The sequence below is a fragment of the Xanthobacter sp. genome (genome assembly GCF_041911315.1).
Lineage (GTDB): Bacteria > Pseudomonadota > Alphaproteobacteria > Rhizobiales > Xanthobacteraceae > Xanthobacter > Xanthobacter aminoxidans.
In genome coordinates this window covers 57,672-112,865 of sequence record NZ_JAYRPE010000004.1, presented here as the reverse complement: position 1 = coordinate 112,865, position 55,194 = coordinate 57,672, and the positions used below count along the sequence as shown (strand labels likewise).

Genomic DNA, 55,194 nt, shown 5'->3' with positions numbered 1-55,194 from the left:
GGCGATCTTCAGTTCCTCGCCATCGACCGTGAAGGTGCCGTAGCCTCGGTGATGAATGGTGCGCGGCGCCTTCTGCGCCGGGTCGCGCCACGCCTTCACCACCTCCAGCACGAACAGGTTGAAGCGGTTGACGAGGCGCGTCTCCACCACGCGGCATTCGAGGTTGGCGAAGCACTCCGCCACCAGCGGCGCCTGAACCAGCGCTGCGGAAACGGGCGTGAGCCCGACCGTGGAGAACTTGTCCACCTCTTCGCCGGAGCAATTGCCCACGGCCACCACCTTCTCCGCCAGCGCCACGGCGGGAATGGCGATGACGCATTCCTTCGTGGCACACAGGGCCGTGAAGCTGAAATCGGCGGAGGAGACGATGCAGGCGATGAGCGGCGGGGTGAACTCCACCATCATGTGCCAGGACATGGCCATGACGTTGGCCCGCCCCCGCGCCGCCGTCGTGAGCAGGACCACCGGCCCCGGCTCGATCAGCTTGTAGACCTCCGCGAGCGGAAGCTCCTTCATGGCACGGCCCATGGCGACCTCCTGAGGTGGAGGTGGCAGGTTTCCACATGCGGCCCGCGCCCGCATTAATCCAGATCACGCCCGGGAGGTCCGTTCCCCTTCCGTACCCGGCCGGCAGGCACTACAGTCGCGCGAGTCGCTGGTCCCGAGGCGCGCAAGGCTCTCGTCATGAACACCCGCCTCCTCTCGGGCGAAAAGCGCGGCGATGATGCCGCCGATTCCACCCTGCGCCCGCAGCTCCTGTCGGAGTTCGTCGGTCAGGCGCAGGCGCGCGCCAATCTGGAAATCTTCATCAAGGCGGCGCGGGCGCGCGGCGAGGCGCTGGACCACGTTCTGTTCGTGGGGCCGCCCGGCCTCGGCAAGACCACGCTGGCGCAGATCATGTCGCGCGAGATGGGCGTGGGCTTCCGCTCCACCTCCGGGCCTGTCATCGCCAAGGCGGGGGATCTTGCCGCCATCCTCACCAATCTCGAAGAGCGCGACGTGCTCTTCATCGACGAGATCCACCGTCTCTCCCCCGCCGTGGAGGAAATCCTCTATCCGGCTATGGAGGATTACGAGCTGGATCTCGTGATCGGCGAGGGGCCGGCGGCGCGCTCGGTGAAGATCTCGCTGCCAAAATTCACGCTGGTGGGCGCCACCACCCGCTCCGGCCTCCTCACCACGCCACTGCGCGACCGTTTCGGCATTCCCGTGCGCCTCCAGTTCTACACGGTGGAGGAACTGGAGAAGATCGTGGTGCGCGGGGCGCGGGTGATGGGCATCGCCATCGCCCCGGACGGCGCCACCGAGATCGCCCGCCGCGCGCGTGGAACCCCGCGCATCGCCGGCCGGCTGTTGCGGCGGGTGCGCGATTTCGCTCTGGTGGCCGAGGCGGAACGGATCGATCGCAAGATCGCCGACCGCGCCCTCCTCGCCCTGGAGGTGGATGCCGCCGGCCTCGACGCCATGGACCGGCGCTATCTCACGGTGATCGCCGAATTCTACGGAGGCGGACCGGTGGGCGTGGACACGCTGGCCGCTGCCCTGTCCGAGCCGCGCGATGCCATCGAGGAGATCGTCGAGCCCTTCCTCGTTCAGCAGGGCTTCATCCAGCGCACGCCACGCGGGCGGATGCTGACGGGCGCCGCCTTCCGCCACCTGGGGCTTGCGGAGCCACCCTCCGTCAAGCAGATGCCGCTGTTCGACGAAGGCGATTGAGAGGGGCGACTGACGGACGAGTCGACGGCAGCGCGCGTGGAATGTAAAGCACATTGACATGAGCTGGACCCGGAACGGCGAAACGCGCTCCTACCATCACGGCAACCTGCGGGAAGCCCTGATGCAGGCCGCGCTCGACCTCGTGGCCGAGAAAGGTGTCGCCGGCTTCACCTTCGCCGAGGCGGCGCGTCGCGCCGGGGTCAGTCCCGCCGCCCCTTACCGGCATTTTCGCGACCGAGACGAACTGCTCGCAGCCGTTGCCACCGCAGGGTTCGACCGACTGACCGAGACCTTGCAGGCCGCCTGGCAGGGCGGCCGCCCCAAGGCGTCGGAAGCGTTCGAGCGGGTCGGCCGCGCCTATCTCGCCTTCGCCCGCAGCCGGCCGGCAGAATATGTGGCCATGTTTGAATCCGGCCTTTCTCCCGATCGTCACGAAGGTTTGAAGCAGGCGGGAGACAAGGCTTTCGGCGCACTGCGCGAGGCCGCCGAAGTTCTGGTCTCTCACATTCCCGGCCCCGGCCGCCCGCCCGCTCTGATGGTGGCGCTGCACACCTGGTCCCTCGCCCACGGCGTTGCCTCGCTGTTTGGCCGCGCCGATGGCGGACGGCGCAAGCTGCCCATGGACCCGGACGACCTTCTTGAGGCCGGATTCCTCGTCTACTTGAAGGGCCTCGGCGCCCCCTCCGAGTGAGGCGTCGGCAGGCGCCCATTGACAAGGAGCGTCCTGCGACCTATCTATGTAAATGTTATTTACATTAACCGGGAACGACAGCCATGGAGCTCGCTTACAAGCTCGACAGCTACGGTAAACCGGCGTGGATCGCGCTCACGGTACTGGGCTTCATGGCCTGGTGGCCGCTGGGCCTCGCCATCCTCGCCTTCGCCATCGGCAGCGGACGGTTCGGATGCGGCAAGCGTAGCTTCGCCCGCTGGCAGGAACAGGGAGGAGAGACGATGAAGGGCTTCGGATGCTGGACCCGTTCGGCTCCCTCCAGCGGCAATCGCGCCTTCGACGAATATCGCCAGGACACCCTGCGCCGCCTCGAGGAGGAGCAGAAGGAGTTCCGCGACTTCCTTGATCGCCTGCGTCAGGCCAAGGACAAGGCCGAGTTCGACCAGTTCATGGCCGAGCGCCGCCGCCGCGCCGACGAGCCGCAGCCGGACGCTTCCGGCAACGGCTGACCGCCTGACCGGCAGGACTGTCGGTCAAGAACGTCGGTACGGTCGCCAACGCCCCCCAGGTTCCGTACCGGCCGAACCGCGCCCTTTGTTCACAAGGGGCGCGGTCTCGTTTATGGGAAGGCGCCATGATCGAGCGTCCGACTCCCTCCCCGTCCGACAAGAACCTCCACCTCGCCGGCCGTCTCATTCCCGGCGGCCATGCGCTGGACGTGCGCGTCTATTACGAGGACACGGATTTCTCCGGCATCGTCTATCACGCCAACTACCTGCGCTTCATGGAGCGCGGCCGTTCCGACTACATGCGGCTTCTGGGCGTGGTGCAGGGCGAACTCTTCGCGCAGGCCGCGGAGGAAGCGCCCGGCTTCCATTTCGTCGTCCGCGCCATGCAGATCGACTTCCTGAAGCCCGCGCGCATCGACGACGTGCTCCAGATCGTCACCCTGTCCAAGGATGTGGCCGGTGCCTCCATCACCCTGCTTCAGCAGGTGAAACGCGGCGACGAGTTGCTGGTCTCCGCCACCGTGCGGGTGGCCTTCGTCTCCGAGGGCCGCGCCAAGCGCATCCCTGATTCCCTGCGGCAGGCGACCCTCGCGGATGCGCGTGAGGCGGAGGCGCTCGGCGAAATCCGTCGCTGACGCTTGGGAAGGCGCGACTTTCGTTACCGCCACGGCGCTGCGCTAACGCAGCATTAAGCGTGTTCATGCACAGCTTCATCCGGCTGCGGCGCTTTCGCACCGCAGCGCAGACCGGCACGCCCGTCAAAGTTTGGACAGTTTCGCCCGGTCAAAGGGCCGCCAAACTTTGAACGCGACGTCCGGCGCTCGAAACCCGCGCGGCCTCAAGCCGGGGCGGGAGCCGGATGCTCCGGGCGGGCACGCCCCCTCCCGAGCGCAGAAGCGGTCCCTCCTCAAGGAGTGCACCGCGGAGCCGAGGATGATTGATGTGACGAGCCGCACCGGCACCGTTTCCCGCCTGACGCCGGCGATCGCCACGGCGGCGGGCCTCCTCCTTCTTGGCACCCTGCCCGCGCTCGCCCAGGATCCGATCGGCAGCGCCGTGGCGCCGCCCGCCGCGGACTTTTCCTTCCTCGGCCTGTTCCTGCAGGCCCACATCGTCGTCAAGCTGGTGATGATCGGCCTGATCGTGTCGTCGATCTGGGTCTGGGCCATCATCATCAACAAATGGATGCTGTTCTCCCGCAACAAGCGCGAGATGGACCGCTTCGAGCAGGTGTTCTGGTCCGGCCAGAGCCTCGAAGACCTTTACCGTACCCTCGCGGGGCGCTCCAACCACGGCATGGCCGCCATCTTCGTCGCCGCCATGCGCGAGTGGAAGCGCACCTATGAGGGGGGCGCGCGCTCCCTCGCCGGCCTAAACCAGCGGATCGACAAGGTGATGAACGTCACCATCGCCCGCGAGGTGGAGCGGCTGGAGACGGGGCTGCTGGTGCTGGCGACCGTGGGCTCGGCCGGCCCCTTCGTCGGCCTGTTCGGCACGGTCTGGGGCATCATGACCTCGTTCCAGTCCATCGCCGCATCCAAGAACACATCGCTCGCCGTGGTGGCGCCGGGCATTGCGGAGGCGCTGTTCGCGACCGCGATGGGCCTCATTGCCGCCATCCCCGCGACGATTTTCTACAACAAGTTCATTTCCCAGACCGGGCGTCAGGCCCAGCGGCTGGAGGGTTTCGCGGACGAGTTCTCCGCCATCCTCTCGCGCCAGATCGACGAGCGGGGCTGAACCATGGGCATGTCGGGCGGAGGGGCGGCAGGATGGCAGAGCCGGCGCTCGCGCCGGCGCGCCGCCCCGGTCATGGCCGAAATCAACGTGACGCCCATGGTGGACGTCATGCTGGTGCTGCTCATCATCTTCATGGTGGCGGCGCCGCTGCTGACGGTGGGCGTGCCCATCGACCTGCCGCAGACGCAGGCGAGCGCGGTGAACCAGGACAACAAGGAGCCGATCACCCTCTCGGTGCGGCCCAACGGCCAGATCTATCTCGGCGACAGCGAGATCAAGTACGAGGATCTGGTCTCGAAGTTGCAAGCGGTGACGCAGGCGCGCGGCGGTTTCGAGGAGCGCATCTTCGTCCGCGGCGACAAGAACGCCAATTACGGGCAGATCATGCGGGTCATGGGCCGCCTCTCGGGGGCGGGCTTCAAGAAGGTGGCGCTGGTCACCGAGGTCGAGCAGGGAGGCTGAGCCATCAATCCCATGCGCAGCAGCCTCGCGGCATCGACGGCGCTCCATGTGGGCGTTCTCGTCCTGACCCTGGTGAGTTTCTCCGGGGCGAAGCCGCTTGACCCGACGTTGCAGGACATCCCCGTCGACGTCATCACCTCCTCCGAGTACACCAAGCTCACCCGGGGCGCGCTGACGGGCAAGAAGACCGAAAAGCCGAAGCAGGTGGCCGAGAAGGTCGCCGACCCCACCCCCATCGAGGATCCCAAGCTCAAGGCCAGCGAGAAGCCGCCGGTGGAGGCGACCACCCCTCCCCCGCCGCCGCCTCCCCCGCCGCCGCAGAAGGCCGAGCAGCCGACCCAGCAGAAGGCCGAGCCTGCGCCGCCGCCCAAGGAAACGGCGGAAGTCGCGCTGAAGAACGAGCCGAAGAAGCAGGAGCAGCCGCAGGAACAGGCCAAGGCCGAGGCCGCTCCGCCCCTGCCGCCGCGCAAGCCGGCGCCGCCGCGTGAGCAGCCCAAGCCCATCGAGGCCAATGCGCAGTCGCGCGAGTTCAACACCGACCAGATCAAGGAACTGATCGACAAGCGCACCCCCACCCGGCAGGTGGCGAGCGCGGGCGAGATTTCGAACACCTCCTCCATCGGCGCGCCGAGCGGTCAGGCGGCGACTCTCAGCGTGAACGAGATCGACGCCTTCAAGCGCCGCCTGAAGACGTGCTGGGGCACCATGCCGGGCAACCTCACCGCGCCGCCGCCTGTCGACGTGGACATCTTCTTCAACAAGGACGGCACCCTTTCGGCGCAGCCGCGGATCGTTCCCGGACAGGCGAACGCCGGCAACCCGGCCTTCCAGGCGGTGGCGAGCATCGGCATCCGGGCGATCATCCAGTGCCAGCCCTACACGATGTTCCAACCCGAGAAATATGCCTCTTCGTGGAAGACGCTCGGCATCACCCTCAGCGACAAGCTCTTCACCCAATAGCAGGCCGGCGCCCCCGGCGGCACGCGCCGCCGGCCCCTCGGGCGCGGCGTGACCCGAAAGAACGAGGACGAAAATGACGCGGTCCGGACGCCCGGAAGCCTTCCAGCGCCCACACGATGATGGTCACGCCGGCTCCCCGGCGGGCGGGCCCACTCAGGGCCTTGGCCGTCGCGCCTTCCTGATGACGGGCATGGCCGCCGGCGCCGCGGGGATCCTCCACGGCGGCCTCGGCGCGGCCCAAGCCCAGGCCGCGCGCATCGAGATCACCCCCGGCGCCTTCAAGCCGATCCCCATCGCCATCACCGACCTCCTGGGCGAGCCGGAACTCGGGCGCAACATCTCCGGGGTCATCACCTCGGACCTGCGCCGCTGCGGGCTGTTCGCGCCCATCGATCCGAAGGCGTTCGTCGAGCAGATCACAAATCCCGACACCCCGCGCTTCCAGGACTGGCGCGTCATCAACGCCCAGGCGCTGCTCACCGGCCGTGTGACGCGGCAGGCGGACGGCCGCGTGCAGGTGGTGTTCCGCCTGTGGGACGTGTTTGCCGGCCAGCAGCTCGCCGCCCAGCAGTTCGTGGCGCAGCCGGAGAACTGGCGGCGCATCGCCCACATCGTCGCCGATGCCATCTATGAGAAGATGACCGGCGAGAAGGGCTATTTCGACACCCGCATCGTCTTCGTGGACGAGAGCGGGCCGAAGGAGCGCCGCATCAAGCGCCTCGCCATCATGGACCAGGACGGCGCCAATGTGAGCTATCTCACCCGCGGCGACAGCCTGGTGCTGACCCCGCGGTTCTCGCCCACCAGCCAGGAAATCACCTACATGTCCTACGGGCAGGGTGATCCCAAGGTGTTCCTGCTCAACATCGAGACCGGCCAGCGGGAGATCGTCGGCAATTTCCCCGGCATGAGCTTCGCGCCCCGCTTCGCGCCGGACGGCCAGAAGGTCATCATGAGCCTCCAGCAGGGCGGCAACTCGAACATCTTCGTCATGGACCTGCGCTCGCGCGCCACCACCCGCCTCACCGACACGGCGGCCATTGATACCGCCCCCTGCTATTCGCCGGACGGGCGGCAGATCTGCTTCGAGAGCGACCGTGGCGGTACCTCGCAGATCTATGTGATGAATGCGGACGGCTCCGGCGCCAAGCGCATCTCCTTCGGCAATGCTCGCTACTCGACGCCGGTGTGGTCGCCCAAGGGCGACTGGATCGCCTACACCCGGCAGGCGGAAGGCCGCTTCGCCATCGGCGTCATGCGCACCGATGGCTCGGGAGAGCGTGTGCTGACAGAGGGTTATCACAACGAGGGGCCGACCTTCTGCCCCAACGGCCGCGTGCTCATGTTCTTCCGCGATCCGGGCGGCGCCTCCGGCCCCTCCCTCTATACCGTGGACGTGACGGGCTACAACGAGCAGCGCCTGCCGACCCCGAGCTACGGCTCGGACCCGGCCTGGTCTCCGCTGCGGTCCTGAGCTTAGCTGGCTACCTCCCATTTCTGTTGGGGCGCGGCTGAACGCGCCTTGACGGGGGCAGCCAAGGCAGGCAAACGCAGGTTCAATCGCTTTCCCTGCCCGCTGCCCCGGCGCCGGGCGCGCCGGCTTCGGCCTCACGTCAGGTACTTCATGATCCGCTCGCCCCTCATCACCGTCATGGTCCAGGCTGTCCGCAAGGCTGGGCGCACGCTCGCCCGCGATTTCGGCGAGGTGGAGCAGCTTCAGGTCTCCATGAAGGGCCCCGGAGACTTCGTCTCTGCCGCCGACCGCAAGGCCGAGGACACCCTCTTCGCCGAGCTGTCCCGCGCCCGGCCGAACTACGGCTTCCTCATGGAGGAGCGCGGCGCGGTGGAAGGCACCGACCCCGCCAACACCTGGGTGGTGGACCCCCTCGACGGCACCACCAACTTCCTGCACGGCATCCCGATCTTCTCCATCTCGCTGGCGCTGGTGCGCAACGGCGTGCCGGTGGCGGGCGTCGTCTACAATCCGGTGAGCGACGAGCTCTATGTGGCCGAGAGCGGCCAGGGCGCCTATCTCAACGAGCGGCGCATCCGTGTCGCCGCACGGCGCAAGCTCGCCGAATGCGTTGTGTGCTGCGGCGTGCCCCACATGGGCCGCGGCGACCATGCCCAGTTCAACCGCGAGCTTGAACTCGTCCAGCCGCAGGTCTCGGGCATCCGCCGCACCGGCTCCGCCGCCATCGACCTCGCCTGGACCGCCGCCGGACGCTTCGACGCCTTCTGGGAGCGCAACCTCTCGCCCTGGGACATGGCGGCCGGCATCGTCCTCGTGCGCGAGGCGGGCGGCTATGTCTCCGACATGGACGACGGCGAGAAGATGCTGGAGCGCGGCCACATCATGGCCGGCAACGAACTGATCCGCCGCGACCTGCAGAAGCTGCTGAAGAAGGCCTGAGGCGGGCGGGCTGGAAATGATCGCTCCCAAAAAAGAGCTGGCCGCCCACGGGTGCCAGCTCATTGAGGGACCGCCTCACACGGCCTGCCTTTGACTATGCTTGGCTCGCAGAGCCGGTAGCCGCGCTGAACCAATGTTCAGCCCAGCCTTGGCGCTTGACGGGCTGGAATTCCGTGAATGTGAAGGTCGCAAGTTTGGCGACATGAAACGGCTCGCTGTCGAAGAATGCTTCCAGATCAGCCTTTGATTTTGCGCGCGCGAGCAGAAACCCACCTGTCGGTGGTTCTTTAGGCCCAGAACACAAAAACAGTCCGAGTTCGTAGCCTTTCTGAAGGAAGGCACGATGATGCGGTATTGTTTCTCTTATGTCCTCAAAGGGCACGAGATACTTCGCCTCGACAACGAAGTGCTTCATTTGCAACACTCCCCTTGATAGCGACCGAGCAGGTCTGCGACTTGAGCCGATCGCGCCGACCGTTTAATTTTGATACGAACCGGTCGGTCACATTATCAAGTGTCAAGGAGGCATGCGATGCCCCGTTCTGGTAAACTTGAGGTTCCCGAGCGCAAGGCGCCGCGGGCGCGAGACAAGATTTTCGCGGTCGCGGCGGATCTGTTCTATCGGGAAGGAATCCGCGCTGTCGGCGTTGAAACCATCGTCAAGAAGGCGGGTGTCACCAAGATCAGTCTCTATCGGAGTTTTCCGTCGAAGGACGATCTCGTCGTCGCCTATCTCGAAGACCGAAGCCGGAGCTTCCTTGAGAACTGGGACGAGATGTTTGCCGCCTACCAAGATGACCCGCACGCTCAGCTCCGAGCCATCATGACCTATCTCTCCGACCGAACGACCTCGGAGGGGTACCGCGGCTGTCCCTTCATAAACTTCTGCGCCGAGTTTCCCGATCCTCAACATCCAGGGCGAAGGGTCGCGACAGCAACCAAGGCCGCGCTTCGAGAGCGCTTCCTGAGCATTGCCCAGGCGCTGGAAGTCCCAAGCCCGCAACAGCTCGCCGATGGCCTCCTGCTCTTGGTCGAAGGCGCTTATGCGATGAGCCAGACCTTCGGCGGCAAAAACGGTCCGGGCCAAGCTCTGGCCTTCGCTGCCGACGCGCTCGTCGCGTCTCAACTGCAGCGGGCATGACGCGCACCTCTGATATAAAAGCGCTGTTGCGGACATGTGGACAATCCGCACCACACGAGGGACGTACTACCGCCGCGCGAACAGCTTCTCCACGTCCTTCAATGAGAGCGTGACGAAGGTCGGCCGGCCGTGGTTGCACTCGCCGGCATTGGGCGTCTGCTCCATCTCCCGCAGCAGGGCGTTCATCTCCTCCACCCTGAGCCGTCGTCCCGCCCGCACAGAGCCGTGGCAGGCCATGGTGGCGGCGACGTGCAGCAGGCGCCGCTCCAGCGGCAGCGCATCGTCCCATTCGGCCGCATGCTCGGCGAGGTCCGTGACGAGGCGGGTCACGTCCGCGTCCTTCAGCAGGGCCGGCACCTCGCGCACCAGCACCGCGCCGGGTCCGAAGGGCTCCAGAACAAGCCCCAGAGCGGCGAGGTCGGACGCCCGCTCAGTGAGGCGGTCGGCATCGGCGGGGTCGAGATCCACCACGGCCGGGATCAGCAGCCCCTGCCGCGCCACGCCGTCCCGCTCCATGGCCGCCTTGAGCTTCTCGTAGACCAGCCGCTCATGGGCCGCGTGCTGGTCGATGAGGACCAGCCCCTCGCGGGTCTGGGCGACGATATAGGTCTCGTGCAGCTGCGCGCGGGCCGCCCCCAGAGGCCGGTCGAGATCGACGGCAGAGACCGGAGCGGCGTCGGCGCGGGCATCGGCCGAGGGCTCGGCGATCTCGAGACGCACCTGCTCCTCGCCCGACCGGAAGGGCTCGGGGCGCGTAGGCGACTGCCGCCAGTCGTAATCGAGCCGTGGCGCCGGGCGGAAGCCGGCGAAGGCGCCGCCGCGCTCCGGCTCCCCAAGGCCCGAAGAGGTGCGGGACGGAAGACTGGGCGTCTGCGCCAACGCCACGAGGCGATCCGCCATGCTGGCGGCGGTGGACGGGATGCGGGCGGCGAGCGCATCGGAAAGCGTGCGCACGATGAGCGCCCGCACATTGCCCCCGTCGCGGAAGCGCACCTCGGTCTTGGCGGGATGGACGTTCACGTCCACGTCGCGGGGATCGAGGGTGAAGAACAGCGCCAGCACGGGATAGCGATCGGACGGCAGAAGGTCCGCATAGGCCGCGCGCACCGCCCCCATCAGCAGCTTGTCGCGCACGGGACGGCCGTTCACGAACAGGTACTGGCTCAGCGAATTGGCCTTGGAAAAGGTCGGCAGGCCGGCAAGGCCATCGAGCCGAACGCCTTCCCGGATGCCGGAGACGGCGATGACGTTACGCCCCGCATCGGCGCCCAGCACATCCGCGAGCCGCTGCGCCCGGCCGGCCTCATCGTCCGCTCGCGCGGGAAACGTGACCGGCGCGCGCTCGTCGGTGGCGAGGGTGAAGGCCACGTCCGGGCGGGCCAGCGCCAGACGGCGCACCACGTCCGCCGCGGCCGTCCCCTCCGCCCGATCGGACTTCAGGAACTTGAGGCGCGCGGGCGTCGCGTAGAAGAGATCGCGCACCTCCACCCGCGTTCCGCGTCCGAGCGCCGCCGGCCGGGGCGGCGTCACCACGCCGCCATCCACACGCACCTCGAAGGCATGGGCGGCCTCCGGCGGACGGCTGGCGATGGCAAGGTGCGCCACCGCGCCGATCGAGGGCAGCGCCTCGCCGCGAAAGCCGAGGGTGGCGATGGCGAGCAGGTCCTCGCCGGACAGCTTGGACGTGGCGTGGCGCTCCACGCACAAGGCAAGATCGTCCGGCCCCATGCCCGAGCCGTCGTCGCTCACGCGCACGAGGCGCCGGCCTCCGCCCTGAATCACCACCTCGATGGAGCGCGCGCCGGCGTCCAGCGCGTTCTCCACCAGCTCCTTCACCACGGCAGCCGGCCGCTCCACCACCTCGCCGGCGGCGATGCGGTCGATGAGCACGGGCGGTAGGCGGCGGATGGACATGGCACTCATCGCGATTCGGATGGGGCGATCTTATCGGCTCCCGCCAGCCGCACGAAATCGCCGCAAACCCGCCCAAGGCCGCGCTTCTGCGAGGCCGGGACGACGACCAAGCTTGCTTTGACGCCGGCAAGGACTAATTGTGTAGATTGAATTCCGAGATTGAGGACGGCTCCGCGCGTCGTCCGTGAAGGCAGCGTCATGAACTATGTTGAGGCGGCAAACGCGCCGCTGCGCAAGACCGGCCATATCAAGCTCTACGGGCCGGAAGGCTTCGAGGGCATGCGGCGGGCCGGCGCGCTGACCGCCAAGGCGCTCGACGCCGTGGCGGAAATGATCGGGCCGGGCGTGACCACCACCGCCATCGACCAGCTCATCTTCGACTTCGCCATGGACCATGGCGCCTACCCCGCCACGCTGATGTACCGCGGCTACCGCTACTCGGTCTGCACTTCGGTGAACCACGTGGTGTGCCACGGCATGCCAAACGCCCGCCCTCTGCGCGACGGCGACATCGTGAACGTGGATGTCACCCTGGTGCTCGACGGCTGGTATGGCGATTCGAGCCGCATGTTTCCGGTGGGCGCCATTCCGCGCCGGGCGGAGCGGCTGCTGGACGTGACCTATGAGTCGATGATGCGGGGCATCCGCGCCATTCGCCCGGGCGCGCATGTGGGCGACATCGGCGCCGCCATCCAGGAATTCGTCGAGCCGCAGCACATGAGCGTGGTGCGCGACTTCTGCGGCCACGGCGTTGGGCAGGTGTTCCACGACGAGCCGAATATCGTGCATGTGGGCCGCCGCGGCGAGGGGCCGAAGCTGGTGCCGGGCATGATCTTCACCGTGGAGCCGATGATCAACCTCGGCCGCCCGCACGTGAAGGTGCTCTCCGATGGCTGGACCGCGGTGACGCGGGACCGCTCGCTCTCCGCGCAGTTCGAGCATGCCGTTGGCGTGACGGAAACCGGCGTCGAGATCTTCACCCTGAGCCCCAAGGGCTATCACAAGCCGCCTTACATCACCGCCTGAGGGAGCCGGATGGCCGAAGCGCCGGAAGACGGCCTGAACGAGGCGCCCCACTTTCACGGGCATCGCGACCGGCTTCGCGCGCGCTTCCGCTCGGCCGGGTCGCAGGCGCTGGCCGACTACGAGCTGCTGGAGCTGGTGCTGTTCCGCGCCGTGCCGCGGCGGGATGTGAAGCCGCTTGCCAAGGCGCTGGTTGACCGCTTCGGCTCCTTCGCCGAGGTGGTGGCCGCGCCGGTGCAGTTGCTGGCCGAGGTGCCCGGCGTCAAGGACGCCATCATCACCGAGCTGAAGGTGGTGGAGGCGGCAGCCCAGCGCCTCGCCAAGGGGCAGGTGAAGCGGCGCCCGGCGCTCTCATCCTGGAGCGCGGTGATCGACTATTGCCGCACCGCGATGGCCTATGCCGACCGCGAGCAGGTGCGGGTGCTGTTCCTCGACAAGCGCAACCAGCTGATCGCCGACGAGGTGCTGCAGACGGGTACCGTGGACCACGCGCCGGTCTATCCCCGCGAGGTGGTGAAACGGGCGCTGGAGGTGTCCGCCTCCGCGCTCATCCTCTGCCACAACCACCCCTCGGGCGACCCAACCCCCTCGCGCGCCGACATCGACATGACCCGCCGCATCATCGATGTGGCGAAGCCGCTGGGCATCGAGGTCCATGACCACATCATCGTCGGCAAGGATGGGCACGCGAGCCTGAAGGGCCTTCGGCTGATCTGAGGCTTCCGGGTCCTCCCCCGGATCAATGGCCCTCGAAGGCCACCAGCGTGCGGACCGCCACGCCCATCCCCCGCAGCTTCTCGGAGCCCCCGAGGTCTGGCAGGTCGACGATGAAGCAGGCCGCCTCCACCACAGCGCCGCAGGTCTGAAGGAGCTTCACCGCGCCGCTGGCAGTGCCGCCGGTGGCGATCAGGTCATCCACCAACAGCACCCTTTGGCCGGGGGTGATGGCGTCCACATGCATCTCGATCTCGTCCTCGCCGTATTCGAGGGCGTAGGCCATCCGCACCGTCTGGTGGGGCAGCTTGCCCTTCTTGCGGATGGGCACGAAGCCGGCAGAGAGCTGATGGGCCACCGCGCCGCCGAGGATGAAGCCCCGCGCCTCGATGCCGGCCACCTTGTCGATCTTCGCGCCGGCCCAGGGCTGCACCAGCTCATCCACCGCCCGGCGGAAGGCGCGGGCGTCGCCGAGCAGGGTGGTGATGTCGCGAAACAGGATGCCGGGCTTGGGGTAATTCTCGATGGTACGGATGGAGGCGGCGAAATCGGCAGGGGTCATGACAGGCTCCGGTTTGGCGGAGAAGCTAAGGCGGCGGCGGCGCGGGGGAAAGCAGCACAGCGGCCAAAAGCGCCGATGCCGCGCAGTCGTGATCGGCGGGGCGCCCACATGAAAAAGGGCCCCTGACGGGGCCCTTGATCGTTCTGCGGACTTACGGTCAGCGCACCTGATCAGTGCGCCACGTTCGACCAGACCTTCTTCTTGGTGAAGTAGAGAAGGCCGCTGAGCACGATCAGGAAGATCATGACCTGAAACCCGATGCGCTTGCGCTGGTCGAGGTGCGGCTCTGCCACCCACATCATGAAGGCCGCCACATCCTGGGAATACTGGTCGACGGTCTGGGGCGAGCCGTCCGTGTATTCCACCTGGCCGTCGCTGAGGGGCTTCGGCATGGCGATCTGGTGACCGGGGAAATACTCGTTGTAGTTCAGACCCGGCTGCACATGGACACCGGCGGGGGCATCCTCATAGCCCGTGAGCAGAGCGTGGATGTAGTCCACGCCGTGCTCCTGGTACTGGATGAAGGCGTCGGTGATGAAGCCGGGGAAGCCGACGTGGTAGGAGCGGGCCTTGGCCAGCACCGAGAAGTCCGGCGGCAGGGCGCCACCGTTGGCGGCGCGGGCGGCGTTGTCGTTCGGGAACGGCGCCGGCCAGTGATCGGACAGGCGGCCCGGACGCTGGAACATGTCGCCGGCGTCGTTGGGGCCGTCGGTGATCTGGTACTCGCCCGCAACCTGCTTGGCCTGCGCTTCAGTGAAGTGCGGGCCGCCTTCCTGGGCGAGGTTGCGGAAGTACAGGTAGTTGGCCGAGTGGCAGGCGGCGCAGACTTCCTTGAACACCTTGAAGCCGCGCTGCAGCTGCGCCGGATCGTACATGCCGAAGGGACCCGCGAAGGACCACGACATGCGATGCGGACGCGGCTGGGCGTGCGCATCCTCGGCACGGGCGCCGGAGGCGCCCGCTGTCAGGAGCAGTGCCGCCGCGACGGCACCGAAGAGAGAGCTACGAATGGTCATTGCTGTTCTCTCCGCGCCGATCACTTGGTCTCGGGACCGGCCGCCCCGGCGACCACCACCGCTCCGCCCTTCGACTTCGCGAGCACGGCATCCGCGATGGAGGCCGGCACGGGCTTGGGGCGCTCGAACAGGCCGAGCAGCGGCAGGATGACGAGGAAGTGGATGAAATAGTAGGCCGTCAGGATGCGCGAGACGATGAGCGCGCCGCCCTCGGCGGGCTGGGAGCCCATGTAGCCGAGGAGGACCGCCACCACCGCGAACACCCAGAAGAACTGGCGGAACAGCGGACGATACTTCGCCGAGCGCACCTTGGAGGTGTCGAGCCAGGGCAGGAAGGCCAGCACCGCGATCGCCGCGAACATGGCGAGCACGCCGCCGAGCTTGTCCGGGATGGAGCGCAGGATCGCGTAGAACGGCAGGAAGTACCATTCGGGCACGATATGCGCCGGCGTGGCGAGCGGGTTGGCCGGGATGTAGTTGTCCGAGTGGCCGAGATAGTTCGGAATGTAGAAGATGAACCAGGAGAAGAAGATCAGGAACACCACCATCGCGAACGTGTCCTTGATCGTCGCGTAGGGGGTGAAGGGCACCGTATCCTTCGCCACGCTCTTGATGTCCACGCCGTCCGGGTTGTTCTGGCCCACGTGGTGGAGCGCCCAGATGTGGAGGCCGACCACGCCGGCGATCATGAAGGGCAGCAGGTAGTGCAGCGAGAAGAAGCGGTTCAGCGTGGGATCACCCACCGAATAGCCGCCCCACAGCCACTGCACGATGGTGTTGCCGACCCACGGAATGGCCGAAAACAGGTTCGTGATGACGGTGGCGCCCCAGAACGACATCTGGCCCCAGGGGAGCACGTAGCCCATGAAGGCGGTGGCCATCATGAGGAGGTAGATGATGACGCCGAGGATCCACAACACCTCGCGGGGGGCCTTGTAGGACCCGTAGTACATGCCGCGGAAGATGTGGATGTACACCGCGATGAAGAACATCGAGGCGCCGTTGGCGTGGATGTAGCGGATCAGCCAGCCATAGTTCACGTCGCGCATGATGTGCTCGACGCGGGCGAACGAGACCGGGGCATAGGCCACGTAGTGCATGGCCAGCACCACGCCGGAGACGATCTGGCAGACGAGCATGAAGCTCAGGATCGCGCCGAAGGTCCACATGTAATTGAGATTCTTCGGCACCGGATAGGCGATGGCCGAGGAATGGATCAGCCCGACGATCGGCAAGCGGCTCTCGAACCACTGCGCGACCTTCCCCTTGGGCTGGTAGGTGGAATGTCCTTCCATGAGTCCAACCTTTTTGAAAGCGGCGACGATGCGCGCGTCAGCCGATCACGATCTTGGTGTCGGTGGTGAAGGCGTAGGGCGGCAATTCGAGATTGAGCGGCGCCGGTCCCTGCCGGATGCGGCCGGAGGTGTCGTACACCGAGCCGTGGCAGGGGCAGAACCAGCCGTTGTACTGGCCCTGGTGGCCGAGCGGCACGCAGCCGAGGTGGGTGCAGATGCCGATCACCACCAGCCACTGGTCCTTGCCGGCCTTCACACGCGCCGAATCGGGCTGCGGGTCTTTCAGGTCAGACAGGGGGGTGTCCACCGCCGACTTGATCTCCGCCGGCGTGCGGTGGGAGATGAAGATCGGCTTGCCGCGCCACTGCACCGTGACGATCTGGCCTTCAGCGATGGGGGAGAGGTCCACCTCGGTGGTGGACAGCGCGAGCACGGACGCATCGGGCTGGAGCTGGGAGATGAAGGGCCACGCCATGGCGGCGGCACCGACGGCGCCCACGGCACCGGTTGCGATGTAGAGGAAGTCCCGACGCGTCGTCGTGTCCGACGTCTCCGTATGTGCCACGGCGCAGTCCCCGATAGTGTTGTCGTCCCGACGCACGTCCCGCAACCGCCGGCCGCGCGCAATGCTGCGGCCGCACGGACCTGCGAGCCGCCAATTTCAAGCGCCTCTAATTGCACCCTAGCCCCATCTTGTCCAGATCATGGCGATGCGGCACGCGGTCCTGCACTGCGACAGATCCATGTCGTTGCGCAAGGTCACGTGGGGAACGACGCCGGGCAGCCCGCCGGGCGGTCGCGCTCCAGGATTGCGCCCGCGGATATAAAGCGGCCCCAGCACCCGACTTATGGCTAAGATCAAGCATTGCGCGACGTTCGGCCGACCGGTAGCTTGGCAGTGCTTTCCGTTTGCGCACTCTGCCTCGTCCCGCCCGCGTCGGCCCCACCCGCCCGGACCGCGAAAGCGAGTGTGCCCTGCGCACCGCACAACCATATGATCCGGGGGAGAAACTCATGACGAAACGTATTCTGGCTTGCCTGGCGGCAGTGGCCGGCATCGGCGCGGCGGGGGCCGCCCATGCCCAGACGGTCCCGGTGACGATCGTCAACAACACCGGCATTACCGGTAAGATGTACATCACGGTCTATGGCCAGGACCCGGCCAACCCGACCTCCTATCTGGTCAGCGACGCGACCGGAAAGACCAAGCCGCTGAACACCCAGAACAACACGCCGACCGACTATGGCTTCAATACTGCGTCGACCAGCACATATACGTTCAACGTTCCGCGCCTGAATTCCGGGCGGATCTATATTTCCTTCTGCCAGCCCTCCTATCTCACGGTCACTCCGACGGGCAACGGCAGCGGCCCTCTGGCGCCCAATTCGCCGGCGCCCTGGAACACGTCCAGCAAGAACCACACCTCGGTAATCGACTTCGCCGAATACACCTGGGGGCCGGACAACAATTTCAACGTCAACACGACGCAGGTGGACTCGCTGGGCATCCCCATGAAGATGGTCCTGCAGAACGCGTCGCAGACGGTGACGGCCGGCTTCACGGATGCCAACTCGTCGCAAACGGTCGTCAAGACGCTCGTCGCCACCCCGCCATGGAGCACGCTTCTAATCACGGACAGCAAGGGGCGCCCGACCCAGGTGCTCAGCCCCAACCATGGCATGGAAGCAGGGTACAAATTCCCCACCAATTACTGGGACAGCTACGTCAACCTGGTCCTCGCCACCTATTCCAAGGCCGGGAAGAGCTTCACCCTGAACAACCAGATCGGGAGCGTCACGACCCCGTACACTGGAACGACCTCCGCCACCCAGATCACGCTGACGCCCACGGGGGGCGCCAACAAGACGGTCTTCAACAAGCCGACGTCCAAGGACCTCTGGCAGAATGGTCCCACATTCGCCAGCGGCGATGCGGGGCCGGTTCCGAGCCTGCAGCGGTGGATGCAGGCGGCGTTCCTCCGCTCGACCTTCATCAACAGCACCAACAGCATCTCGAACTGCTCTGTGAAGCCGTACCAGGGGCTGCCGCAGAACCTCTATTCCCAGACCATCCACGCCGCATCGCTCAACGGAAAGGCCTATACCTTCCCTTATGACGATGTGTGCGAGCAGAGCAGCTACAACTCGGTCCCCGCGCCGACCAAGCTGACGCTCACCCTGTTCCCGCTCAATTCGACGTGGAACAAGATGACCTGCAGCAACTGACCTGACGACCCGCTCCGGCGGCGTCACCGCCGGAGCCACTCCTTGACCCTGCGTATCGCCCTCTATTGCCCGGACATCGCGCAGAATGCCGGTGCCATCCTGCGCACCGGCGCCTGCCTCGGGGCAGAGGTGCACATCATCGAGCCCGCAGGCTTCCCGGTGGGCGACGCCGGCTTCCGCCGTGCGGGGATGGACTATATCGACCAGGTGGTCTGGCGGCGGCACGCCTCTTTCACCGCCTTCGATGCGGAGCGGCGTGCCGAGGGCCGACGCCTCGTCCTCCTCACCACCACCGGTGCCGAGCCGCTGTTCGGCTTTTCCTTCCAGCCCGACGACGTGATCCTATTCGGCCGCGAGTCCGCCGGCGTGCCGCCCGAGGTTCATGCCGCGGCGGATGCGCGCGTGCGCATTCCCATGCGGCCGGGCGTGCGCTCGCTCAATGTCGCTGTCAGCGCCGGCATCGTCCTCGCCGAAGCACTCAGGCAGACCGGTGGCCTGCCCGCCTGAGCTTTCTTCCGCCGCGGGGAGGCGATAGAAGCGCCGCCAGCCAGAAGAACATCGGAGGCGGAACGCCCATGGAAAACCCCGTGCCCCCCGTTTCCGCCCCCGCCGAGGCCGGCGACGCGCTGCTCGATGCCCGCCGTGCCGAGGCTCGCGCCTGGTTCGAGGACTTGCAGGGCCGCATCATCGCCGCCTTCGAGGCGCTGGAGGACGCCGCCGATCCCGCGCTCTACGGCCCCTCCCCTGCCCGCTTCGTCCGTACCCCCTGGGTGCGCACCGATCACACCGGTGCTCCAGGCGGCGGCGGCACCATGGCCCTCATGCGCGGCCGGCTGTTCGAGAAGGTGGGCGTGCATACCTCCACCGTATTCGGGGAGTTCGCCCCCGAGTTCCGCGCCCAGATCCCCGGCGCGGCGGAGGACCCGCGCTTCTGGGCCTCGGGCATTTCGCTCATCGCCCACATGGCGAACCCGCACGTGCCGGCCGTGCACATAAACACGCGCTTCGTCGTCACCACCAAGGCATGGTTCGGCGGCGGGGCGGACCTGACCCCGGTGCTCGCCCGCCGGCGTACGCAGGAGGATGAAGACACCATCGCCTTCCACAAGGCCATGGAAGCGGCGTGTACCGCCCACAAGGTGGCGGACTATGCCCGCTACAAGGCGTGGTGTGACGACTATTTCTTCCTCAAGCACCGCAACGAGATGCGGGGCATCGGCGGCATCTTCTACGATTATCTCGATTCCGCCGCTGCCGGCACCGGCCGCTGGGAGGATGATCTCGCCTTCACCCGCGACGTGGGCCTCGCCTTCCTCGACGTCTATCCCCGCCTCGTGCGCGCCAACATGGCGACGCCGTGGACTGAGGAGGACCGCGAGGAGCAGCTCATCCGTCGCGGGCGCTATGTGGAATTCAACCTGCTCTACGACCGCGGCACGATCTTCGGCCTTAGGACGGGCGGCAATGTGGATTCGATCCTCTCCTCCATGCCACCGGTGGTGAAGTGGCCGTGATCCGCCCGTCATGAATGCGCATTAAGGCTGCTGCTGCGCTGGCCCGTTCGCGGCCGGCCCGGAGACACACAGCCATGGCGTTCGCCCCCGGAGATATCGTCCAGCTCAAGTCCGGCAGCCCCGCCCTTACCGTCGTCACCGCCTCCGAGACGGAGATTTCGGTGGTGTGGTTCGCCGAGGACGTGAGCGAGTTCCGCAAGGACACCCTTCCCGCCATCGCGGTGGAGAAGCTCGAGATCGCCGATTTCGAGGAAGAGGACGAGGAAGAAGACGACGAGGACTGAGCCTTACAAAGGCCCTTCATCCACGGCGATCGCCGCCCGCAGCAGGGCGGCGATGAGGCCGGGCTCCTCGGGGAAGCCGGCGTCGATCCAGTCCGCCTCCGCCCGCCGCAGGGCGGCCCCGAGCGCCCGTCCCGGCTTGAGGCCCAGCGCAATCAGATCCTCCGCGCGGAACGGGGCACGCGGCACCGCCCATTGAGCGGCCAGCCGGGCGATCCGCTCCATGCCCGGCCGTCCGTGCGCTGCCGCCAGCAGGGCGCGTTCGCGCGCCGCTTCCGCCCCGGTCCGGTAGATGAAGGCCTGCGCCGCCGCGTCGTCGGCCATGTCCGGCACAGGGCCGGCCATGAGGGCGAGGCGCCGCCCCTCGGCATTGGACAGGCGCAGCTTTCCGCGCAGCCGCTCAGCATCGTCCGGCACCCGCACCGCAAGGACGGCGAGACGGCGGATGGCATCGGCCGGCACGTCCCAGCCCTCCGCGCGCCACAGCGCCTCGATCTCCACCAGCCGCGCAAACGCACGGGCATCGGCGATGCCGCCGATCAGCGGCTGGATCAGGCCCGCGTCGCTCATGACGGCAAGGGTCGCCGCCGCCCCCGGCGCGAGGAGCAGCTTCAGCAGTTCCGCCCGCACCCGCTCGTGGGACAAGGCGAGCAGGCCCTGACGCAGACGCACGGCACCGGAGAATGCCGCCTTGTCCACCGCGCCGGTGCCATAGGCCGCGTGAAAGCGGAACAGACGCAGGATGCGCAGGTAATCCTCGCGGATGCGCGCGTCCGGCGAGCCAATGAAGCGGATTTTCCGCGCCTCAAGGTCCGCAAGGCCGCCCACGAGGTCCACCACCGTGCCGTCTGGCGCCGCATAGAGCGCGTTCAGGGTGAAGTCCCGCCGCTCGGCATCGTGCTGCCAGCTCCGGCCGAAGCGCACCACCGCCCGCCTGCCGTCCGTCTCCACGTCCTCGCGCAGGGTGGTGACCTCGTATCCGTGATGGCCGGACACCACGGTGACAGTGCCATGCTCGATACCGGTGGGCACTGCCTTGAGGCCGGCGCGGGTGGCGCGGGCGGCGACCTCCTGCGGCAAGGCGGTGGTCGCGATGTCCACGTCGATCACCGGCAGGCCGAGGAGGGCGTTGCGCACCGCACCTCCAACCACCCGCGCCTCCTCCCCGCCGCCATTCAGCACGGCGAGCAGGGGCGAAAGGCCCGGTGTGGTCCAGAACGGCGCGCCGGCAACGCTGACAGTCATTCGAAATGCCCCGGCACGAACGCGCCATCCTTGGTCTGGGCGGGAACGTAGTGGGCGCCCGGCGGGGCCACGCGATCATGCTCGAATAGGAACAGGCCCAGCGCCACCAGCCCGACAGCCGCGACCGCGGCCACCGCAAGGGCGCGCGGCGACCAGTTGGCCGGCACGACCGACCCCTTGGTCGCGAGCAGCAGGGCGCCGTAGAGCAGAAACGGCGTGAGAAAGAGAGCGAGTTCGATGAGCAGGCTGCGCGCCATCAGGCGTAGACCTTCTCGTAGAGATTGCGCAGCATGCCCGCGGTTGCGCCCCAGATGTTATGCCCCTCGAACGGCATCACATAGAAGTGCCGCAGCGTGCCCTTCCATTCCCGCGACTGGCGCTCGTGGTTGCGCGGGCTCATGAGAAAGCCGAGCGGCACCTCGAACGCCTCGTCCACCTCGGCGGGATTGAGCGTGAGCGTGTAGGCCGGGTCCACCAGCCCCACCACCGGAACGATCCAGAAGCCGGTACCGGAGAGGTAGCCGTCCAGAAATCCCAGGGGCCGCACCAGCGCCGAATCGAGCCCCACCTCCTCGCGCGCCTCCCGCAGGGCCGCGTCGATCTCGTCCTTGTCACCGGGGTCGATACGCCCGCCGGGAAAGGCCACCTGCCCCGCATGCTGTGAGAGGTGCGACGATCTGAGCGTGAGCAGGATGGTCGGCTCCGGCCGGGCGATGACCGGCACGAGGACGGCGGCGTGCCGCGGGCGATCCTGCGGAATGAGGCTCACCTTCTCCGGCTGCAAGGCATGGTCGCCGTTCAGCGCGAGAAAGTCGCTTTCCGAATAGAAGGGAGGCGGCTCCCGCGACAGGCGCTCACCCGCACGGCGCAGGAAATCGGCGAGGCTGTCACCGGCGCTGTTGGCCTCGGAAAATGCATCATCGGACACCCGCATCAGTCCAGTCCCAGTTCGGCTGCCGGAAGAATGGGGAAGAAGAGCCCGCCCGACGCCACGCCGAACATGGGGACGCCGCCCTCCTCCCGCACCTCCCCGAGATCCATGAGGTCGAGATGGACGGCGCGCGACAACCGCGCCTCCAGCCCCCGCCGGACATGCAGGTAGGGGACCACCTCGCCCACCCCGTCGCCGCGGGCGAACCGCAGCTCGTGGCCCGGCCCGCAGCGCACCACGTCGTCCAGATTGGTGCGGAAGACGAGGGTGCGATTCGGGTCGCGGCCCCCGGCCGCATCCGGCTCTGGCGCCGATTCCACCGCCAGATCCACGGCAAGAAACGGAGCATCCTCGACCCGAATGCCCACCTTCTCCACCGGCGTCTTCAGCACGAAGCGCTCGCCCTCCCGTGCCAGCACGGAGGCGAACAGCTTCACCAGCGCCGGGCGGGTGATGGGGGTGCCCATGTAGGTCCAGCTTCCATCGGCGCGGATCACCATGTCCATGCCGCCGCAATCGGGCGGGTTCCACAGCTCCACCGGGGCCGGACCTTTCCCGCCGCCGGCGCGCGCAGCCGCCATCAGCGCCTCCAGCCGGCCCGACGCAGATGGCGCCTCGGAAGTGGAGGGCGTGAGAGCTGGCGTGTCTGGCGTTGGGGCAGGCATCTGGTCTCCTTGGACCCTGTCACGCCGCAAAAGGCGGAAGCCTCGCGATGACGTGAGTGCGCCGCACCCCCACCACCTCCGCGGGGGCTCGACGGGCGCGCATCATATCGTAAGCTCTCTGTCCGGGTGGCGCGACGTTTGCAAGACTTCGCGAGACGGGCGTGTTCCGCTCCGTCCCAGACCGACGCGTGGACCGGCCCGCCCGATGCCCGTTAAACAGGCAAAGGGTGGATCAGACCAGCGGATGGGAGCTGGAGGCGTTTTGTTGCCGCTTTTGGCAGCAAGCTTGCGGTGCGTGTCCGGCGTGCAGGCAATTATGGCGTGCGGTTCGTGTTTGGCGTGCGGTTCGTACTTGGCGTGTAGGAGATGAGCATATGTCGGCTGCCGGCGAGACCTTTGACCTCGACCAGATGATCATCCGCAATGCGGAAGCCGCCGCCGCCCATGTGAAGGCTGCCCGCGCGGCCATATCCAACGTCATCTTCGGCCAGGAGACGGTGGTGGAGCGCGCGCTCATCACCATCCTCGCCGGCGGCCATGCGCTGCTCGTGGGCGTGCCGGGCCTCGCCAAGACCAAGCTCGTGGACACCATGGGCACCGTGCTGGGCCTCGATGCCCGCCGCGTACAGTTCACGCCGGACCTCATGCCCTCCGACATCCTCGGCGCCGAAGTGCTGGAGGAATCGGCCGGCGGCCGCCGCGCCTTCCGCTTTATCAAGGGGCCGATCTTCGCCCAGCTCCTGATGGCGGACGAGATCAACCGCGCCTCGCCGCGCACCCAGTCGGCCTTGCTGCAGGCCATGCAGGAATACCATGTCACCGTCGCCGGCGAGCGGCACGATCTGCCCAAGCCCTTCCACGTGCTCGCGACTCAGAACCCGCTGGAGCAGGAAGGCACCTATCCCCTCCCCGAGGCGCAGCTCGACCGCTTCCTGATGGAAATCGACGTCGATTATCCCGATCGCGACGCCGAGCGGCGCATCCTGTTCGAGACCACCTCGGCGGAGGAGCAGAAGCCTCGCGCCGCCATGACGGTGGACGATCTCGTCGCTGCCCAGCGCCTTGTCCGCCGCCTGCCAGTCGGCGAATCGGTGGTGGAAGCCATCCTCACCCTCGTCCGCTCGGCCCGTCCCGGCGCCGAAGGGCCGGAGCAGGCCTATATCGCCTGGGGCCCCGGCCCGCGCGCCAGCCAGGCGCTGATGCTGGCGGTGCGCGCCCGCGCCCTGCTGGATGGCCGCTATGCCCCCTCCCTCGACGACGTGGTGGCCCTCGCCGAGCCGGTGCTGAAGCACCGCATGGCGCTGACCTTCGCCGCCCGCGCCGAGCGCCAGAGCGTCACTGGCATCATCCGCCGCCTCACCGAGCGGCTCGGGTGAGCGCGGACCGGCCCGCGCCCATGGCCGCTCCCATGGCCAACGCCCCACAAAAAGGCGCGCCCGAGGACGCGCAGCGTCACGCCGTTGAGACGTCCGCCCTCGCCGCCGCAGACCTCGCGGCAGCCATGCCGCGCCTCGTGCTGGAGGCGCGCCGCATCGCCATGAGCGTGCAGCACGGCCTGCACGGGCGTCGGCGCTCGGGCACGGGTGAGAATTTCTGGCAGTACCGCCGTTTCGTGGACGGCGAGCCGGCCAATCGCGTGGACTGGCGCCGCTCCGCCCGCGACGATCATCTTTATGTCCGCGAGCGCGAGTGGGAGGCGAGCCACACGGTGTGGATCTGGCCGGATCTCTCGGCGTCCATGGACTATGCCTCCCGCGGACAGCCGCCGAAGCGCGAGCGGGCGCTGGTGGTGGCGTTCGCCCTCGCGGAGCTTCTGGTGAAGGGCGGCGAGCGCGTGGGCATTCCCGAATTGATGCGCCCCTCCGCCAACCGCCGCATCGTCGAGCGGATGGCCGAGGCCGTGGTGCTGGCGCCGCGCCTGCCTGCGAGCCTGCCGCCCGAGTTCGGCCCCTCGCCGCTCTCCGAGATCGTGCTGCTGAGCGATTTCTGGAGCCCGGCCGAAGAGGTCTCGGCCCGGCTTCACATGCTGGCCGCCTCGGGCGCCCACGGCCATCTGGTGCAGATCGTGGACCCGGCGGAGGAGACGTTTCCCTTCTCCGGCCGCATCGAGTTCCGCGAACCGGAGGGCGGCGACCGTCTCACCGTCGGCCGGGCCGAGAGCTGGAAGGCAGACTATGACGTGAAGCTGGCGGACCACCGTGCCCGTCTCCGCGCCGCCGCGGAACGGCTCGGCTGGAGCTTCGCCATCCACCGCACCGACCGGCCGGCGAGCGAAATGCTGCTTGCCCTGCACCAGCGCATGAGTGTGGGGGGCGGCCCGTCCGCCTTCCCCAAGGACGGCGGCCATGCCTTCGTCTCTGGAGGACCGGCCTGATGTTCGATCTTCCCCTCGCCTTTTCCGCGCCGCTGCTGCTCACCGCCTTCCTGGCGCTGCCGCTGCTGTGGTTCCTGCTGCGCGTGGTGCCGCCGAAGCCGCGCGAGGTCAGCTTTCCCCCGTTGCGCCTGCTCCTGGGCATCACGCCCAAGGAGGAGAGCGCGGCGCGCACGCCGTGGTGGCTCACCGCCCTGCGGATGCTGCTGGCGGCGCTGGTGATTCTCGCCGCCGCCGGCCCCATCTGGAACCCGCCCGCGACGGCGCCGACCGGCTCGGGGCCGCTTCTCATCGTCATAGACCAGGGCTGGCCAGCCGCCGCGAGCTGGGAGGCCCGCCGCAGCGCCGCGGCCGCCCTCATCGACGAGGCAGAGACCAACGGACGCGGCGTCGCCCTCATTCCCACCGGCGACGTGCCGCGCGAGGCGACCCTCTCCACTCCCGCAGCCGCGCGTGACCACCTGCGCTCGCTGGAGCCCGTGCCCTATGCGCCCGCCCGTAAGGAGGCGCTGGCGATGGCCGGGCGCCTCCTCGGCACCGAGCCCAGCGCCGGCATCGTCTACATTTCCGATGGCGTCGACCTTGGCGCCGATCCCGACACCGCCCGCGCCTTCGCCGATCTCGGCGCGGGCGCACGCCTGCTGGTGGTGGGCGGCGGCGTCGCCGCGCCGCTTGCCTTGGCCGGCGCGGAAAACGCTGCCGAGGCGCTCACGGTGAAGGTACTGCGGCCGACCTCCGGCGCCCCGCGCTCCGGCCGGGTGACGGCGCGTGACATGCGCGGCCTCGTGCTCGCCGAAGCCCCCTTCACTCTGCCGGAGGGCGCGAGCGAGGTGGATGCCCGTTTCGACCTTCCGGTGGAACTGCGCAACGAGGTGGCACGGCTGGAGATTGCCGGCGAGCACTCGGCCGGCGCCGTGCAGCTTCTCGACAAGCGCTGGCGGCGGCGCTCCGTGGGCGTCGTCTCCGGCACCTCCACCGACACCGGGCAACCCCTGCTGGCGCCGACCTATTACCTCTCCCGCGCCCTCGGCCCGTTCGCCGACCTGCGCGTGGCGGAGACAGGATCGGCCACCGAGAACATCAACCGCTTCCTCGACCAGCGCCTGCCCGTGCTGGCGCTGACGGATGTGGGCACCATCCCGCCCGCCACCCGCAACCGCCTCGCCAAGTTCGTGGAAGACGGCGGCGTGCTCATCCGCTTCGCCGGGCCGCGCCTCGCCAATGCGCAGGACGATCTCCTGCCGGTGCGCCTGCGCCGCGGCGGCCGTGTGCTCGGCGGCTCCCTCTCGTGGGAAACGCCGCAGAAGCTCGGCTCCCTCACGCCGGAAGGTCCCTTCCGCGACATCAAGCCCGCCGACGACGTGACGGTGAACCGGCAGGTGCTCGCCGAACCGGACGGCACGCTGGGCGACCGCACCTGGGCGACGCTGGCCGACGGCACGCCCCTCGTCACCGGCACACGCCGGGGCAAGGGCGCGCTGGTGCTGTTCCATGTCACCGGCGACACGTCCTGGTCGAACCTCCCCCTTTCCGGCACATTCGTTGAGATGCTGCGCCACGTGGTTGCCCTGTCCGATGCCCCGCCCCCGCCCGAGACGGCACCGGCGGACACCGCCATTCATCCTGCCGGTCGGCCGGATGTGGCGGCGCTGCCCCCCGCCCGCGTTCTCGACGGCTTCGGCGCGTTCCGCCCCGCCGGCCCCACCGCCCGCGCTTTGCCCGCCGACTATCGCGGCCGCTCCACCGCCGATCATCCGCCCGGCTTCTACGGCCCGCCGGACGGCCTCGTGGCGGTCAACGCCCTGCTCCCCGCCGACCGGCCCAAGACGCTCGACCTTGCGGCGCTGGGAGGACGCACGGAGCCGTTGCAGGAGAGCGCGCCGCGCGACATGCGCGGGCCGATCCTCATCGGCGCGATGCTGCTGTTGCTGCTGGATGCGCTGGCGGTGCTGTTCCTCGCCGGCGGGCTCTCCCGCATGGGCGGAACGCGGCCCCGCCGCGGCGCCACCGCCGCGCTGCTCGCCGCCGTGATGCTGGGCGCCGCCGCCGGCGCGTTCCTGCCCGTCCCGGCCCGCGCGGACGACAGCTTCGCGCTGAAGGCCACCACGCAGACCCGCTTCGCCTATGTGGTGACGGGCGACAGCGAGGTGGACGACATCTCCCGCGCCGGCCTCGACGGCCTCGCCACCTTCCTCGCCCAGCGCACCGCGCTGCAGGCCGGCGAAGCCATGGGGGTGGATATCGGGAAGGACGAGCTCGCCTTCTTTCCCGTGCTCTACTGGCCCATCCTCGCCAATACGCCGGTGCCCGCGCAGCCGGTTCTGGCGCGCATCGACGCCTACATGAAGCAGGGCGGCACGGTGATCTTCGATACCCGCGACGCCATCGAATCCCCCGGCGGACCCGGCGCGCCGCTCACCCCGGCGCAGGCGCGGCTGAAGGAGATCCTCTCCCGCCTCGACATTCCTGAACTGGAGCCGGTGCCGCGCGACCACGTGCTCACCAAGGCCTTCTATCTCCTGAAGGATTTCCCCGGCCGCTTCACCGGCGGCACCACCTGGGTGGAGGCGCTCCCCGCCGCCCGCGACGATGCCGACCGCCCCGCCCGCGCCGGCGACGGCGTGTCCCCCGTCATCATCACCTCCAACGACCTTGCCGGCGCCTGGGCCGTCTCGCGCTCGGGCGAGCCCATGCTGCCGCTCACCCCCGGCGAACCGCGCCAGCGGGAGATCGCCTTCCGGGCCGGCGCCAACATGGTGATGTACGTGCTGACCGGCAACTACAAGGCGGACCAGGTCCACGTGCCTGCTCTTCTGGAACGGCTGGGGCAGTGAGGAAGACATCCATCCGATGAGCTACGGCCTCACCTTCTCCCCCTTCCTGCCGCTGCCGGCGCTGATCGCGGTGGCGATCGCGGCCGCTGTGCTGGCGGGGCTGCTGGTCTATTCCCGCACCCGTGGCTCGGTGTTCCGGGCGCTGGCGCTGGCGGTGGGCCTGCTGGCGCTCGCCAACCCCTCCTTCACCCGCGAGGAGCGCGAGCCGCTGTCTTCCGTTGTGGCGCTGGTGGTGGACAAGAGCCAGTCCCAATCCTTCGGCGAACGCACCCAGCAGACCGAAGCCGCCCGCGCCCAGCTCGCCGAGCGCCTGGGCAAGCTCTCCGCCGTCGAGGTGCGCACCATCGAGGCCGACGCGGGCGACGGCTCGGTGGACGGTACGCGCCTGTTCTCGGCCCTCTCGGCCGGCCTTGCCGACGTGCCGCCGGAGCGGGTAGCCGGCGCCATCATGATCACCGACGGGCGGGTTCACGACACGCCGGAGAATGCCGGCGCGCTGGGCTTTTCGGCCCCCGTCCACGCCCTCATCACCGGCCGCGCCGGCGAGCGGGACCGCCGCGTGGCGCTGGAGAAGACGCCGCGCTTCGGCATCGTCGGCCAGAAGCAGACCATCACCTTCAAGGTGACGGACGAAGGCGCGCCGGCCGGCGCCCGCGTGCCCGTCACCATCCGTCGCGACGGCGAAGTCATCGGCCGCCCCACCGTCACCACCGGGCGCAGCGCCAGCATCGACGTGGATATCACCCACGCCGGCCCCAACATCGTCGAGTTCGAGGTGCCCCCGCTCGAGGGCGAGCTGACGCAGGTGAACAACCGCACCGCCGTCGCCATCGACGGCGTGCGCGACAAGCTGCGCGTGCTCCTCGTTTCCGGCGAGCCGAACGTGGGCGAGCGCACGTGGCGCAACCTCTTGAAGAGCGATGCCAATGTGGACCTCGTCCACTTCACCATCCTGCGCCCGCCGGAGAAGCAGGACGGCACGCCCATCAACGAACTCTCGCTGATCGCCTTCCCGACCCGCGAGCTGTTCCAGACCAAGATCAAGGATTTCGACCTCATCATCTTCGACCGCTACGCCCAGCAGGGCGTGCTGCCGCAGATCTATTTCGACAACATCGTGCGCTACGTGCGCGCCGGCGGCGCCGTGCTGGTGGCAGCGGGCACGGACTTCCTCGATACCGGCTCGCTCTACAACACGCCGCTGGAGGAAATCCTTCCCGGCATTCCGCGCGGCGAGGCGACCGACGCGCCCTACCACGCCAAGCTCACGGACCCCGGCAAGCGCCATCCCGTCACTCGCAACCTGCCGGGCTCGGAGAGTGACCCGCCCCACTGGAGCCGCTTCTTCCGCGTGATCGACGCGCAGGCGCGCTCCGGCACCAGCCTCATGTCCGCGCCCGGCGACAAGCCGGTGCTGCTGGTGGACCGGGTGGGCGAGGGCCGCGTCGCCCTCCTCCTCTCCGACCACATCTGGCTGTGGGCGCGCGGCTACGAGGGCGGCGGCCCGCACATCGACCTGCTGCGCCGCCTCTCCCACTGGCTAATGAAGGAACCGGACCTGGAGGAGGAGCGCCTCAAGCTCACCGTCTCCGGCCGCGATCTGGTGGTGGAGCGCCAGACCATGGCGGATCAGGTCCCTCCCGCCACCGTCACCACGCCCTCCGGCGCGCTGCGCACCCTCACCCTCGCGCAGGTCGAGCCCGGCCTGTGGCAGGCCAAGACCCCGGCGGACGAACTGGGCCTGTGGCGGGCACAGAACGGCTCGCTGAACGCCCTCGCCAATATCGGCCCCCTGAACCCCAAGGAGTTCGCCGAGGTGACGAGCACCCGCGACGTGCTCGCCCCCATCGCGGCGGCCACGGGCGGCGGCGTGTGGCGGCTCGCCGATCTCAACGGGCAGGTGCCGCGCCTCGTTCAGGTCTCCGCCTCGGACCGGCTCGCCGGCGAGGACTGGATGGGGCTGAAGACGCGGGACGTTTCGGTGATGCGCGGCATCGGCCTGTTCCCGATGTTCGCGGGTCTCTCAGGCCTGCTCCTGCTGCTCGGCGTCATCACCGCCGCCTGGGTGCGCGAGGGCCGCTGAGGCGGCCTTCCGGGCGCGGGATGCCGAAACTTAAGGTTATGGTTAACGATTTGCTGCCACGCTCCCGGAAACTCGCACACCGGGAGCATGTTGCATGGCGTCCGCCGCCTCCGTATCCGCCGACCGCAACCGTGGGATCGCGCTGCTGATGGGCGGAGCGATGCTGGCTGGCGGCCTGCTGCTCATGGTCCAGATCGTGACCGCCTTCAGCGCCTTTGCCGCCGTCTGAAGGGACAGCACCGGGAATGGGCGCGCTGCGCGCCCTCGCGATGCCTCCCTATTGCAGCGCCGCCCGCTCCTCGGCCTCACGCTGGCTCTCGGCCCGCTTGGTGACGATGGAGGCAATGATGACCACCACCGTCACGATGGCGATGAGGATGGTGCAGACCGCGTTGATCTCCGGCGTCACGCCGAGGCGCACCTGCGAATAGATGCGCATGGGCAGCGTGGTGGCGCCGGGTCCGGTGGTGAAGCTCGCAATCACCAGATCATCCAGCGACAGGGTGAAGGCCAGCATGAAGCCGGACACCACCGCCGGCAGGATGAGCGGCAGGGTGATCTTGAAGAAGGTCTGCAACGGCGGGCAGCCGAGATCCAGCGCCGCCTCCTCCAGCGTGCGATCGAAGGTGACGAGGCGCGACTGCACCACCACGGCCACGAAGCACATGGTGAAGGTGATGTGGGCGAGCAGCACGGTCCAGAAGCCACGGTCGAAATTCACCGCCACGAACAGCAGCAGCAGCGACAGGCCGGTGATGACCTCTGGCATGACGAGGGGCGCGTAGATCATGCCCGAAAACAGCGTGCGCCCGCCGAATCGCCCATAGCGGGTGAGCGCCAGCGCCGCCATGGTGCCGAGCACGGTTGCCGCCAGCGAGGAGAAGAAGGCGATGCGCAGCGTCACCCAGGCAGCATCGATGAGCTGCTCGTTCTCCAGCAACGACCAATACCACTGTGTGGAGAAGCCGGCCCACACGGTGACAAGTCTTGATGCGTTGAAAGAGTAGATCACCAACAGAATGATCGGAATGTAGAGGAAAGCGAAGCCCAGCACGATGGACGTGACGTTGAACCAGGTGAGGCCTTTTCTCATTTGCCTGCCTCCAGTTCGCGCTGCTGGATGTTCTGGTAGATCACGATGGGGATCACCAGCACGAGCAGCAGCAGCACCGCCACCGCCGAAGAGACCGTCCAGGAGCGGTTCACGGTGAACTCGGTCCAGAGCGACTTGCCGATCATCAGCGTGTCGGAGCCGCCGAGCAGATCGGGGATCACGAACTCGCCCACCGCCGGGATGAAGCACAGCAGCGCGCCGGCGGCGACGCCGGGAAGGGAGAGCGGGAAGGTGATTTTCCAGAAGGCCTTCACCGGCGGACAGCCGAGATCGGCCGCGGCTTCGAGAAGCGTGAGGTCGAGCTTCTCCAGCGCCGAATAAAGCGGCAGCACCATGAACGGCAGGTAGGAATAGACGATGCCGATATAGACCGCGAGATTGGTATTCAGGATCTCCAGCGGCGTGTCGATAACCCCCAGCGCCATCAGCCCCTGATTGAGCAGCCCCTCCGGCGAGAGGATGCCGATCCAGGCGTAGACGCGGATGAGGAACGAGGTCCAGAACGGCAGGATCACCAGCATCAGCAGCGTCGGCTGAATGGAGCGCGGCGCCCGCGCCATGGCGTAGGCGATGGGATATCCAACCAGCAGCAGCAGGATCGTCGAGATGGACGCGATGATCAGGCTGGAGCCGTAGGCGGCGAGGAATTCGTTCGAGAAATCCAGTACATAGCCGTAATTGGCGAGGGAGAGCTGCGACAGGAAGTCGGTCAGGCCCGAAAGGCCATTGGAGAGATCGAGCTGGGGCGCATAGGGCGGCTGGGCCACCACGTCCTGCGACAGCGAGATCTTGAAGACGATGAGGAAGGGCGCCAGGAACAGCGCCAGAAGCCACAGATAGGGAACCGCGATCACGAACCAGCGGCCCCGTCCCTTTTCTCCCGCCATGGCCATGACTGCCTCCTAACGGGTCAGAAGGACGCCGGCGTCGGGATCAAACGTGACCCACACCTTGTCCTCCCAGGAAATGGGCCGCGCCACCCGGCGCGACAGGTTCGGCTGGGACACCTTGAGGCGCTGACCGCAGGCGAGCTCCACGTGATAGATGGAGAGATCGCCCAGATAGCCGATGTCCCAGATTTCCCCGGCGAAGACGTTCTCCGTCCCCTCAGGCGGCGGATCGAGCGAAATGCGCAGCTTCTCCGGCCGGATGGCGATGCAGGCCTTGCCGCCGGGTCCGGCCTCGCAGGGATGCGCCACGGTCAGCGGCGACGGCGTCACTTCGGAGGTGAGGCGCGTGGTCTCGCCCTCGCAGGCGGTCACGGTCGATTCGATCAGGTTCACCTCGCCGATGAAGTCGGCGATGTAGCGCGTGGCCGGCTGCTCGTAGATTTCCGCCGGGGGGGCCACCTGCACCAGCACGCCGTGATTCATCACCGCGATGCGGTCGGCCACGGTCATGGCCTCTTCCTGATCGTGGGTCACGATCAGGAAGGTCATGCCGAGGGACATCTGCAGGTCCATCAGCTCGAACTGGGTCTCCTCGCGCAGCTTCTTGTCGAGAGCGCCGAGCGGCTCGTCGAGCAGCAGCACCTTGGGGCGCTTGGCGAGCGAACGGGCGAGCGCGACGCGCTGGCGCTGGCCGCCGGAAAGCTGGTGCGGCTTGCGCTTGGCGAACTGCTCAAGCTTCACCAGTTCCAGCATCTCGGCAACGCGGGCGTCGATGTCGGCCTTCGGCATCTTGTCCTGCTTCAGGCCGAAGGCGATGTTGTCCGCCACGTTCATGTGCGGGAACAGCGCGTAGGACTGGAACATCATGTTCACCGGCCGCCGGTAAGGCGGCACCCCCGCGAGATCTTCACCCGCGAGCGTCAGGCGGCCGGAGGTCGGTTCCTCGAAGCCGGCGAGCATCCGCATGAGGGTGGTCTTGCCGCAGCCCGAGGGGCCGAGCAGGGCGAAGAACTCCCGCTCATAGATGTCGAGGCTGACATTGTTGACCGCAGTGAAATCGCCGAACCGCTTGACGACATTCTCGAAGCGGATGAGCGGCGTCTGGGTTGGATCCTTCCATGGGGCAAACGTGCGCCGGACGGCGCCGATGGTTTCCTTGCGCGCCTTGTCCGCTGCCATGACTTCCCCCATCCAGGCCTCGTAGCTGGAGGCTAGCTGCGCAGAAGGAAACGCTCAAGCCGCAAGCAGGCGCATTTTTTCAGCGCCCGTAGCCTGCCGAGCGCCCAACCGTGTCAGCCCGGCATGTCATCCACTGCCATCGGCGCCGAGCCCCTTGCACCGCAGCGCCGCATGTACTAGAGGAGCGCTCCTGACGACGGCACACCCGTCTCCGCGGTCCCCTCCTGGTGCGGCCGCCGGCACGCTGCGGTAGCTCAGTGGTAGAGCACTCCCTTGGTAAGGGAGAGGTCGAGAGTTCAATCCTCTCTCGCAGCACCATCCTATGGCGTTGCAGGCGCTAGAAACCCTCGCGAATCCTCACCTCTTGTCCAAGCTCCGTCCAACGATTGTCCAAAATCGGGGCGGCCATGGCTGCAAAGACCCCATATGTGCAGCAACGGGGCACCGCTTTTTCGTACGCATCGGAGTGCCGAAGGAGCTTCGGGAGATCGTCAGCAAGCGAGCTTCAAGGGGCCCTGGGCGCCAGACATGGCCATCCTAAGGCGTGTCGCACGGACTTGGCGTTAGTCAGTGGTGCAACTCGTTGCACCACGACGCGGACGATCAGGCCGACAACGCCCCGTGATCTCGGGCGACTAGGCTTGGCTCGATGGCCGACGCCGCCGCAGCAATTGCCCCAATAGCCGCGGCTTCCCCTTTCGCGGAATAAGGTCGATGTCAGTCACCAGCTTCGCCCCGCCCTTGCGCCGCTCCAGCACGATCTTGCGGCTGTGGAAGGCCTCCAGCTCGGCGCGGTGGGCGACGCTGACGATTGTCGCGTCCGGCAGCTCGGTGGTCACAAGCTCCATCATCCTGTCCTGGCTCTTGTCGTCGAGGGCGGAAGTGGCCTCGTCGAGTACGATGATGTCGGGGCGATGCAGCAGCAGGCGCGCGAAGGCCAGGCGCTGCTTCTCGCCACCGGACAGCGTCTGGTCCCAGGGGGCCTCCTCCTCGATCTTCTCTTTCAGATGCTCAAGCCCGACCGCCTGGAGCGCGGCGCAGATCTCCTCGGCCGACCAGTCCTCGGCCCCGCCCGGATAGGCCGCCGCCCGCCGCAGGGTGCCCGATGGCACATAGGGCTTCTGGGGCAGCATGAAGAGGCGCGCATCGGGATGGAAATTGATGCTGCCGCCGCCCCAGGGCCACAGCCCCGCGATGGCCCTGACCAGCGTGCTCTTGCCGCTTCCGGAAGCACCCGAAACGAACAGCCGCTCCCCCGGCTCGATCACTACCTCGGCCTGCTCCACCACCGCCGTGCCGTCATCCAGCGACACGGAAAGGTCGTTCAGGGTAAGCATGGCCTGCCCATCCGTCTCGCCCCGCTGGATGCGCCCCACGCCATCGCCGTTCTCTGCGCGCTCCAGCGCGTCGAGCGACATCATCAGCGAGGCGATGCGGCGTGCGCAGGCGTTCCAGTCGGCAAGCCGGGGATAGTTGTCGACCAGCCAGCCGAAGGCCGTCTGCACGATGGTGAAGGCGGAGGCGGCCTGCATCACCTCGCCGAGGGACATCTGGCCTTCAAGAAATTTCGGCGCGCACAGCAGCAGCGGCACGACCGGAGCGATGAGGCTGGATCCTTGCGACACGAGCGTCGTGCGCATGTATTGGCCGGCGAGGCGCGACCATTGCCGGAGGACGCCGGAGAAGGTGGAATTGATACCATCCCGCTCCTCCTGCTCTCCGCCCAGCAAGGCGATGCTTTCGCCATTCTCGCGAACGCGGGTTAGCACATAGCGGTAGTCGGCCTCCGACTGGTTCTTCTCCTCCGACACTTCCACGAAGCGCCGCCCGATGAACAGGATCGATCCGGACGCGATGAGGGCATAGATCACGGCTGCCACGACGAGGAAGCCGGGAATGGTGATGTCCGTGCCGCCCAACGTCACGGTCAGCGCGCCGCCGATGGTCCACAGCACGACGATGAAGGTGGCCGCAGAGAGGAACGCCGATGTCACGCCGGCGAGGAAGTCCACGGGGGCTTCGGTCGCCACCCTCAGATCCTCGGCGATGCGGTATTCCGGGTTCTTGTGATCGCCGCTGACCAGATTGAGCTGATAGTAGCGCCCCCCCGTCAGCCATCGTGAGACGACCGCATTGGTCAGCCACGCGCGCCAGCGCCGCTGCATGCCCATGCGCGCATAGACCTGGGCGACGCCCAGCGCCACGCTGCCCACGGCCAGCGGGAAAAAGACAGCGGTGAGGAAGAAGACGGTGGAGGCGTCTCGCTTCTCGATGCCGTCGAAGATCGACCGGTTCCAGACGTTGATGGCGTACTGAAACCCCACGTTGGTAACGATCAGCAACAGAAGGCCGATGGTGAAGACCCAGGCCAGCTTGTCGCCCTTGGCGCCCCAGTATCCGCGCGCGCTGATCCAGAAGCGCTTCAGCAGATACGATTTGCGGAGCCGTTCGACCTCTTCCGAGGAGAGGGAGGGGTCAGGCTCGATGGCCTCGGGCGGAGGCGGCTCGACCACCTTTCCGTTCTCCGCGATCACGCTGTCCAGTTCGGACTCTGCGGTCGCATCTGGCTTTTCGGTCGGTCGAGCGGGGGCTTCGGCGGTCGTCATGGCGCGATAACTCGCCGAGATTTCGAATGTTCCTGAGACGCCCCAGCTTACGCAGCGTGAATATTGAGAACGGTATCCAACTCATGGCGAGCAGTCTCCCCCCGCCCAATAAGCGTGTTGGGCACGCCTCCGGCGACCCGGGAGAACATGCCGCCGGGATCGATCTCTCCCGTTCCTATTGACGCCCGTCTGCAGCCACTGTTTTGGCTGTGAGTGGCGCTGCCCTGTTCGGCGCGTCTTCAGCGGGTCGAACGCTTCGCGGGAAAGATCCCCGTGTCAGACATGCGGCATGGCGAGTTCCAGGCCGTCCAGTTCCGGCCCCACGCGCAACTGGCAGGAAAGACGCGATCCGGCGCGCGTGTTGAAGGCGCAGTCCAGCATGTCCGCCTCCGCGTCCTCAGGTTCGGGGAGGCGCGCGATCCAGGCGGCATCCACCCACACGTGGCAGGACGCGCAGGCCGCTGAGCCCTCGCACTCTCCTGCGATGCCGATGCCGAGCGGGCGCAGCGCCTCCATGACGGAGAGGCCGTCCTGCGCCTCCACGTCGTGGCGGCTGCCGTCGCGGGCGGTGACGATGAGGCGTGTCATGGGCCGAAGGATTCCTCAGACGTTTGCAGCGCGCGCGGCCGGGTCGCCACGGCTGGTGGAATGCTCGAAGTGGCGCACCGCGGCAGGGCGCAGCAGGGCGAGCGTGCTGTGGGCGGCCCGAGCGGCCTCCGCGAAGCCGGTGAGGATCAGCTTCAGCTTGCCGGGATAGTCGGCGACGTCCCCTACGGCGAATACGCCGGGGCGCATGGTCTCCATGCTGGCGGGAGCCACCGGGACGCCGGCGGTACCCGCGGCGATGCCGAAGCCGGCGAGCGCCGAGAGATCCTTGGCGAGGCCGTAGAAGCACAGGAGCGCATCGGCCGCCACCTCTTCCTGTCCACCCGCGCCGTCGGCGAGCCGCACGGCCTCGATCCGCGCGCCGGTTCCAGACACGCCCGCAAGGGTACGGGGCGCGCAGATGCGGATGCGCCCCTCCTGCACGAGGCGCTCGATCGCGGCGAGCGTCGCAGGCGCCGCCCGGAAGACGGGCCGCCGATGCACAAGCACCACCTGAGCGGCGATGCCGGCGAGGATCACCGCCCAATCGGCTGCCGAGTCTCCGCCGCCCGCGATCACCACCATCCGGCCGCGAAACCGCGCGGGGTCGTCCACCGCATAGAAAAGGCTGGTCCCCTCGAAGGCCGCAAGATTGGGGATCGGCGGACGGTTGGGGCCAAACGCCCCGGCGCCCGCCGCCACCACCACGGCGCGGGCGCCCACCTCGCTTCCGTCGGAGAGGGCGATGCGGAACTGTTCCTCCTCCTGCCTGAGGCCGATGGCGCGGCGGCCGAGGAGATAGAGGGGGTCATAGGGCGCCGCCTGTCCCACCAGATCGGCGACCAGCGCGCCCGCCGTCACGGAGGGCCGGCCGGGAATGTCATAGATGGGCTTTTCCGGGTAGAGCGCCGCGCACTGGCCGCCGGGCACGTCGAGCGCGTCCACCACCAGGGCGTCGAGCCCCGCCTGGCCGAGGGCGAAGAGGGTGAACAAGCCCACTGGCCCCGCGCCGATGACCGCCACGTCCCGCACGGCGGCCATCCGCAATGGGCTCATTCTGCGGCCTCCGCGCGTATCAGGCGCGCCTCCGTACCGTGGACGGTGGTGCTCTCGGCGATGTCGCTCTTGTGGCCCGGCACCAAGGCGTTGACGTTGGCATCGCCCGGCGAGAGGCTCGGCCAGCGGCCCTTGTGCATCAGGACGACGCCCGGAAGGGTGCGGTCCGAGATGGCGACCGTGACCGGCACGCGGCCCTCGCCGTTGGCAAGCACCACCTGATCGCCCTCCGTGAGGCCTTCGCGCGCCGCGTCGTCCGGATGGAGCGCCACGGTCGGCGGTCCGAGCCGGCGCCGGATCACTGGATCATTGCCGTAGCTCGAGTTCATCTGCCATTGGGAGGCGGGGGAAAGGATGCGCATCCTGCCATCCGCGGGCGGCGCGTCGACGTGGGCCATGGGCAGGCGCGGCAGGCCGAGGGCGACCGCCTGCCCGCTCGCAAGCTCAATTCGTCCCGACGGCGTACCGAAGGCGAGGCCTTCGAACTGCACCTTCGGCTCGGGGAAGACGGTGGCCGTACCCACGGCGGCCAAGTCGGCGAAGGTGCCTTCAAAGGGCGTCTGGGCGAGGAGCCGCGCGATGAGGTCGGCATCGGTCTCGAACAGCTCCGGCTCGGCAAAGCCCATAGCCGCCGCGAGCCGGCGGAAAATTTCCGAATTCGGCAGCGCCGTGCCGGGGGGATCGCCCGCCTTCACCTGCGCCGAGACGGTGAGGTCAAAATAGGACAGCACCAGGTCGTCGCACTCGAGAAAGCTCGCCGCCGGCAGCACGATGTCTGCATAGGCGGTGGTGTCGGTGTGAAACAGGTCCACCGCCACGTGGAACAGGTCCTCGCGCTTCAGTGCCCGGCGCAGGCGGGCCTGCTCCGGCGAGGAGGCGGCGGGGTTGTTGTTCCAGTTCACGAAGGCACGGGCGCGCCGCGGATCCTCCAGCGTGGCCGCGAGGTCCATGTGGCTTATGGCGGGCGGCATGTTCGTCGCAAGCTCGGGGCAGGTCAGCGTCGCCATGTCGATGCCGCGCCCGCCGGGGCCGTTCATGTAGAGAAACCCGGCGCCGGGCTTGCCGAGATTGCCGGAGAACGCCACCAGCGCCGCCAGCGCACGGAAGGCGTTGCCGCCATACGGCTGGCGCTGCACGCCCTGCCCGAGCCACAGGAGCGAGGGGCCCGCTCCATAGGCGCGCGCGGCCTCCTCGATCAGCTCCGCGGGCACACCGCAGAGCGTCGCCGCGCGCTCGGGGCTCATGGCGGCGATGGTTGGGGCAAGGTCTTCCGCCCCCAGAACGTGGGAGCCCAGGAAATCCCGGTCGTCGAGCCCGTCGCGCCGCAGCACATGGATGAAGGCGAAGGCGAGCGCCGCATCGCTGCCGGGCCGCAGTTGCAGATGCAGGTCCGCGGCGCGCGCCGTGTCGTGGGCGACGGGATCGACGACGATGACGCGCGTGCCCGCGGCCTGCGCATCCGCGAGCCAGCCCTTGTTCTGGTGCGGCGCCGAGAAGGAAGGGTTGGCGCCCCATACGAGTATGGTGCGGGCATCGCGCGCGGTGCGCGGGTCGAAGCCTTCTAGGGAGTTGCCGAAGGTCATTTCCAGCGCGACATGCCCCGCCTTGTTGCAGACGGTGTCGGGATCGACCTCCGTGGCACCGAGGCGGTTGAAGAAGCGGATGGGATACCAGCCGCCCACCAGCCCCACCGTGCCGGTGTAATGGGTATGGAGGATCGTGCGGGCCTCGCCTTCCGCGCTGAGCGTGCCGAAACGCTCGGCGATCAGTGACAGCGCCTCGTCCCAGCCGATGGGCTCGAACGTCCCTTCGCCCTTGGCCCCCACGCGCTTGAGCGGCGTCGCCAGCCTGAAATCCGGCGCGCGCCAGCTGCCGTTGTAGGCGATGGCGCACTTGCCGCAGAGGGCGCCCCGGGTGACGGCGTGGTCGGGATCTCCGAGAACCTTCCGGATCATGCCGTCGCGGCGGCCCACGACGATCCCGCAGGCGTCGTAGCAGTCCCTCGGGCAAGTGGTCTTGATGAAGTCCGCGTCCGCCATGGCGCTGGTCGGCCTCGTTCTGGTGAAGGGAAGAGCGGTCACGGCCGCCCACATCGGCCGGCTCGCATGGAAAACTTATGCGAAGGGCCTCCCGCCCCGAAGCCCTCCCTGAGCTGGTCCTATCGATTTTTCCCAAAGCGGAACCATCGCACGCCTTGTGAACCGGACATCCCGGGCTCAGGCTTCATAGTGAAGACGGGGAGCCGAGGCATGACCAGAATGAATATCGAGGGTGTTGTTCTGTTTTCAGTGACGCCGGTCGCGGCGGATGGCTCCATCGACTACTCACGGTGGAAGAAACATCTTGATGATGCACTCGCGGCCGGCATCCACAGCGTCACCCTGTTCGGAAGCACGGGCGCGAACGGCTACTTCACCGAAGCCGAGAAGATGAAGGCGCTGGAAGAGGTCGCCACGCATCTGGGCGGCCGGGTGCCGGTGATGACGGGCATCGGTGCCATGACCACGGCGGAAAGCGTCCGCCTTGCAAAGCACGCGGCCGACCATGGCGCGGATGCGGTGCTGGTGGTGCCGCTCAACTACTGGAAGCCGACCGAGCGGGAGATCGTCACCCATTACGAGACGGTCGCCGCGGCCAGCGATCTGCCCCTGTGGCTCTACAACAACCCGCCGCTCGCCGGCATCGACCTCACCTCGACGCTGGTGAAGACGCTCTCCTCCATCCCGACGCTGGTGGGCATGAAGGACTCCTCCGGCGACCTGTCGCGCGCCTTCATGGTGCCCAAGATCACCGGCGGAAAGGTCCAGGTGGGCATCGGCCAGGATACGCTCATCCTGGAGCCGGCGCTGGCCATCGCGCCGGCTTGGTTCACCGGTCTTGCCAACATTTGTCCGGCCGAGTGCGTCGCCTTCTGGAACGCAGCCAAGGCCGGCGACGTGGCGGCGGCCTATGCCGCCGCAGCCCGTCTCTTTCCCCTGAGCGAGATCGGCAGTCGTTACGGCATCATCCGCGTCGCCCATGAGGGGTTGGCGCTGATGGGCAAGAGCGCGGGGTATCCGCGCCCGCCGCTTCTGCCGCTGGAAGCTGCGGCCGCCGCCGAGGTGAAGGCGGCTCTCGATGCGTTGGCCGCCTGAGGCGGACCGCAAGGCCATTCATAGGCAAGGCCCATTCATAAAAGCATAGAGCGCCAAAGGCGCCGCTTCTCCAAACCTTCCGGAGATCGACATGGACCCGAAATCAGGTATGGACCCGAAATCAGGTATGGACCCGAAATCAGGTATGGACCCGAAATCAGGTATCGACCGTCGTGGTGTCCTCAAGGGCATGGCGGGGCTGGCGGCGGGAAGCGCCGTCGGCGCCTTTCCCATGCCCGCCCTCGCCCAGAATACGCCGTTGAAGGTCGGCATCATCGCGCCACGCGCCGGCACAGCGGCCTACATCGGCGCCAACGGCCTGCGCGCGGTGGAGTGGAGCACCGAGAAGATCAACGCGTCCGGCGGCATCGCCGGCCGCAAGGTCGAGCTGGTGGTGGAGGAGGAGACCAACGCCAAGGAGACGCTGGAGCGGGCGCGGCGCCTCGTGCTCCAGGAAAAAGTGGACTGCATCCAGGGCGGCTATTCCACGGGCGTGACCCTGCCCATGGCGCCGACGCTGGAGGACATGCAGGTTCTCACCATCTTCTGGGACGGCACCACCCAGGACGGCGTGAAGGAGACCATGCCGTCGCCGAAATACGTGTTCAAGAGCACCGACAACGAGTGCGAAGCGGTGATGGCCTCGCTGATCGCGCTCAAGCATCTGAAGGGCCAGTTCAAGCGCATCGCCGCCATCAGCCCGGACTATACCTACGGGCGCAACGTGTGGACTGCCTTCAAGGCGCTCAACAAGAAGTTCGGCATCGACGCCGAGGTGGTTTCGGAGCAGTGGTCGAGCTTCAGCCAGCTGGACTTCACCGCCAACGTGGCGGCGCTGAAGGCGGCCAAGCCCGATCTCATCTATTGCGTGCTGGGCAATGCGGACCTGCCCATCTTCATGCGCGCGGCCACCAGCGCCGGCCTCACGGATACCGCCCGCATGGTGCTGGTGCAGGCCGGCCACCAGCACGGCCAGCTGAAGAAGCCCTTCACGCCGGTCGGCACGCTGCTGTGCTACAATACCATGTACTTCGCGCGGCCCAATCCCTCTGCGGCGCAGAAGGAATTCGTCGAATACTACATGGACAAGTACAAGGACTATCCCCACTGGGAAAGCGACCGCGCCTTCTTCGCCATGAACGTCTACAAGGCGGGCGTGGAGAAGGCGATGGCCGCGAAAGGCGGGTCCTGGCCGAAGCCGGAGGAGATCGCCCAGGCGATCGAGGGCATCAAGGTGGAATCGTTCGGCGGGCCGGCCGGAATGCGCAAGGATCACATCGCCGAGGAGATGTTCTACGGCGGCTTCGCGACCCACGACAATCCCTATGACGTGTGCACCCTGAAGGACACCTACAGCTACGACGCCTCCGTGCTCCAGAAGCCGCCGGGCGCCGATTTCTGGGGCTGGCTCGAAACGGCCAATTTCCCGGTCTGACCGGCCGGGAGCAAAGACGCGACATGGCCACGGTCGACCTTCTGTTCGCCGCGCTGTTCAACGCTGCGGTCCTGTTCCTCGTCACGGCGGGACTGCAGCTCATCTTCGGTGTCCAGCGCATCGTCAATCTGACCGCCGGCTCGCTCTATGCCCTCGGGGCCTATTTCGGAGCCTCGGTGTTCGAGTGGTTCTCGGCGCAGGGCGGCTCTCCCGTCCTGCTCCTGCCGGTGCTCATCCTGTCCGGCCTCCTGGCGGGACAGGTGGGCTTCGTGATCGAGCGGGTGCTGCGCACGGTCTACGGCCGCGACGAAGCCTTCCAGCTGCTCATGACGTTCGCCTTCGTGCTGATGTTCCAGGATGTCCTGCGCTACGTCTGGGGCGCTCAGCCGCGGCTGCTCGGCGATCTGCCATCGGTCTACGGCACACTCGTGGTCGGCGAATTCACCTTCCCGGTCTACAACCTGCTGGTGATGGCGAGCGCGCTGGTGGTGGCCGGCCTGCTCTACTGGCTCATCGAACGCACAAGTCTCGGCCACGTGGTGCGGGCCACCGCCGAGAACGGCCGCATGGCGGAGGCGCTGGGCGCCAACACCCGCCGCATCAACATGCTCGTGTTCGTGCTCGGCTCCATGCTCGGCACGGTCGGCGGCGCGCTTGTCATTCCCACCACGGCGGCCTCGCTGGAAATGCCCATCGCGCTCATCGTCGAAGCCTTCGCGGTGGTGGTGATCGGTGGGCTGGGCAGCATCCGCGGCGCCTTCCTCGGGGCCATCATCGTCGGCGTGCTCAGGGCGCTCTCGCTCACCTATTTCCCGGAGCTGGAGGTGATGTCCATCTATCTTGTGGTGATCGTCGTCCTCGTGGCGCGACCCTACGGACTGTTCGGGAAGGCCGAGGCATGAAGACCATCGTCGCCTTCCTCGCCGTGCTCGCGGCCTTCGTCGCCGCCCCGTTCGCGCTGGGGCCCTACTACACCACACTCATCATCCCCATCCTCGCCTACGCCATCGCTTTGACCGGCCTCAACCTCCTGTTCGGCTACGGCGGGCTCTTGTCCTTCGGCCACGCCATGTTCCTCGCCATCGGCGCCTATGCGAGCGCCGTGATGGGGGCGAAGCTCGGGGTTCGCGCATTCGAGGCGCAGCTCATCGTGGCGATGCTCGTGAGCGGCACGGTGGCGGCCCTCATCGGCCTCCTGTGCCTGCGCTATACGACCATCTTCTTCTCCATGCTGACGCTCGCCTTCGGCATGATCTTCCATTCCTTCCTGTTCAAGTTCTACGACCTGACCGGCGGAGAATCCGGCATCTCCGTGCCGCGCCCCAGCCTGTTCGGCGCCAGCTTCGCCTCCATGAGCAAGACCGCCTTCCTGGTGGGGCCGTTCTACTGGTACGCGCTCGGGCTGTTCTCGGTCATGTTCCTCCTCATGGCGCTGATCGTCTCCTCACCCCTCGGGCTCGCGCTCAAGGCGGGGCGGGACAACGAGCGCAAGACGTCGTTTCTCGGGGTACCGGTGTTCAAGGTGCGCTACGTGGCGTTCATCCTGTCCGGCATCTATTGCGCGGTCGGCGGCGCGGTGCTGGCGGTCAGCATCGGTGCCGCCGATCCGGAGCTGTCCTACTGGACGCAGTCCGGCAACATGATCTTCATCATCATCCTCGGAGGGCTCGGGCAATTGTTCGGCCCGATCGTCGGGGCCGTGTCCTTCACCCTGCTGCAGGACACGCTGATGGCCAATACAGAGTACTGGCGCTTTGCCCTCGGCGCGATTCTCGCGCTCATCATCATCTTCGCCCCGCGCGGTATTCTCGGCCTCATCACGCTCGCACTGGAATGGAGGCGGCGATGACCGAGATGCTGCTGCGCGCGTTGAACATCACCAAGCGCTACGGTGCCTTCACCGCGCTCGCGGGGGTGTCGTTCGATATCTCGAAGGGGGAGGTGGTGGCGGTGGTCGGCCCCAATGGCGCCGGCAAGACCACGCTGGTGAACACGCTCTCCGGGCTGTTCATGCCCGACGAGGGCGGCGTGATGTTCGAGGGGCGCCCGGTGGCGGGGCTCGGGGCCAGCGCGCTCGCGTTGCGTGGGCTGGCCCGCTCCTTCCAGCTCGTCACCATCTATCCGAGTTTCACCGTGGCCGAGATGATCTCGGTCGGCGCCTTCGCCCGCGCCGGGCAGACCTTTCGCCTGCTCCGGCCGGCGGCCACCTGCCGGCGCGAGCAGGCGCAGGTCCGCGAGGTGGCGGCGGCCTTCGGCCTGGAGCACCGGCTTGAAACCACCTGCTCCGCCCTTTCCCAGGGCGAGAAGAAGCTGGTGGACATCGCAAGCGCGCTCACCCTGCGCCCGCGCCTGATGCTGCTGGACGAGCCGACCAGCGGCATCTCCAGCGCCGACAAGGACCGCATCATGGAGACCCTGCTCGCGGCGGCCCAGCGGCTCGGCGTCGAGAGCCTCGTCCTTGTGGAGCACGACATGGAATTGATCGCGCGCTACGCCACCCGGGTGATCGGCCTGAAGGCCGGCAGTCTCGTCGCCGACATGCCACCTGATGCCTTCTTCCGGGACCCGGCGGTGATCGAGACCCTCGTCGGCAAGGTGCCTCACAATGCTCTCGGTTGAACGCCTCAGCGTCGACATCGCCGGAACGTCGATCCTGCGCGCCATCTCGCTGGACGTGGCGGCCGGTGAGATCGTCTGCCTGGTCGGCCGCAACGGGGCCGGCAAGACAACGTTGCTCCGCGCACTCATGGGGCAGCTCGCGCCCCGCGCCGGCACCGTCCTGTGGCACGGGAAGGCGCTGGCCGGGCTTCCGCCGCACGAGGTCGCCCGGCGCGGCATCGGCTTCTCTCCCGAGGAGAGCGAGGTGTTCGCAAGCCTCTCCGTGGCCCAGAACATCGCCTTCGGCACCTGGACGCGGCCATCGCGGGAGCGTCCTGCGGCCGATCGCATCGCCTTCGCCTATGAGGTCTTTCCCAAGCTCCTCACCTACATGGCGCGCGGCGGTGCCGAACTCTCCGGCGGCGAGCGCAAGATGGTGTCCATCGCCCGCGCGCTGGCCCTCGATCCGGATCTGCTGCTGCTTGACGAGCCATTCGAGGGCCTCTCGCCCGCCATCATTCCCACCATCGCCGCCGGCATCGCCTCCATCCGCGCCTCGGGCCGGGCGGTCCTGATGGCGGAATCCAACGTCCAGCATATTCCCGACTATGTTTCGCGCATCTATGTGATCGAGCGGGGGGAGATCATCTTCCACGGCAGCCTGGAGGCGGCGCGGGCGGATCCCCTGGTCCGGCAGGTGGCTTCGGGCCTCGCCTGACGGGGATCTGGAGGCATTGGATGGCACGTGAATTGCTTTGCTCACCCTTGGGGCAAGGATCGAGCAGGCACATGATTCCACTGCATCTGGACCCGGCCGCGGGCGTCACGCTCCAGGAGCAGGTCTACGACCAGGTCCGCGCGGCCATTCTCGCCCGCACCCTGCCGCCGGGGGCGGCACTGCATTCGACCCGGGAACTGGCCCGCACGCTCAAGGTGTCGCGCAACACCATCGTGCTTGCGTTCGAGCGCCTCGCCAAGGAAGGCTACCTGGTGATGCGCCCGGGCGCCGGCACCTTCGTGTGCGAGGTGCTGCCGGAAGCCTGCGTCGGCCTGTCGGGATCGCCCAATCCTGAGGCATCGAGCCCCTCGCCGCGCCGGCCCGAGCCCACAGTCGTGCACCCGCCGGTGCTGCTGCGTGCAGCGCCGCTGCGCATGGTGCAGACCGGCCCCACTCGCATGCAGGTGGATTTCTGGTACGGCAGCGCCAACAGCCGGAATTTTCCGATCCGTGAATGGCGGCAATTGCTGCTGGAGAACCTTTCGCGCGCGTCCGGCAACCTGTCCGGGTACGGTCCGCCGGAAGGCGCGATCGAGCTGCGCCGCGCCATCGCCAGCCATGTCTCGGCAAACCGCGCCATTCCGGCCGAGCCGGATCAGGTCATCATCACTGCTGGCGCGCAGGAGGGCTTCAACCTCATCAGCCGCCTGTTCGTGCAGCCGGGAGTGAAGATCGCGATCGAGGACCCCTGCTATGCCGGCGCGGCGCATGTCTTCTCCAGCTTCGGCGGCGCGCTGGTGCCGGTTCCGGTAGATGCGCAGGGCCTGTGCACGGAGTATCTGGCGGGCTGCGGCGCATCGCTCGCCTACGTCACGCCCTCCCACCAGTTCCCCACCGGCGTCACCATGTCGTTCGGGCGCCGCCGCGAGCTTCTGGCCTGGGCCCGCAGCAGCGGCGCCTATGTGGTGGAGGACGATTACGACAGCGACTTCCGATATGACGGTGCCCCGCTCGCCGCGCTGGCGGGCCTCGATGCCAACACCTCGGTGATCTATCTCGGCACCTTCTCCAAGTCCGTCGGCGCCGGCATCCGCACCGGCTACATGGTGGTTCCGAAGCAGCTGGTCGGTCCCGTGCGGCAGGCCAAGAGCCTCGCCAACTACGGCCATCCCTGGCTCGACCAGATCGTGCTCGCGGACTTCATCGACCAGGGCCGCTTCGCCCGGCACGTGCGGCGCATCCGCCAGACCTACAGCGAGGCGCGCCAAGCGTTGGTGGAAAGCCTGAACAGCCATTTCGGGCCCACGCGCATCTCCGGTGCCGATGCCGGCATGCACGTGATGTGGACGCTGCCGGACCACCTCCCGCCGGTGCGCGAGGTGGCGCGGATCGCGGCCGACGCGGGCGTGGGGATCTACACGCTGGAGGCGGCGGGCGCCCACGAGATCGTCCCGTTCCGCTATCCCCGCGCCGTGGTGCTGGGATATGCGGCGCTGACGCCGGAGGCGATCCGCAAGGGCATCGCCCGGCTTGCATCCGCCTTGTCCCGGGAGGGCGTTGACCTCTCCCCCCGCTTCGTGCGGCAGCGGCCGAGCGTACTGGCGGCACCGGGACCGCAGCGATAGCGCGTCAAAGCTCCTCCCGCCCGTCCAGACGGTGACCGGGTGCAACGCAAACGTTGCCCCGCCATCACCCGCGGATGGCTCCGCCGTCCCAGGCGATCTCGTAGAGACGGACGATCTCGTCTTCGGACGGAATGCGCGGATTATTCCCCGGGGTGCCGGAGGCGAGGGCCTGGCGGGCCATCTCCGGCCGCAGGCGGAAATAGGCCTCCTCATCCACGCCATAGGCCTTGGGGGTCGGAACCTCCAGGCGGGCGTTGAGCTCCCGGAAGCCCGTCACCAGGGCATGCCCGGCCTCTTCATCCCCCATGGTCGCCCGCGCCCAGCCGAGCGCGCGGGCGGCCGCGGCGTAGCCGTCGGGCGCAGCGGAAAGGGAATATTCCGTCACGAGCGGCAGGAGCATGGCGTTGGAGAGGCCGTGGGGCACATGGAAGAAGGCGCCGATGGGCCGGCTCAGCCCATGAATGAGGGCGGTGGACGTGTTGGACACCGCAAGCCCCGCATGGGTTGCCCCCAGCATCATGGCCTCGCGCGCGGCGCGGTTCGACGGTTCGCGCGCGACCGTCTCCAGATTCGCGCCGATCAGCCTGAGCGCTGAGAGCGCCAGCGCTTCAGCGTGGGCGTTGCCGTTGCGATTGATGAGGGCTTCCAGCGCATGGGTCAGGGCATCGAGCCCCGTGTCCACGGTGACCCGGAACGGGCAGGAGAGGGTCAGTTCGTAGTCAACGATGGCTGCGACCGGAAGGGCCGCGGTACCGAGGATCAGCATCTTCTCCTGCGCAGCCGTGTCGGACACGACGCAGGCGCGGGTGACTTCGCTGCCGGTGCCGGCGGTCGTGGGGATGGCCACCAGCGGCATCACCTGAAGATCCACGATGCGCGGCACTTTCAGGGCATGCACGTCCTCGCCCGTGCTCGCGAGGATCGCCGCCGCTTTCGCCGTGTCGATGGCGCTGCCGCCGCCGAAGCCAATGACGCCATCGTGGGAGCCGGAGCGGATCTCGTCGGCCGCCGCGATCACGCTGGTGTCGGTCGGATCTTCCACCACCGCCGAGAACACGCCGAGGCCCAGCCCCGCCTCCCGCATGGCGGCGATGGCCGTATCGGCGAGGCCCAGCCTGAAAATGGTGGGGTCGACGACCAGCATGGGCCGTCTCACGCCGAGGCGGCCCAGCAAAGGCACGAGCTGGGAGAGGCTGCCGCCGCCGATCAGAAGCTCGCGCGGGGTCAGGATGCGGTTGATCATGCAGCAGTCCTCAGCGCATCACGAAGGGATCGGGGATCGGGGCGTCGGACGTGTTGATCCACACCGATTTTGTGCGCGTGTAGTCGCGGATGGAATCCATGCCCGCCTCGCGGCCGAGGCCGGACATGCCATATCCGCCGAACGGCACCATGGGCGAGACGGCGCGATAGGTGTTCACCCAGACGATGCCGGCATGGATCTTCGCCGTCATGCGGTGGGCACGGGCGAGATTGGTGGTGAAGACACCGCTGGCGAGGCCGAAGACGGTGTCGTTCGCCTTGGCGACCGCCTCCTCCTCCGTGTCGAACACGGAGGCGCTCAGGACCGGACCGAAGAATTCCTCGCGGAAGCAGGGCAAGTCGGTGTCGTGGGAAAAGAGGATGGTGGGGGAGACGTAATAGCCCTGGGACAGGCCCCGGGGCCGGCTGCCGCCCGTGATGCACTCGGCCCCCTGCACGATGCTGGCGGCCACCGTGCGCTCCATGTGGGCCACCTGCCGCGCGGTCGCGAGCGGGCCCATCTCCGTCTCCATCCGCTGCGGATTACCGATGCGGATGGCGCGAGCCTTGTCTGCCAGCAGTTTCAGGAAGGGCTGTGCGACCTTCCGCTCCACCAGCAGCCGCGAACCCGCCGTGCAGCTCTGCCCGCTGGCGGCGAAAATGCCTGCAACCACGGCGTTGGCTGCGCTTTCGAGATCGGCGTCGTTGAACACCACGACGGGAGACTTGCCGCCCAGCTCAAGGGTGGTGAAAGCGAGGTTCTCCGCGCTGTTGCGCACGATATGCCGCGCCGTCGCCGGCCCGCCGGTGAACGCGATGCGGGACACGAGCGGATGGGTGGTCAGCGCTTTCCCGCACTCGGGCCCGAAGCCGGTCAGGATGTTGACCACCCCCGGCGGGAAGCCGGCCTGATGCACGAGCTTGGCGAAGGCGAGAAGCGGCGCCGGGCCATCCTCGGACGCCTTCAGCACCACGGCGCAGCCGGCGGCAAGCGCGGGGGCGAGCTTCACCGCGGACAGGAAGAGCTGGGAATTCCATGGCACGATGGCCGCGACCACGCCGATGGGCTCGGGGCGCAGCGTGACGTCGAGGTCCGGCTTGTCGATGGGCACGACGGCGCCCTGGTGCTTGTCCGCAAGGCCGGCGAAGTAACGGTAGTAAGCCGCTACATAGCCGATCTGCGCCTTGGTCTCGCGGATGATCTTGCCGGTGTCGCGGGTTTCCAGCTTGGCAATCTCGGCCGCGTTCTCCGCCACGAGGTCGCCGAGCTTGTAGAGCAGGCGCCCGCGCTCGGTGGCGGTCATGCGCGCCCAGGGCCCTTCATGCATGGCACGATGGGCGGCGGTGACGGCGCGGTCCACGTCCGCCGCGTCAGCCTGGGGCATCAGCGCCCACGCCGCCTCGGTGGACGGGTCCACGCTCTCGAAACGCTCGGTGGGATAGGAGAAGACACCGTCGATATAGTGCTCGAATGTCTGTAAGGCGTTCACGGCTCGGCCCTCGCAAGGCTCGCGGCAGGCGCCTGCGCTTCGGCCAGGAAGGCGAGCAGGCTGCGGTTGACGGCATCGGGATGGGTGAGGGCCATCATATGGCGCGCGCTGGCGAGAATTTCCGCCCGGCCACCGGGAGCGCGGGCTGCCATCTCCAGCGACATGGCCGGGGAGGAATTGGCGTCGTGCTCGGCCGTGAAGAACAGGGCCGGCGGGACGAGTTGCCGGAGCGCCTCGGCAAACACCGCATCGGAACTGGCGAATAGCCGGTAGGTCAACCGATAGCCTTCGGGCCGCACCTGCTCCAGCGCCGCGCGGGTCAGGGCCGAGGCCTCGACGAGATCGTCCGGCACGGGATCGCCGAACCAGCGGGCCAGGGTCGGATCAATGGAGGCGGCGACACCCTTTTGGTCCAGTTCGTCGGCGCGGGCCTCAACGGCGCGCTTCAGTTCCGGTGGACGGCAGAAGACGGCGTTCATCGCCACCAGCCGGGTGACGCGCGCGGGATGGCGCAAGGCCACCTGCATCGCCACCAGGGCCCCCATGGAATGCCCCACCAGTGCCGCCCGCTGGATGCCCAGCGCATCAAGCAGCCCGACGACAGCCTCGCCATAGTCCTCAAGGCGCGCCGGGTCCGGCGGCAGGGTGCTTTCGCCGTGACCGGGCATGTCCATCGAGATGACGTCGTGATGCGCGGCGAGGACACGGACCTGCGGTCTCCAGACGTCGGCATTCATGCCGACGCCATGGATCAGCACCACGGGCGCGCCCTGACCCGCCCGAAGATAGGCGACCGAGCCCTCCACGGCGCCACCGCGCAGCCGGACGGTGGCGTGGCGGCGACCTGCGTCTGCGACCTCAGCCATGGAGGTCCTTCAGGGTCTCGAGGTCCTTGTAGCGGTCGCCGATGCGATGATGCGGTCGCCCACCGATGGAAGCGCCGAGCGCAATCACCAGTTCGTCCGGCGCGGGAGCGTCGGAGATGGCGAAGTGGACCGTCAGGTAGTGCGAGCGCCGGCCCTCGTCCTGCTTGTCCATCAGCGGAATCATGATGGGGCAGCCCGGCCCGCCGCGGACGTTGGTGAAAGCGAGATAGGTCTTCGCCCCCACCGCACGGCGGAAGTGATTGCCGAAATGCAGGGTATGGATGAGCGCGGAGGCGTGCTCGATTTCGCCGGAGGTGCCGCACAAAGCGGCCTTGCCGTAGCCCTCCACAGCGTCGCCGGAGCCGACGCGGCGCAGGATCTCGTCAGTCAGGAGCGCACCGAGTTCCGGCGCGATGGCCATGATCTCCGGCTTGAGGTCGTCGACGAAGCCGCGGCCGGCCCAGGGATTGGCGATCACCGCCGCAGTACCGAACAGATGGAGGGGGGTCGGCGCCGCCTTGCCACCCTCGATAAGCACCTTCTCGTCGTAGCCGACGATCTTGCGAAGCTTCAGCATGATCTCTTTTCCAAATTCCGGATTACGGCATGCCAGGACAGGAGGCGCGCAGGGGCATGGCACCGCCCCCGGCAGCCTCAGTGAGACAGGATCTTGGAGAGGAACGCCTTCGCCCGATCGCTCTGCGGATCTTCGAAGAAACGCGCCTTCGGCGTGTCCTCGACGATCTCGCCGCGATCCATGAAGACGACACGATCCGCGACCTTTCGCGCGAAGCCCATCTCGTGGGTCACGACCATCATCGTCATCCCCTCCTGGGCGAGGGAGACCATCACGTCGAGCACCTCGGTGATCATCTCCGGATCAAGCGCCGAGGTCGGCTCGTCGAACAGCATCGCGATGGGGTCCATGGCGAGCGCGCGGGCAATGGCGATGCGCTGCTGCTGGCCGCCCGAGAGCTGGAGCGGATACTTGCCCGCATGGGCCGTCATGCCGACGCGCGCGAGCAGGCCCATGGCCTTGTCGCGTGCCTCCTCGCTCTTGCGCTTCAGCACCTTCTCCTGGCCGATGCACAGATTCTCCAGCACGCTCATGTGCGGGAACAACTCGAAGTGCTGGAACACCATGCCGACGCGGGCGCGCAGCTTCGAAAGGCTGGCCTTGCCGTCGGTGATGGAGGTCCCCTCGATGAGGACCTCGCCCGTGTTCACCGGCTCCAGTGCGTTCACGCACTTGATGAGGGTGGACTTGCCCGAGCCGGAGGGCCCGCACACCACCACCACCTCGCCGCGCGCCACCGAGAGCGAGCAGCCTTTCAACACCTGAAAGGTGCTGTACCATTTGTCGACACCGCGGATTTCGACCACGGGTGTGGTGGCGCGGGCGGATGTGCCGTCAGCTGCATTCATGGCGCCCTCACCTCTGCTCGACCAGGCCGGCCTGGGGATCGTAGGCCCGGCCGAAGCGGCGCTCGATGCGGCGCTGGATGAACTCCCAGGCGGTGGTCATGATGAGGTAGTAGATCGCCGCCACCACGAAGAGTTCGAGCACCAGGAACCGCTCCTGAATGAGCACCTGCGTGCGCCGGAGCAGTTCCTCCATGGAGATGATGGAGGCGATGGAGGTGGTTTTCAGCACCCCGTTCACCGAGTTGCCGAGCGGCGGGATGATGATGCGGAAGGCCTGCGGCGCCACCACGTAGCGCATCACCTGGAACGGCGTCATACCGATGGCCCGTGCTGCGTTCACCTGGCCCCGGGACACCGCCGCGATGCCGGCGCGCACGATTTCCGAGAGATAGGCCGCCTCGTTCAGCGTAAGTCCGATGAGGGTGGATTCCACCACGGTGAACTTGATGCCGAGCTGCGGCAGTCCCGTGTAGATGATGATGAGCTGCACCAGAAGGGGCGTGCCCCGCATGATCCAGGTGTAGAAATACGCGGGAGCGGACAGTAATTTGTAGTTCGACATGCGCATCACTGCGATGACGAAGCCCAGGATGAGCCCGAAAAATATGGAGAAGACGGTGAGCCCGAGGGTCACCAGCGCACCCTCTATGAGGTAGCCGTTGGTGAGATACTCGAAGAAGCCGTCCCAATGCCAACCCTTCACGTCAGCCTCGCGGGAATGAGAGAGGTCTCGGGCTGCGCGGGGCGCCCAGCGAGGCGGCGGGGACCAAATGCCCCGGCCGCAATGAGGAAGACGTCATGTATTGGGGCCGAGAACGCGCACCCCGCCCTCGGCCCGGCCGACGCCGTATTCACCGAGCAGCTTGTCGAGATAGCCGTCCTTCTCCATGTCCTTCATCACCTCGGCGACGGCGTCCGCCACCACCTTGTCGCCGAAGGCCAGAGACCCCGGGGTGGGGTACAGACGCGACAAGGCGTGGGTGAACTCGCCGCGGTCCTGATACTGCTTCGCCACCGGATCGATGGACACCGCAGCATCCACCTGCCCGGCGCGCAGCGCCTGATAGACGGTGGCGTAGCCATCGAAGAGGTTGATGGTCATGGGCTTCAGGCCCCGCGCCTCGAAATCCTTGTTGAGGTCGCGCATCTTCTTCTCGGCATAGCCGCCGATGTCGGTGCTCACGGCCTTGCCGGAGAGGTCGTCGAGCTTGGTGATGGGCGCGCCCGACTTCACCGCCGTCGAGATGGAGATGGCGAGGTTCTCATACGGGATCATGTAGAGGATCTTGGTGCGCTCGGGCGTCACGAAGAGGCCGGCGTTGATCATGTCCCAGCGCTTACCCTGGAGACCGGGGATCATCGCTGCATATTCGGCGCTGATGTATTCGGGCTTCAGGCAGAGGCGCTTGGCCACCTCATAACCGAGTTCGATCCTGAGCCCTTTCAGCACGCCTTTCTGGTCGGCATAGGCCATGGGCGGCAGGGTCGGGCTCGTCGCCATCACGAACGTGCCAGGCTTGACGAGATGACTGTCGGCGATCTTCGGCTGACAGGTCTCCGCGCGGGCGAGCCCTGCCGTGAGGCAGACTGCAGCCGCCGCCGCGAGGGTGGCCGCACGGCGCGCGGACCGGGACAGCGAGGTCGGAAGCGTGATGGGGGCCATGAGTTCACCCTGAGGAATATTATTGTATGCCGTACTATGGCATACCATAATCTGACGTCAATCGGCCTCAGCCAGCGACGATTGGTTTTCTGAGATGGCGCTGGGTTGAGTTGAATATTCGGCGCGGCTGCGGCACCAGTGCCGGCAAGAGGGAATGCGAGAAGATGAACGCTGCCACTGAACCCCTGAGGGTTGATCGCCCCGCCAAGACGCTTCGCGAGCTGACGCTCGAGAAGATGCGCGAGGCCATCTTCTCGCAGCATTTCCGGCCGGGCGACCGGCTGGTGGAGCGCGACCTGTGCGAGCGTCTGGGGGTGAGCCGCACCATCGTTCGCGAGGTTCTGCGGCATCTGGAGACGGAAGGCCTGGTCTCCAATCTTCCGGCGCGTGGTCCGATCGTTTCGCGCACCACGGCGGCGGAGGCCTTGCAGATCTACGAGATCCGGGGGGCGCTTGAGGCCATAGCCGCGCGCGCCTGCGCCGAGGCCCGGCAACCCGCGACGATCGCGGCCCTCGACGCCTGCCTCGCCCGCATCCTCGCCGGCTACGCCCGGGGCAACTCGACGTTGGTCCTGGAGGCCACCTCGGACTTCTACCGCACCCTGTTCGCCAGCTCCGGCAAGGAGGTCGCCTGGAACATCGTCAACGCCCTGACGATGCGCATCAACCACCTCCGCTCGATGACGATCAAGACGCCAGGCCGAGAGGTGGAAGGCCCCAGGCAGATGCAGCGCATCGTGGAGGCGATCCGCGCGGGCAAGGGGGAGGAAGCACATGCCGCCGCTCTGCAGCACGTCGCGAGTGCCTCGGCCATTGCCCAGCGCCTGTTGCAGGAGCGGGAAGCCGGGTGATTGAGATTGGGTGCAGGCACCCCGGGAGCCCGTAGGGAAATCGGCGGACTGAACCACCCCTGGATTCACAGGCGCTTTCTTCCCTGGGGGGCCGGACCCTAGCGCCCGGCTGACGGGCGCTCCGTGCCGCTCTTAGCCTCCAGCGAAGCGCTCACCACGTTCCTCGCCGGACCATGACCAAGCCACTGAAGGGCAGATGACCTATGACGCCACCAAATGGCGGCATCTTACCAGGCTCGCGCCCACCTCAATTACTCTTCAATTTATCTTCCGCACCCGCCACATCTTCAAGATGCTTCAACAGCCATTTCAAGCCAGCATCTCGGTTGGCCCGCTGATGCCAGATCGCTTCGACTACGGCTTCTTGCGGAGCGTGAGGGAGAGACAGCATCACATGGTGCCCCGCTTCAACCAGCCGACGGGCGAAAC

Annotated in this window: 55 protein-coding genes and 1 tRNA gene (2 of these 56 running past the window's edge); 30 read left to right on the top strand and 26 right to left on the bottom strand. The window is 67.5% G+C overall.

Going from position 1 to position 55,194, the window contains the following annotated elements:
• Positions 1-516: the 5' portion of a flavin reductase family protein gene (locus ACE3QW_RS02135; RefSeq protein WP_374250256.1), read on the bottom strand. It extends 15 nt beyond the left edge of the window; only the first 516 of its 531 coding nucleotides appear in the window; its start codon is at positions 514-516; its stop codon lies beyond the left edge, outside the window.
• 168 nt (positions 517-684) lie between these two features.
• Between ACE3QW_RS02135 and ruvB the strand changes: the two genes are divergently transcribed.
• From ruvB to ACE3QW_RS02090, 9 genes are all read left to right on the top strand, one after another.
• On the top strand, positions 685-1,716 hold the full coding sequence (gene ruvB, locus ACE3QW_RS02130) for a Holliday junction branch migration DNA helicase RuvB (RefSeq protein ID WP_029557872.1): 1,032 nt from the start codon (positions 685-687) through the stop codon (positions 1,714-1,716).
• A 58-nt stretch (positions 1,717-1,774) separates the two neighbouring features.
• Positions 1,775-2,407: a TetR/AcrR family transcriptional regulator gene (locus ACE3QW_RS02125; protein WP_024279745.1), complete on the top strand. Its 633-nt coding sequence runs from the start codon at positions 1,775-1,777 to the stop codon at positions 2,405-2,407.
• A gap of 83 nt (positions 2,408-2,490) precedes the next feature.
• Positions 2,491-2,898 (top strand): DUF2852 domain-containing protein, encoded by a 408-nt coding sequence (locus tag ACE3QW_RS02120; RefSeq protein ID WP_024279746.1) that lies wholly within the window; start codon positions 2,491-2,493, stop codon positions 2,896-2,898.
• A gap of 125 nt (positions 2,899-3,023) precedes the next feature.
• The gene (ybgC, locus tag ACE3QW_RS02115; RefSeq protein WP_029557870.1) at positions 3,024-3,533 is read left to right on the top strand and encodes a tol-pal system-associated acyl-CoA thioesterase; all 510 of its coding nucleotides are present in this window, start codon (positions 3,024-3,026) and stop codon (positions 3,531-3,533) included.
• 298 nt (positions 3,534-3,831) lie between these two features.
• Positions 3,832-4,638 (top strand): protein TolQ, encoded by an 807-nt coding sequence (gene tolQ / locus ACE3QW_RS02110; RefSeq protein ID WP_024279748.1) that lies wholly within the window; start codon positions 3,832-3,834, stop codon positions 4,636-4,638.
• A 3-nt stretch (positions 4,639-4,641) separates the two neighbouring features.
• Positions 4,642-5,100 carry a protein TolR gene (gene tolR, locus ACE3QW_RS02105; protein ID WP_029557868.1) on the top strand — a complete coding sequence of 153 codons (459 nt, stop codon included), beginning with the start codon at positions 4,642-4,644 and terminating at the stop codon, positions 5,098-5,100.
• Between the two features lie 12 nt (positions 5,101-5,112).
• The gene (locus tag ACE3QW_RS02100; RefSeq protein ID WP_024279750.1) at positions 5,113-6,060 is read left to right on the top strand and encodes a hypothetical protein; all 948 of its coding nucleotides are present in this window, start codon (positions 5,113-5,115) and stop codon (positions 6,058-6,060) included.
• A 181-nt stretch (positions 6,061-6,241) separates the two neighbouring features.
• A complete protein-coding gene (tolB, locus tag ACE3QW_RS02095) occupies positions 6,242-7,534 on the top strand; it encodes a Tol-Pal system beta propeller repeat protein TolB (protein WP_029557867.1) in 1,293 nt (430 codons plus the stop codon).
• A 150-nt stretch (positions 7,535-7,684) separates the two neighbouring features.
• Positions 7,685-8,473, top strand: a complete 789-nt coding sequence (locus ACE3QW_RS02090; RefSeq protein ID WP_024279752.1) for an inositol monophosphatase family protein — start codon at positions 7,685-7,687, stop codon at positions 8,471-8,473.
• 94 nt (positions 8,474-8,567) lie between these two features.
• Here ACE3QW_RS02090 and ACE3QW_RS02085 read toward each other — a convergent pair whose 3' ends face one another.
• On the bottom strand, positions 8,568-8,888 hold the full coding sequence (locus ACE3QW_RS02085; protein WP_081837660.1) for a YciI family protein: 321 nt from the start codon (positions 8,886-8,888) through the stop codon (positions 8,568-8,570).
• 117 nt (positions 8,889-9,005) lie between these two features.
• On the opposite strand from ACE3QW_RS02085, the gene ACE3QW_RS02080 reads away from it, so the two are divergent.
• On the top strand, positions 9,006-9,614 hold the full coding sequence (locus tag ACE3QW_RS02080) for a TetR/AcrR family transcriptional regulator (protein ID WP_029557866.1): 609 nt from the start codon (positions 9,006-9,008) through the stop codon (positions 9,612-9,614).
• Between the two features lie 66 nt (positions 9,615-9,680).
• Here ACE3QW_RS02080 and mutL read toward each other — a convergent pair whose 3' ends face one another.
• Positions 9,681-11,528 carry a DNA mismatch repair endonuclease MutL gene (mutL, locus tag ACE3QW_RS02075; protein WP_029557865.1) on the bottom strand — a complete coding sequence of 616 codons (1,848 nt, stop codon included), beginning with the start codon at positions 11,526-11,528 and terminating at the stop codon, positions 9,681-9,683.
• A 198-nt stretch (positions 11,529-11,726) separates the two neighbouring features.
• Between mutL and map the strand changes: the two genes are divergently transcribed.
• Positions 11,727-12,554, top strand: a complete 828-nt coding sequence (gene map / locus ACE3QW_RS02070) for a type I methionyl aminopeptidase (RefSeq protein WP_024279754.1) — start codon at positions 11,727-11,729, stop codon at positions 12,552-12,554.
• A gap of 9 nt (positions 12,555-12,563) precedes the next feature.
• Positions 12,564-13,268 carry a DNA repair protein RadC gene (gene radC / locus ACE3QW_RS02065; protein ID WP_024279755.1) on the top strand — a complete coding sequence of 235 codons (705 nt, stop codon included), beginning with the start codon at positions 12,564-12,566 and terminating at the stop codon, positions 13,266-13,268.
• Between the two features lie 22 nt (positions 13,269-13,290).
• Here radC and ACE3QW_RS02060 read toward each other — a convergent pair whose 3' ends face one another.
• From ACE3QW_RS02060 to petA, 4 genes are all read right to left on the bottom strand, one after another.
• On the bottom strand, positions 13,291-13,827 hold the full coding sequence (locus ACE3QW_RS02060) for an adenine phosphoribosyltransferase (protein WP_374250241.1): 537 nt from the start codon (positions 13,825-13,827) through the stop codon (positions 13,291-13,293).
• 170 nt (positions 13,828-13,997) lie between these two features.
• Positions 13,998-14,843, bottom strand: a complete 846-nt coding sequence (locus ACE3QW_RS02055; RefSeq protein WP_029557864.1) for a cytochrome c1 — start codon at positions 14,841-14,843, stop codon at positions 13,998-14,000.
• Between the two features lie 20 nt (positions 14,844-14,863).
• Complete coding sequence (locus tag ACE3QW_RS02050; RefSeq protein WP_029557863.1) at positions 14,864-16,138, bottom strand: cytochrome b/b6; 1,275 nt, start codon at positions 16,136-16,138, stop codon at positions 14,864-14,866.
• Positions 16,139-16,175: 37 nt separating this feature from the next.
• Positions 16,176-16,703, bottom strand: coding sequence for a ubiquinol-cytochrome c reductase iron-sulfur subunit (petA, locus tag ACE3QW_RS02045; RefSeq protein WP_024279759.1), 528 nt, complete (start codon positions 16,701-16,703; stop codon positions 16,176-16,178).
• A gap of 449 nt (positions 16,704-17,152) precedes the next feature.
• Here petA and ACE3QW_RS02040 point away from each other — a divergent pair, with 449 nt between their 5' ends.
• The 4 genes from ACE3QW_RS02040 (at position 17,153) to ACE3QW_RS02025 (ending at position 20,162) form a co-directional block, all read left to right on the top strand.
• The gene (locus tag ACE3QW_RS02040) at positions 17,153-18,364 is read left to right on the top strand and encodes a beta-1,3-glucanase family protein (RefSeq protein ID WP_374250240.1); all 1,212 of its coding nucleotides are present in this window, start codon (positions 17,153-17,155) and stop codon (positions 18,362-18,364) included.
• 48 nt (positions 18,365-18,412) lie between these two features.
• Complete coding sequence (locus ACE3QW_RS02035) at positions 18,413-18,871, top strand: tRNA (cytidine(34)-2'-O)-methyltransferase (RefSeq protein ID WP_374250255.1); 459 nt, start codon at positions 18,413-18,415, stop codon at positions 18,869-18,871.
• A gap of 80 nt (positions 18,872-18,951) precedes the next feature.
• On the top strand, positions 18,952-19,878 hold the full coding sequence (gene hemF / locus ACE3QW_RS02030) for an oxygen-dependent coproporphyrinogen oxidase (RefSeq protein WP_374250239.1): 927 nt from the start codon (positions 18,952-18,954) through the stop codon (positions 19,876-19,878).
• A gap of 74 nt (positions 19,879-19,952) precedes the next feature.
• Positions 19,953-20,162: a DUF2158 domain-containing protein gene (locus ACE3QW_RS02025; protein WP_024279764.1), complete on the top strand. Its 210-nt coding sequence runs from the start codon at positions 19,953-19,955 to the stop codon at positions 20,160-20,162.
• 3 nt (positions 20,163-20,165) lie between these two features.
• Here ACE3QW_RS02025 and ACE3QW_RS02020 read toward each other — a convergent pair whose 3' ends face one another.
• The 4 genes from ACE3QW_RS02020 to ACE3QW_RS02005 are packed head-to-tail and all read right to left on the bottom strand — an operon-like array spanning position 20,166 to position 23,000.
• On the bottom strand, positions 20,166-21,404 hold the full coding sequence (locus tag ACE3QW_RS02020) for a CCA tRNA nucleotidyltransferase (RefSeq protein WP_374250238.1): 1,239 nt from the start codon (positions 21,402-21,404) through the stop codon (positions 20,166-20,168).
• Positions 21,401-21,661, bottom strand: a complete 261-nt coding sequence (locus tag ACE3QW_RS02015; RefSeq protein ID WP_029557858.1) for a DUF6111 family protein — start codon at positions 21,659-21,661, stop codon at positions 21,401-21,403. The genes ACE3QW_RS02020 and ACE3QW_RS02015 overlap by 4 nt, the downstream gene beginning before the upstream one ends.
• Entirely contained in the window at positions 21,661-22,338 is a 678-nt protein-coding gene (locus ACE3QW_RS02010; protein ID WP_029557857.1) for a CoA pyrophosphatase, read from the bottom strand. Before ACE3QW_RS02010 ends, ACE3QW_RS02015 begins: the two co-directional genes overlap by 1 nt.
• On the bottom strand, positions 22,338-23,000 hold the full coding sequence (locus ACE3QW_RS02005; protein ID WP_081837659.1) for a DUF1285 domain-containing protein: 663 nt from the start codon (positions 22,998-23,000) through the stop codon (positions 22,338-22,340). The genes ACE3QW_RS02010 and ACE3QW_RS02005 overlap by 1 nt, the downstream gene beginning before the upstream one ends.
• Positions 23,001-23,374: 374 nt before the next feature.
• Here ACE3QW_RS02005 and ACE3QW_RS02000 point away from each other — a divergent pair, with 374 nt between their 5' ends.
• The 5 genes from ACE3QW_RS02000 to ACE3QW_RS01980 all read left to right on the top strand — a co-directional run bounded on the left by ACE3QW_RS02000 (position 23,375) and on the right by ACE3QW_RS01980 (position 30,517).
• Positions 23,375-24,376, top strand: a complete 1,002-nt coding sequence (locus ACE3QW_RS02000) for a MoxR family ATPase (RefSeq protein WP_024279769.1) — start codon at positions 23,375-23,377, stop codon at positions 24,374-24,376.
• Between the two features lie 32 nt (positions 24,377-24,408).
• Positions 24,409-25,374 (top strand): DUF58 domain-containing protein, encoded by a 966-nt coding sequence (locus tag ACE3QW_RS01995; protein WP_024279770.1) that lies wholly within the window; start codon positions 24,409-24,411, stop codon positions 25,372-25,374.
• Positions 25,374-28,205, top strand: a complete 2,832-nt coding sequence (locus ACE3QW_RS01990; protein WP_374250236.1) for a DUF4159 domain-containing protein — start codon at positions 25,374-25,376, stop codon at positions 28,203-28,205. The genes ACE3QW_RS01995 and ACE3QW_RS01990 overlap by 1 nt, the downstream gene beginning before the upstream one ends.
• Positions 28,206-28,221: 16 nt before the next feature.
• A complete protein-coding gene (locus ACE3QW_RS01985; protein ID WP_374250235.1) occupies positions 28,222-30,288 on the top strand; it encodes a hypothetical protein in 2,067 nt (688 codons plus the stop codon).
• Between the two features lie 94 nt (positions 30,289-30,382).
• A complete protein-coding gene (locus ACE3QW_RS01980) occupies positions 30,383-30,517 on the top strand; it encodes a hypothetical protein (protein WP_280938448.1) in 135 nt (44 codons plus the stop codon).
• A 48-nt stretch (positions 30,518-30,565) separates the two neighbouring features.
• On the opposite strand, the gene ACE3QW_RS01975 is transcribed toward ACE3QW_RS01980, so the two are convergent.
• From ACE3QW_RS01975 to ACE3QW_RS01965, 3 genes are read right to left on the bottom strand one after another with little or no spacing between them, the layout of a single operon-like run.
• Entirely contained in the window at positions 30,566-31,381 is an 816-nt protein-coding gene (locus tag ACE3QW_RS01975) for an ABC transporter permease (RefSeq protein ID WP_374250234.1), read from the bottom strand.
• Positions 31,378-32,295 (bottom strand): ABC transporter permease subunit, encoded by a 918-nt coding sequence (locus ACE3QW_RS01970; protein WP_024279774.1) that lies wholly within the window; start codon positions 32,293-32,295, stop codon positions 31,378-31,380. Before ACE3QW_RS01970 ends, ACE3QW_RS01975 begins: the two co-directional genes overlap by 4 nt.
• A 9-nt stretch (positions 32,296-32,304) precedes the next feature.
• On the bottom strand, positions 32,305-33,471 hold the full coding sequence (locus tag ACE3QW_RS01965) for an ABC transporter ATP-binding protein (protein ID WP_029557851.1): 1,167 nt from the start codon (positions 33,469-33,471) through the stop codon (positions 32,305-32,307).
• Between the two features lie 243 nt (positions 33,472-33,714).
• Here ACE3QW_RS01965 and ACE3QW_RS01960 point away from each other — a divergent pair.
• Positions 33,715-33,789 (top strand) — tRNA-Thr (locus ACE3QW_RS01960).
• A 317-nt stretch (positions 33,790-34,106) separates the two neighbouring features.
• On the opposite strand, the gene ACE3QW_RS01955 is transcribed toward ACE3QW_RS01960, so the two are convergent.
• The 4 genes from ACE3QW_RS01955 to ACE3QW_RS01940 all read right to left on the bottom strand — a co-directional run bounded on the left by ACE3QW_RS01955 (position 34,107) and on the right by ACE3QW_RS01940 (position 39,799).
• Complete coding sequence (locus ACE3QW_RS01955) at positions 34,107-36,077, bottom strand: ABC transporter ATP-binding protein/permease (RefSeq protein WP_374250233.1); 1,971 nt, start codon at positions 36,075-36,077, stop codon at positions 34,107-34,109.
• Between the two features lie 276 nt (positions 36,078-36,353).
• Positions 36,354-36,665, bottom strand: coding sequence for a 2Fe-2S iron-sulfur cluster-binding protein (locus ACE3QW_RS01950; protein WP_374250232.1), 312 nt, complete (start codon positions 36,663-36,665; stop codon positions 36,354-36,356).
• A gap of 15 nt (positions 36,666-36,680) precedes the next feature.
• Positions 36,681-37,718, bottom strand: a complete 1,038-nt coding sequence (locus tag ACE3QW_RS01945) for an NAD(P)/FAD-dependent oxidoreductase (protein ID WP_374250231.1) — start codon at positions 37,716-37,718, stop codon at positions 36,681-36,683.
• A complete protein-coding gene (locus tag ACE3QW_RS01940; RefSeq protein ID WP_374250230.1) occupies positions 37,715-39,799 on the bottom strand; it encodes a molybdopterin-dependent oxidoreductase in 2,085 nt (694 codons plus the stop codon). The genes ACE3QW_RS01945 and ACE3QW_RS01940 overlap by 4 nt, the downstream gene beginning before the upstream one ends.
• A gap of 168 nt (positions 39,800-39,967) precedes the next feature.
• Here ACE3QW_RS01940 and ACE3QW_RS01935 point away from each other — a divergent pair, with 168 nt between their 5' ends.
• The 7 genes from ACE3QW_RS01935 (at position 39,968) to ACE3QW_RS01905 (ending at position 47,228) form a co-directional block, all read left to right on the top strand.
• Complete coding sequence (locus ACE3QW_RS01935; RefSeq protein ID WP_374250229.1) at positions 39,968-40,852, top strand: dihydrodipicolinate synthase family protein; 885 nt, start codon at positions 39,968-39,970, stop codon at positions 40,850-40,852.
• Positions 40,853-40,943: 91 nt separating this feature from the next.
• The gene (locus tag ACE3QW_RS01930) at positions 40,944-42,287 is read left to right on the top strand and encodes an ABC transporter substrate-binding protein (protein WP_374250228.1); all 1,344 of its coding nucleotides are present in this window, start codon (positions 40,944-40,946) and stop codon (positions 42,285-42,287) included.
• Positions 42,288-42,310: 23 nt separating this feature from the next.
• On the top strand, positions 42,311-43,189 hold the full coding sequence (locus tag ACE3QW_RS01925) for a branched-chain amino acid ABC transporter permease (protein WP_374250227.1): 879 nt from the start codon (positions 42,311-42,313) through the stop codon (positions 43,187-43,189).
• Complete coding sequence (locus tag ACE3QW_RS01920) at positions 43,186-44,136, top strand: branched-chain amino acid ABC transporter permease (protein ID WP_374250226.1); 951 nt, start codon at positions 43,186-43,188, stop codon at positions 44,134-44,136. The genes ACE3QW_RS01925 and ACE3QW_RS01920 overlap by 4 nt, the downstream gene beginning before the upstream one ends.
• Positions 44,133-44,906, top strand: coding sequence for an ABC transporter ATP-binding protein (locus ACE3QW_RS01915; RefSeq protein WP_374250225.1), 774 nt, complete (start codon positions 44,133-44,135; stop codon positions 44,904-44,906). Before ACE3QW_RS01920 ends, ACE3QW_RS01915 begins: the two co-directional genes overlap by 4 nt.
• The gene (locus tag ACE3QW_RS01910; protein WP_374250224.1) at positions 44,893-45,603 is read left to right on the top strand and encodes an ABC transporter ATP-binding protein; all 711 of its coding nucleotides are present in this window, start codon (positions 44,893-44,895) and stop codon (positions 45,601-45,603) included. Before ACE3QW_RS01915 ends, ACE3QW_RS01910 begins: the two co-directional genes overlap by 14 nt.
• Before the next feature lie 71 nt (positions 45,604-45,674).
• Positions 45,675-47,228 carry a PLP-dependent aminotransferase family protein gene (locus tag ACE3QW_RS01905; RefSeq protein WP_374250223.1) on the top strand — a complete coding sequence of 518 codons (1,554 nt, stop codon included), beginning with the start codon at positions 45,675-45,677 and terminating at the stop codon, positions 47,226-47,228.
• Positions 47,229-47,292: 64 nt separating this feature from the next.
• Here the strand turns inward: ACE3QW_RS01905 and ACE3QW_RS01900 are convergent, their stop codons facing one another.
• The 7 genes from ACE3QW_RS01900 to ACE3QW_RS01870 form a co-directional block, all read right to left on the bottom strand.
• Positions 47,293-48,471: an iron-containing alcohol dehydrogenase gene (locus ACE3QW_RS01900; RefSeq protein ID WP_374250222.1), complete on the bottom strand. Its 1,179-nt coding sequence runs from the start codon at positions 48,469-48,471 to the stop codon at positions 47,293-47,295.
• Between the two features lie 10 nt (positions 48,472-48,481).
• Entirely contained in the window at positions 48,482-49,960 is a 1,479-nt protein-coding gene (locus tag ACE3QW_RS01895) for an aldehyde dehydrogenase (RefSeq protein WP_374250221.1), read from the bottom strand.
• Entirely contained in the window at positions 49,957-50,826 is an 870-nt protein-coding gene (locus ACE3QW_RS01890; protein WP_374250220.1) for an alpha/beta fold hydrolase, read from the bottom strand. Before ACE3QW_RS01890 ends, ACE3QW_RS01895 begins: the two co-directional genes overlap by 4 nt.
• Entirely contained in the window at positions 50,819-51,403 is a 585-nt protein-coding gene (locus ACE3QW_RS01885) for an amino acid synthesis family protein (protein ID WP_374250219.1), read from the bottom strand. Before ACE3QW_RS01885 ends, ACE3QW_RS01890 begins: the two co-directional genes overlap by 8 nt.
• 77 nt (positions 51,404-51,480) lie before the next feature.
• A complete protein-coding gene (locus tag ACE3QW_RS01880) occupies positions 51,481-52,209 on the bottom strand; it encodes an amino acid ABC transporter ATP-binding protein (RefSeq protein ID WP_374250254.1) in 729 nt (242 codons plus the stop codon).
• A gap of 49 nt (positions 52,210-52,258) precedes the next feature.
• The gene (locus ACE3QW_RS01875; protein WP_374250218.1) at positions 52,259-52,954 is read right to left on the bottom strand and encodes an amino acid ABC transporter permease; all 696 of its coding nucleotides are present in this window, start codon (positions 52,952-52,954) and stop codon (positions 52,259-52,261) included.
• A gap of 93 nt (positions 52,955-53,047) precedes the next feature.
• Positions 53,048-53,914, bottom strand: a complete 867-nt coding sequence (locus tag ACE3QW_RS01870; RefSeq protein ID WP_051679137.1) for an ABC transporter substrate-binding protein — start codon at positions 53,912-53,914, stop codon at positions 53,048-53,050.
• 164 nt (positions 53,915-54,078) lie between these two features.
• Here ACE3QW_RS01870 and ACE3QW_RS01865 point away from each other — a divergent pair, with 164 nt between their 5' ends.
• The gene (locus tag ACE3QW_RS01865) at positions 54,079-54,765 is read left to right on the top strand and encodes a GntR family transcriptional regulator (RefSeq protein ID WP_029557829.1); all 687 of its coding nucleotides are present in this window, start codon (positions 54,079-54,081) and stop codon (positions 54,763-54,765) included.
• Between the two features lie 247 nt (positions 54,766-55,012).
• On the opposite strand, the gene ACE3QW_RS01860 is transcribed toward ACE3QW_RS01865, so the two are convergent.
• Positions 55,013-55,194 carry the final stretch of a LysR family transcriptional regulator gene (locus ACE3QW_RS01860; protein WP_374250217.1) on the bottom strand. It continues 796 nt past the right edge of the window, so the window shows 182 of its 978 coding nt (coding positions 797-978); its start codon lies beyond the right edge, outside the window; the stop codon is at positions 55,013-55,015.

What these genes read in the sequence shown, in the direction of transcription:
- ruvB (WP_029557872.1), top strand. Translation starts at nt 685, where the DNA reads ATGAACACCCGCCTCCTCTCGGGCGAAAAGCGCGGCGATGATGCCGCC.
- ACE3QW_RS02125 (WP_024279745.1), top strand. Translation starts at nt 1,775, where the DNA reads ATGAGCTGGACCCGGAACGGCGAAACGCGCTCCTACCATCACGGCAAC.
- ACE3QW_RS02120 (WP_024279746.1), top strand. Translation starts at nt 2,491, where the DNA reads ATGGAGCTCGCTTACAAGCTCGACAGCTACGGTAAACCGGCGTGGATC.
- ybgC (WP_029557870.1), top strand. Translation starts at nt 3,024, where the DNA reads ATGATCGAGCGTCCGACTCCCTCCCCGTCCGACAAGAACCTCCACCTC.
- tolQ (WP_024279748.1), top strand. Translation starts at nt 3,832, where the DNA reads ATGATTGATGTGACGAGCCGCACCGGCACCGTTTCCCGCCTGACGCCG.
- tolR (WP_029557868.1), top strand. Translation starts at nt 4,642, where the DNA reads ATGGGCATGTCGGGCGGAGGGGCGGCAGGATGGCAGAGCCGGCGCTCG.
- ACE3QW_RS02100 (WP_024279750.1), top strand. Translation starts at nt 5,113, where the DNA reads ATGCGCAGCAGCCTCGCGGCATCGACGGCGCTCCATGTGGGCGTTCTC.
- tolB (WP_029557867.1), top strand. Translation starts at nt 6,242, where the DNA reads ATGACGGGCATGGCCGCCGGCGCCGCGGGGATCCTCCACGGCGGCCTC.
- ACE3QW_RS02090 (WP_024279752.1), top strand. Translation starts at nt 7,685, where the DNA reads ATGATCCGCTCGCCCCTCATCACCGTCATGGTCCAGGCTGTCCGCAAG.
- ACE3QW_RS02085 (WP_081837660.1), bottom strand. Translation starts at nt 8,888, where the DNA reads ATGAAGCACTTCGTTGTCGAGGCGAAGTATCTCGTGCCCTTTGAGGAC.
- ACE3QW_RS02080 (WP_029557866.1), top strand. Translation starts at nt 9,006, where the DNA reads ATGCCCCGTTCTGGTAAACTTGAGGTTCCCGAGCGCAAGGCGCCGCGG.
- mutL (WP_029557865.1), bottom strand. Translation starts at nt 11,528, where the DNA reads ATGTCCATCCGCCGCCTACCGCCCGTGCTCATCGACCGCATCGCCGCC.
- map (WP_024279754.1), top strand. Translation starts at nt 11,727, where the DNA reads ATGAACTATGTTGAGGCGGCAAACGCGCCGCTGCGCAAGACCGGCCAT.
- radC (WP_024279755.1), top strand. Translation starts at nt 12,564, where the DNA reads ATGGCCGAAGCGCCGGAAGACGGCCTGAACGAGGCGCCCCACTTTCAC.
- ACE3QW_RS02060 (WP_374250241.1), bottom strand. Translation starts at nt 13,827, where the DNA reads ATGACCCCTGCCGATTTCGCCGCCTCCATCCGTACCATCGAGAATTAC.
- ACE3QW_RS02055 (WP_029557864.1), bottom strand. Translation starts at nt 14,843, where the DNA reads ATGACCATTCGTAGCTCTCTCTTCGGTGCCGTCGCGGCGGCACTGCTC.
- ACE3QW_RS02050 (WP_029557863.1), bottom strand. Translation starts at nt 16,138, where the DNA reads ATGGAAGGACATTCCACCTACCAGCCCAAGGGGAAGGTCGCGCAGTGG.
- ACE3QW_RS02040 (WP_374250240.1), top strand. Translation starts at nt 17,153, where the DNA reads ATGACGAAACGTATTCTGGCTTGCCTGGCGGCAGTGGCCGGCATCGGC.
- ACE3QW_RS02025 (WP_024279764.1), top strand. Translation starts at nt 19,953, where the DNA reads ATGGCGTTCGCCCCCGGAGATATCGTCCAGCTCAAGTCCGGCAGCCCC.
- ACE3QW_RS02020 (WP_374250238.1), bottom strand. Translation starts at nt 21,404, where the DNA reads ATGACTGTCAGCGTTGCCGGCGCGCCGTTCTGGACCACACCGGGCCTT.
- ACE3QW_RS02015 (WP_029557858.1), bottom strand. Translation starts at nt 21,661, where the DNA reads ATGGCGCGCAGCCTGCTCATCGAACTCGCTCTCTTTCTCACGCCGTTT.
- ACE3QW_RS02010 (WP_029557857.1), bottom strand. Translation starts at nt 22,338, where the DNA reads ATGCGGGTGTCCGATGATGCATTTTCCGAGGCCAACAGCGCCGGTGAC.
- ACE3QW_RS02005 (WP_081837659.1), bottom strand. Translation starts at nt 23,000, where the DNA reads ATGCCTGCCCCAACGCCAGACACGCCAGCTCTCACGCCCTCCACTTCC.
- ACE3QW_RS02000 (WP_024279769.1), top strand. Translation starts at nt 23,375, where the DNA reads ATGTCGGCTGCCGGCGAGACCTTTGACCTCGACCAGATGATCATCCGC.
- ACE3QW_RS01995 (WP_024279770.1), top strand. Translation starts at nt 24,409, where the DNA reads ATGGCCAACGCCCCACAAAAAGGCGCGCCCGAGGACGCGCAGCGTCAC.
- ACE3QW_RS01990 (WP_374250236.1), top strand. Translation starts at nt 25,374, where the DNA reads ATGTTCGATCTTCCCCTCGCCTTTTCCGCGCCGCTGCTGCTCACCGCC.
- ACE3QW_RS01985 (WP_374250235.1), top strand. Translation starts at nt 28,222, where the DNA reads ATGAGCTACGGCCTCACCTTCTCCCCCTTCCTGCCGCTGCCGGCGCTG.
- ACE3QW_RS01980 (WP_280938448.1), top strand. Translation starts at nt 30,383, where the DNA reads ATGGCGTCCGCCGCCTCCGTATCCGCCGACCGCAACCGTGGGATCGCG.
- ACE3QW_RS01975 (WP_374250234.1), bottom strand. Translation starts at nt 31,381, where the DNA reads ATGAGAAAAGGCCTCACCTGGTTCAACGTCACGTCCATCGTGCTGGGC.
- ACE3QW_RS01970 (WP_024279774.1), bottom strand. Translation starts at nt 32,295, where the DNA reads ATGGCCATGGCGGGAGAAAAGGGACGGGGCCGCTGGTTCGTGATCGCG.
- ACE3QW_RS01965 (WP_029557851.1), bottom strand. Translation starts at nt 33,471, where the DNA reads ATGGCAGCGGACAAGGCGCGCAAGGAAACCATCGGCGCCGTCCGGCGC.
- ACE3QW_RS01955 (WP_374250233.1), bottom strand. Translation starts at nt 36,077, where the DNA reads ATGACGACCGCCGAAGCCCCCGCTCGACCGACCGAAAAGCCAGATGCG.
- ACE3QW_RS01950 (WP_374250232.1), bottom strand. Translation starts at nt 36,665, where the DNA reads ATGACACGCCTCATCGTCACCGCCCGCGACGGCAGCCGCCACGACGTG.
- ACE3QW_RS01945 (WP_374250231.1), bottom strand. Translation starts at nt 37,718, where the DNA reads ATGAGCCCATTGCGGATGGCCGCCGTGCGGGACGTGGCGGTCATCGGC.
- ACE3QW_RS01935 (WP_374250229.1), top strand. Translation starts at nt 39,968, where the DNA reads ATGACCAGAATGAATATCGAGGGTGTTGTTCTGTTTTCAGTGACGCCG.
- ACE3QW_RS01930 (WP_374250228.1), top strand. Translation starts at nt 40,944, where the DNA reads ATGGACCCGAAATCAGGTATGGACCCGAAATCAGGTATGGACCCGAAA.
- ACE3QW_RS01925 (WP_374250227.1), top strand. Translation starts at nt 42,311, where the DNA reads ATGGCCACGGTCGACCTTCTGTTCGCCGCGCTGTTCAACGCTGCGGTC.
- ACE3QW_RS01920 (WP_374250226.1), top strand. Translation starts at nt 43,186, where the DNA reads ATGAAGACCATCGTCGCCTTCCTCGCCGTGCTCGCGGCCTTCGTCGCC.
- ACE3QW_RS01915 (WP_374250225.1), top strand. Translation starts at nt 44,133, where the DNA reads ATGACCGAGATGCTGCTGCGCGCGTTGAACATCACCAAGCGCTACGGT.
- ACE3QW_RS01910 (WP_374250224.1), top strand. Translation starts at nt 44,893, where the DNA reads ATGCTCTCGGTTGAACGCCTCAGCGTCGACATCGCCGGAACGTCGATC.
- ACE3QW_RS01905 (WP_374250223.1), top strand. Translation starts at nt 45,675, where the DNA reads ATGATTCCACTGCATCTGGACCCGGCCGCGGGCGTCACGCTCCAGGAG.
- ACE3QW_RS01900 (WP_374250222.1), bottom strand. Translation starts at nt 48,471, where the DNA reads ATGATCAACCGCATCCTGACCCCGCGCGAGCTTCTGATCGGCGGCGGC.
- ACE3QW_RS01890 (WP_374250220.1), bottom strand. Translation starts at nt 50,826, where the DNA reads ATGGCTGAGGTCGCAGACGCAGGTCGCCGCCACGCCACCGTCCGGCTG.
- ACE3QW_RS01885 (WP_374250219.1), bottom strand. Translation starts at nt 51,403, where the DNA reads ATGCTGAAGCTTCGCAAGATCGTCGGCTACGACGAGAAGGTGCTTATC.
- ACE3QW_RS01870 (WP_051679137.1), bottom strand. Translation starts at nt 53,914, where the DNA reads ATGGCCCCCATCACGCTTCCGACCTCGCTGTCCCGGTCCGCGCGCCGT.
- ACE3QW_RS01865 (WP_029557829.1), top strand. Translation starts at nt 54,079, where the DNA reads ATGAACGCTGCCACTGAACCCCTGAGGGTTGATCGCCCCGCCAAGACG.